The sequence below is a fragment of the Mixta sp. Marseille-Q2659 genome, assembly GCF_940807255.1.
Taxonomy (GTDB): domain Bacteria; phylum Pseudomonadota; class Gammaproteobacteria; order Enterobacterales; family Enterobacteriaceae; genus Mixta.
Genome location: NZ_CALNWY010000027.1, coordinates 1 through 57305 on the forward strand (window position 1 = coordinate 1; position 57305 = coordinate 57305).

General features: G+C 55.4%; 51 protein-coding genes, 6 pseudogenes and 1 other annotated feature (1 of these 58 running past the window's edge). Of the genes and pseudogenes, 29 read left to right on the top strand and 28 right to left on the bottom strand.

Annotated elements, in window-relative coordinates; genetic code table 11:
- Positions 1-771 (top strand): pyruvate, water dikinase regulatory protein (locus tag P3C52_RS16355; protein ID WP_275556013.1); only part of this gene is annotated, 771 nt, incomplete at its 5' end.
- Between the two features lie 128 nt (positions 772-899).
- The gene (locus P3C52_RS16360) at positions 900-1946 is read left to right on the top strand and encodes a 3-deoxy-7-phosphoheptulonate synthase (protein ID WP_275556014.1); all 1047 of its coding nucleotides are present in this window, start codon (positions 900-902) and stop codon (positions 1944-1946) included.
- A gap of 244 nt (positions 1947-2190) precedes the next feature.
- Here P3C52_RS16360 and P3C52_RS16365 read toward each other — a convergent pair whose 3' ends face one another.
- The 16 genes from P3C52_RS16365 to P3C52_RS16440 form a co-directional block, all read right to left on the bottom strand.
- The gene (locus P3C52_RS16365; protein ID WP_275556015.1) at positions 2191-3630 is read right to left on the bottom strand and encodes a YdiU family protein; all 1440 of its coding nucleotides are present in this window, start codon (positions 3628-3630) and stop codon (positions 2191-2193) included.
- A gap of 76 nt (positions 3631-3706) precedes the next feature.
- Positions 3707-4447, bottom strand: coding sequence for an EAL domain-containing protein (locus P3C52_RS16370; RefSeq protein ID WP_275556016.1), 741 nt, complete (start codon positions 4445-4447; stop codon positions 3707-3709).
- A 379-nt stretch (positions 4448-4826) separates the two neighbouring features.
- The gene (locus P3C52_RS16375) at positions 4827-5288 is read right to left on the bottom strand and encodes an NlpC/P60 family protein (protein ID WP_275556017.1); all 462 of its coding nucleotides are present in this window, start codon (positions 5286-5288) and stop codon (positions 4827-4829) included.
- Positions 5289-5355: 67 nt separating this feature from the next.
- Positions 5356-6114 (bottom strand): vitamin B12 ABC transporter ATP-binding protein BtuD, encoded by a 759-nt coding sequence (btuD, locus tag P3C52_RS16380; RefSeq protein ID WP_275556018.1) that lies wholly within the window; start codon positions 6112-6114, stop codon positions 5356-5358.
- Positions 6114-6659, bottom strand: coding sequence for a glutathione peroxidase (locus tag P3C52_RS16385; RefSeq protein WP_275556019.1), 546 nt, complete (start codon positions 6657-6659; stop codon positions 6114-6116). Before P3C52_RS16385 ends, btuD begins: the two co-directional genes overlap by 1 nt.
- A gap of 35 nt (positions 6660-6694) precedes the next feature.
- Positions 6695-7678 (bottom strand): vitamin B12 ABC transporter permease BtuC, encoded by a 984-nt coding sequence (gene btuC / locus P3C52_RS16390; RefSeq protein ID WP_275556020.1) that lies wholly within the window; start codon positions 7676-7678, stop codon positions 6695-6697.
- Positions 7679-7785: 107 nt separating this feature from the next.
- Positions 7786-8211, bottom strand: a complete 426-nt coding sequence (locus tag P3C52_RS16395; protein ID WP_275556021.1) for a DUF2502 domain-containing protein — start codon at positions 8209-8211, stop codon at positions 7786-7788.
- A 232-nt stretch (positions 8212-8443) separates the two neighbouring features.
- Positions 8444-8743, bottom strand: a complete 300-nt coding sequence (gene ihfA / locus P3C52_RS16400) for an integration host factor subunit alpha (protein ID WP_038626354.1) — start codon at positions 8741-8743, stop codon at positions 8444-8446.
- A gap of 4 nt (positions 8744-8747) precedes the next feature.
- Entirely contained in the window at positions 8748-11135 is a 2388-nt protein-coding gene (gene pheT, locus P3C52_RS16405) for a phenylalanine--tRNA ligase subunit beta (RefSeq protein WP_275556022.1), read from the bottom strand.
- Between the two features lie 14 nt (positions 11136-11149).
- Complete coding sequence (gene pheS / locus P3C52_RS16410; RefSeq protein WP_275556023.1) at positions 11150-12133, bottom strand: phenylalanine--tRNA ligase subunit alpha; 984 nt, start codon at positions 12131-12133, stop codon at positions 11150-11152.
- A 72-nt stretch (positions 12134-12205) separates the two neighbouring features.
- Positions 12206-12330, bottom strand: a sequence feature (Phe leader region).
- A gap of 113 nt (positions 12331-12443) precedes the next feature.
- Positions 12444-12800 carry a 50S ribosomal protein L20 gene (gene rplT / locus P3C52_RS16415; protein WP_010616241.1) on the bottom strand — a complete coding sequence of 119 codons (357 nt, stop codon included), beginning with the start codon at positions 12798-12800 and terminating at the stop codon, positions 12444-12446.
- Between the two features lie 39 nt (positions 12801-12839).
- On the bottom strand, positions 12840-13037 hold the full coding sequence (gene rpmI / locus P3C52_RS16420) for a 50S ribosomal protein L35 (RefSeq protein WP_038626362.1): 198 nt from the start codon (positions 13035-13037) through the stop codon (positions 12840-12842).
- Between the two features lie 96 nt (positions 13038-13133).
- Positions 13134-13676, bottom strand: a complete 543-nt coding sequence (gene infC, locus P3C52_RS16425; RefSeq protein WP_038626364.1) for a translation initiation factor IF-3 — start codon at positions 13674-13676, stop codon at positions 13134-13136.
- 3 nt (positions 13677-13679) lie between these two features.
- Positions 13680-15608 (bottom strand): threonine--tRNA ligase, encoded by a 1929-nt coding sequence (gene thrS / locus P3C52_RS16430; RefSeq protein ID WP_275556024.1) that lies wholly within the window; start codon positions 15606-15608, stop codon positions 13680-13682.
- 256 nt (positions 15609-15864) lie between these two features.
- Positions 15865-16020 (bottom strand): hypothetical protein, encoded by a 156-nt coding sequence (locus P3C52_RS16435; RefSeq protein WP_275556025.1) that lies wholly within the window; start codon positions 16018-16020, stop codon positions 15865-15867.
- Positions 16013-16267, bottom strand: a complete 255-nt coding sequence (locus P3C52_RS16440; protein WP_275556026.1) for a hypothetical protein — start codon at positions 16265-16267, stop codon at positions 16013-16015. The genes P3C52_RS16435 and P3C52_RS16440 overlap by 8 nt, the downstream gene beginning before the upstream one ends.
- Positions 16268-16533: 266 nt before the next feature.
- Here P3C52_RS16440 and fdhF point away from each other — a divergent pair, with 266 nt between their 5' ends.
- The 4 genes from fdhF to P3C52_RS16460 are packed head-to-tail and all read left to right on the top strand — an operon-like array spanning position 16534 to position 22301.
- On the top strand, positions 16534-19506 hold the full coding sequence (fdhF, locus tag P3C52_RS16445) for a formate dehydrogenase subunit alpha (RefSeq protein WP_275556027.1): 2973 nt from the start codon (positions 16534-16536) through the stop codon (positions 19504-19506).
- The gene (locus tag P3C52_RS16450; RefSeq protein WP_275556028.1) at positions 19506-19994 is read left to right on the top strand and encodes a DUF1641 domain-containing protein; all 489 of its coding nucleotides are present in this window, start codon (positions 19506-19508) and stop codon (positions 19992-19994) included. Before fdhF ends, P3C52_RS16450 begins: the two co-directional genes overlap by 1 nt.
- Positions 19987-21351 (top strand): cytochrome ubiquinol oxidase subunit I, encoded by a 1365-nt coding sequence (locus P3C52_RS16455; RefSeq protein ID WP_275556029.1) that lies wholly within the window; start codon positions 19987-19989, stop codon positions 21349-21351. Before P3C52_RS16450 ends, P3C52_RS16455 begins: the two co-directional genes overlap by 8 nt.
- Positions 21348-22301: a cytochrome d ubiquinol oxidase subunit II gene (locus tag P3C52_RS16460; RefSeq protein WP_275556030.1), complete on the top strand. Its 954-nt coding sequence runs from the start codon at positions 21348-21350 to the stop codon at positions 22299-22301. The genes P3C52_RS16455 and P3C52_RS16460 overlap by 4 nt, the downstream gene beginning before the upstream one ends.
- Positions 22302-22314: 13 nt before the next feature.
- Here the strand turns inward: P3C52_RS16460 and P3C52_RS16465 are convergent, their stop codons facing one another.
- Positions 22315-23217 carry a LysR family transcriptional regulator gene (locus P3C52_RS16465; protein WP_275556031.1) on the bottom strand — a complete coding sequence of 301 codons (903 nt, stop codon included), beginning with the start codon at positions 23215-23217 and terminating at the stop codon, positions 22315-22317.
- 353 nt (positions 23218-23570) lie between these two features.
- Here P3C52_RS16465 and P3C52_RS16470 point away from each other — a divergent pair.
- From P3C52_RS16470 to P3C52_RS16480, 3 genes and pseudogenes are all read left to right on the top strand, one after another.
- A pseudogene (locus tag P3C52_RS16470) lies at positions 23571-25070 on the top strand (UbiD family decarboxylase).
- Between the two features lie 7 nt (positions 25071-25077).
- A complete protein-coding gene (locus P3C52_RS16475; protein ID WP_275556032.1) occupies positions 25078-25659 on the top strand; it encodes a flavin prenyltransferase UbiX in 582 nt (193 codons plus the stop codon).
- Between the two features lie 20 nt (positions 25660-25679).
- Positions 25680-26396: a DUF554 domain-containing protein gene (locus P3C52_RS16480; protein ID WP_275556033.1), complete on the top strand. Its 717-nt coding sequence runs from the start codon at positions 25680-25682 to the stop codon at positions 26394-26396.
- Between the two features lie 42 nt (positions 26397-26438).
- Here the strand turns inward: P3C52_RS16480 and P3C52_RS16485 are convergent, their stop codons facing one another.
- Both P3C52_RS16485 and P3C52_RS16490 read right to left on the bottom strand, forming a co-directional pair.
- Entirely contained in the window at positions 26439-27200 is a 762-nt protein-coding gene (locus P3C52_RS16485) for a DUF481 domain-containing protein (protein WP_275556034.1), read from the bottom strand.
- A 269-nt stretch (positions 27201-27469) separates the two neighbouring features.
- Positions 27470-28570 carry an ABC transporter substrate-binding protein gene (locus tag P3C52_RS16490; RefSeq protein ID WP_275556060.1) on the bottom strand — a complete coding sequence of 367 codons (1101 nt, stop codon included), beginning with the start codon at positions 28568-28570 and terminating at the stop codon, positions 27470-27472.
- A 195-nt stretch (positions 28571-28765) separates the two neighbouring features.
- Between P3C52_RS16490 and ghoS the strand changes: the two genes are divergently transcribed.
- Both ghoS and P3C52_RS16500 read left to right on the top strand, forming a co-directional pair.
- Positions 28766-29059, top strand: coding sequence for a type V toxin-antitoxin system endoribonuclease antitoxin GhoS (gene ghoS, locus P3C52_RS16495; RefSeq protein WP_275556035.1), 294 nt, complete (start codon positions 28766-28768; stop codon positions 29057-29059).
- 85 nt (positions 29060-29144) lie between these two features.
- The gene (locus P3C52_RS16500) at positions 29145-30029 is read left to right on the top strand and encodes a fructosamine kinase family protein (protein WP_275556036.1); all 885 of its coding nucleotides are present in this window, start codon (positions 29145-29147) and stop codon (positions 30027-30029) included.
- Between the two features lie 26 nt (positions 30030-30055).
- Here the strand turns inward: P3C52_RS16500 and P3C52_RS16505 are convergent, their stop codons facing one another.
- Positions 30056-30592 (bottom strand): YniB family protein, encoded by a 537-nt coding sequence (locus P3C52_RS16505; protein ID WP_275556037.1) that lies wholly within the window; start codon positions 30590-30592, stop codon positions 30056-30058.
- Positions 30593-30750: 158 nt separating this feature from the next.
- Between P3C52_RS16505 and hxpB the strand changes: the two genes are divergently transcribed.
- From hxpB to P3C52_RS16540, 7 genes and pseudogenes are all read left to right on the top strand, one after another.
- Positions 30751-31422, top strand: coding sequence for a hexitol phosphatase HxpB (gene hxpB / locus P3C52_RS16510; RefSeq protein ID WP_275556038.1), 672 nt, complete (start codon positions 30751-30753; stop codon positions 31420-31422).
- Positions 31423-31687: 265 nt separating this feature from the next.
- Positions 31688-32522, top strand: a pseudogene (gene kduI, locus P3C52_RS16515) (5-dehydro-4-deoxy-D-glucuronate isomerase).
- A 22-nt stretch (positions 32523-32544) separates the two neighbouring features.
- Positions 32545-33306: a 2-dehydro-3-deoxy-D-gluconate 5-dehydrogenase KduD gene (gene kduD / locus P3C52_RS16520; RefSeq protein ID WP_275556039.1), complete on the top strand. Its 762-nt coding sequence runs from the start codon at positions 32545-32547 to the stop codon at positions 33304-33306.
- Positions 33307-33430: 124 nt separating this feature from the next.
- On the top strand, positions 33431-34006 hold the full coding sequence (locus P3C52_RS16525; RefSeq protein ID WP_275556040.1) for a metal-dependent hydrolase: 576 nt from the start codon (positions 33431-33433) through the stop codon (positions 34004-34006).
- Positions 34007-34196: 190 nt separating this feature from the next.
- Positions 34197-35588: an L-cystine transporter gene (locus P3C52_RS16530; RefSeq protein WP_275556041.1), complete on the top strand. Its 1392-nt coding sequence runs from the start codon at positions 34197-34199 to the stop codon at positions 35586-35588.
- A 178-nt stretch (positions 35589-35766) separates the two neighbouring features.
- Positions 35767-38031, top strand: a complete 2265-nt coding sequence (katE, locus tag P3C52_RS16535) for a catalase HPII (protein WP_275556042.1) — start codon at positions 35767-35769, stop codon at positions 38029-38031.
- Between the two features lie 163 nt (positions 38032-38194).
- Positions 38195-38596 carry a DUF6515 family protein gene (locus tag P3C52_RS16540; RefSeq protein ID WP_275556043.1) on the top strand — a complete coding sequence of 134 codons (402 nt, stop codon included), beginning with the start codon at positions 38195-38197 and terminating at the stop codon, positions 38594-38596.
- 69 nt (positions 38597-38665) lie between these two features.
- Here the strand turns inward: P3C52_RS16540 and osmE are convergent, their stop codons facing one another.
- On the bottom strand, positions 38666-39001 hold the full coding sequence (gene osmE, locus P3C52_RS16545; protein WP_275556044.1) for an osmotically-inducible lipoprotein OsmE: 336 nt from the start codon (positions 38999-39001) through the stop codon (positions 38666-38668).
- Between the two features lie 281 nt (positions 39002-39282).
- Between osmE and P3C52_RS16550 the strand changes: the two are divergent.
- Together P3C52_RS16550 and nadE are read left to right on the top strand one after the other, a co-directional pair.
- Positions 39283-40471: pseudogene (locus P3C52_RS16550) on the top strand (multidrug effflux MFS transporter).
- A gap of 123 nt (positions 40472-40594) precedes the next feature.
- A complete protein-coding gene (gene nadE, locus P3C52_RS16555; protein ID WP_275556045.1) occupies positions 40595-41422 on the top strand; it encodes an ammonia-dependent NAD(+) synthetase in 828 nt (275 codons plus the stop codon).
- A 23-nt stretch (positions 41423-41445) separates the two neighbouring features.
- On the opposite strand, the gene P3C52_RS16560 is transcribed toward nadE, so the two are convergent.
- Positions 41446-41697: a hypothetical protein gene (locus P3C52_RS16560; RefSeq protein ID WP_275556046.1), complete on the bottom strand. Its 252-nt coding sequence runs from the start codon at positions 41695-41697 to the stop codon at positions 41446-41448.
- Positions 41698-41748: 51 nt separating this feature from the next.
- On the opposite strand from P3C52_RS16560, the gene cho reads away from it, so the two are divergent.
- Together cho and P3C52_RS16570 are read left to right on the top strand one after the other, a co-directional pair.
- Positions 41749-42612, top strand: coding sequence for an excinuclease Cho (cho, locus tag P3C52_RS16565; RefSeq protein ID WP_275556047.1), 864 nt, complete (start codon positions 41749-41751; stop codon positions 42610-42612).
- 101 nt (positions 42613-42713) lie between these two features.
- Entirely contained in the window at positions 42714-43736 is a 1023-nt protein-coding gene (locus tag P3C52_RS16570) for an SDR family oxidoreductase (protein ID WP_275556048.1), read from the top strand.
- Between the two features lie 83 nt (positions 43737-43819).
- On the opposite strand, the gene spy is transcribed toward P3C52_RS16570, so the two are convergent.
- Positions 43820-44311, bottom strand: coding sequence for an ATP-independent periplasmic protein-refolding chaperone Spy (spy, locus tag P3C52_RS16575; RefSeq protein WP_275556049.1), 492 nt, complete (start codon positions 44309-44311; stop codon positions 43820-43822).
- A gap of 483 nt (positions 44312-44794) precedes the next feature.
- Here spy and P3C52_RS16580 point away from each other — a divergent pair, with 483 nt between their 5' ends.
- Positions 44795-45946: a mandelate racemase/muconate lactonizing enzyme family protein gene (locus P3C52_RS16580; protein ID WP_275556050.1), complete on the top strand. Its 1152-nt coding sequence runs from the start codon at positions 44795-44797 to the stop codon at positions 45944-45946.
- Positions 45939-47216: an MFS transporter gene (locus P3C52_RS16585; RefSeq protein WP_275556051.1), complete on the top strand. Its 1278-nt coding sequence runs from the start codon at positions 45939-45941 to the stop codon at positions 47214-47216. Before P3C52_RS16580 ends, P3C52_RS16585 begins: the two co-directional genes overlap by 8 nt.
- Positions 47217-47271: 55 nt before the next feature.
- Here P3C52_RS16585 and astE read toward each other — a convergent pair whose 3' ends face one another.
- The 5 genes and pseudogenes from astE to P3C52_RS16610 all read right to left on the bottom strand — a co-directional run bounded on the left by astE (position 47272) and on the right by P3C52_RS16610 (position 53374).
- The gene (astE, locus tag P3C52_RS16590; protein WP_275556052.1) at positions 47272-48273 is read right to left on the bottom strand and encodes a succinylglutamate desuccinylase; all 1002 of its coding nucleotides are present in this window, start codon (positions 48271-48273) and stop codon (positions 47272-47274) included.
- A 57-nt stretch (positions 48274-48330) separates the two neighbouring features.
- Positions 48331-49661: pseudogene (gene astB, locus P3C52_RS16595) on the bottom strand (N-succinylarginine dihydrolase).
- Positions 49661-51127, bottom strand: a complete 1467-nt coding sequence (gene astD, locus P3C52_RS16600) for a succinylglutamate-semialdehyde dehydrogenase (protein ID WP_275556053.1) — start codon at positions 51125-51127, stop codon at positions 49661-49663. Before astD ends, astB begins: the two are co-directional and overlap by 1 nt.
- Positions 51124-52143, bottom strand: a pseudogene (astA, locus tag P3C52_RS16605) (arginine N-succinyltransferase); the annotation flags it as partial. The gene astD and the pseudogene astA, both read right to left, overlap by 4 nt.
- Before the next feature lie 13 nt (positions 52144-52156).
- Positions 52157-53374 (bottom strand): aspartate aminotransferase family protein, encoded by a 1218-nt coding sequence (locus P3C52_RS16610; RefSeq protein WP_275556054.1) that lies wholly within the window; start codon positions 53372-53374, stop codon positions 52157-52159.
- A gap of 496 nt (positions 53375-53870) precedes the next feature.
- On the opposite strand from P3C52_RS16610, the pseudogene P3C52_RS16615 reads away from it, so the two are divergent.
- The 5 genes and pseudogenes from P3C52_RS16615 to P3C52_RS16635 form a co-directional block, all read left to right on the top strand.
- A pseudogene (locus tag P3C52_RS16615) lies at positions 53871-55304 on the top strand (cytochrome ubiquinol oxidase subunit I).
- The gene (gene cydB / locus P3C52_RS16620) at positions 55304-56314 is read left to right on the top strand and encodes a cytochrome d ubiquinol oxidase subunit II (RefSeq protein ID WP_275556055.1); all 1011 of its coding nucleotides are present in this window, start codon (positions 55304-55306) and stop codon (positions 56312-56314) included. The pseudogene P3C52_RS16615 and the gene cydB overlap by 1 nt, the downstream one beginning before the upstream one ends.
- Positions 56315-56326: 12 nt before the next feature.
- Positions 56327-56485: a DUF2474 domain-containing protein gene (locus P3C52_RS16625; protein WP_275556056.1), complete on the top strand. Its 159-nt coding sequence runs from the start codon at positions 56327-56329 to the stop codon at positions 56483-56485.
- 184 nt (positions 56486-56669) lie between these two features.
- Positions 56670-57032, top strand: coding sequence for a hypothetical protein (locus P3C52_RS16630; protein ID WP_275556057.1), 363 nt, complete (start codon positions 56670-56672; stop codon positions 57030-57032).
- Positions 57033-57095: 63 nt separating this feature from the next.
- A protein-coding gene (locus P3C52_RS16635) for a YrhA family protein (RefSeq protein ID WP_275556058.1) crosses the window boundary here: on the top strand, positions 57096-57305 show its start. The gene runs 225 nt beyond the window's last position; 210 of the gene's 435 nt are visible here — the first part of the coding sequence; it begins with the start codon at positions 57096-57098; its stop codon lies beyond the right edge, outside the window.

A 57305-nucleotide genomic window follows, 5' to 3' on the forward strand; every position in this document is an offset into this window, starting at 1 on the left:
GTGCTGGGCCATGCCGTGATGTCGCAGTTCCCGGTAATGACCAACAGTTTTACGCTGCCTTTTGTGGAGAACGTGCAGCGTGCCCAGGCGGTAAAAGCGCAAATTAATGCTATCTACCAGCAAAGCGGCCTGCGTCCTCTGGTTTTCTTTTCCATTGTGCTGCCCGATGTTCGCGACATCATTTTGCAAAGCGATGGCTTTTGTCAGGATATCGTGCAGGCGCTGGTGGCGCCGCTACAGCAGGAGTTGGGCATGGCGCCCGCGCCGGTCGCGCACCGCACGCATGGATTGACCGCCAGCAACCTCGGTAAATATGACGCGCGTATTGCCGCTATCGACTACACCCTGGCGCATGACGATGGCATTTCGCTGCGCGGGCTCGATGAAGCGCAGGTGATCCTGCTGGGCGTCTCACGCTGCGGCAAAACGCCGACCAGTCTTTATCTGGCGATGCAGTTCGGCGTGCGGGCCGCCAACTATCCATTTATTGCCGATGATATGGATAACCTGAAGCTGCCGCCCGCGCTTAAGCCTTTCCAGCATAAACTCTTTGGCTTAACCATCGATCCCGAGCGGCTGGCGGCGATTCGCCAGGAGCGTGCCGAGAATACCCGTTATGCCTCAATGCGCCAGTGCCGGCTGGAGGTGGGAGAAGTAGAAGCGCTGTTTCGCTCGCATCAGATCCGCTATCTCAACAGTACCAACTATTCGGTAGAGGAAATCGCCACCAAAATTCTCGATATTATGGGCCTTAACCGGCGCATGTATTGATGCGTTTTTATCGGTTATTGTGGTCTTTACCCCTTTCAGGCGGTTGAATTTGCTGCTGGTTGGTTTATTGTGATCGCCATCACTTCCCGGCACTTCAGCCGCTGCGAAGAACTATTTTTGAGATCCCAATGAACAAAACTGATGAACTGCGAACCGCGCGCATCGACTCGCTGGTGACGCCCGCCGCGCTGGCGCAGCAATATCCGATAACGGAGAGTATTGTTGCCAGCGTGACGGCAGCGCGACAGCGTATCGCCCGTATTCTTGCCGGTGAGGATCCGCGCCTGCTGGTAATTATCGGCCCCTGCTCGCTGCACGATCCGCACGCCGCACTGGAATATGCCGCCAGGCTCAAAACGCTGCATGATAAGTATCACTCCCGCCTTGAAATCGTGATGCGCACCTATTTTGAAAAGCCCCGTACCGTGGTGGGCTGGAAGGGTCTGATTTCCGATCCCGGTCTTGACGGCAGCTTCCGCGTTAACGACGGTCTTGCCGTTGCACGCAAGCTGCTGCTGGATATTAATGCGCTGGGCCTGCCGACGGCGACAGAGTTTCTGGATATGGTGATCGGCCAGTTTATTGCCGATTTAATTAGCTGGGGCGCTATCGGCGCCAGAACCACGGAAAGCCAGATCCATCGCGAGATGGCCTCCGCCCTCTCCTGTCCGGTTGGCTTTAAAAACGGCACCGACGGCAATACGCGCATTGCGGTCGATGCGATTCGTGCCGCGCGCGTCAGCCATATGTTTTTGTCGCCGGATAAGCATGGACAGATGACGATTTACCAGACCAGCGGCAATCCTTCCGGCCATATCATTATGCGCGGCGGCAAAGCGCCTAATTATCATCCGCAGGATATTGCGGAAGCGGTAGCCAGTCTGCGCGCCTTTGATCTGCCGGAGCATCTGGTGGTGGATTTCAGTCACGGCAACTGTCTGAAGCAGCATCGTCGTCAGCGTGACGTGGCCGAGTCGGTAGCGCAGCAGATCCGCGACGGCTCGCGCGCCATTGCCGGCGTGATGATTGAAAGCTTTTTGCAGGAAGGTAATCAACCGGTTGTTAACGGCCAGGCGCTCACCTATGGTCAGTCAATTACCGATCCCTGCCTGGGCTGGGAGGATAGCGAAGCGGTTCTGGCGTTACTGGCTGAGGCGGTTGACAGCCGTTTTTAACCGCCGTGACGCAAAGCAAAGCGGAAACTGAAGAAAAGCTGATTAGTGAACCGGTTTCAGGTGAATCGCAGGGTGTCTGCGCGAGAAATCCAGGCCGATCGTAAAGACGCAAAAGACGCCATCCCTGGCCGCTCGGCCCGCGCCGTCCCTGGCGCGGGACGCTTTACTCTTCTGCCTGGGCTTCCCGCGCCTTAAGCCTGAAGACAATTTGCAGCCGGTTATCCGACCGGCTTTTATGCGCTTTTTAACTGGAACAGCTGACCACGATCTTTTTCCCTTCATCCGGCGGACGTCGGGTTAAATCGGCATATTCCGGCGCATCGCTGTAAGGTTGACAGAGTGCCTGATGCAGATGCTTTAACACTGTAACATCATCCTTTTCCGCCGCCTCAATCGCCTGCTGCGCCAGATAATTACGCAGGATCACCGCAGGATTCGCCGCCTTCATGCGCTGCTGTCGTTCAGCATCGCTGCGTTCATCCTTTAATAAACGCTGGCGATAGCGCTGATACCAGCTATCGAAAGCCTCACGATCGATAAACTCATCGCGCAACGGCGAACGGATTTCATCCTGCTGCGTTGCGCTTAGCATACGGAAAGTACGCGTATAGTCGCTGCCTTCCTGACTCATTAACGCCAGCAGCCCGGTCAGCAGTTCATTGTCCTCCTGCTGCGGCGTCAAAAAGCCCAGCTTCGCGCGCATTCTCTCGCCCCAGGTCGCCATCAGCGCCGGTTCATAACGGCTCAGCGCCTGCTTAAGCTGCTCGGTAGAAAGCAGATCTGACAGCGCATGGGCAAGCCGGTTAAGATTCCACAATCCGATCATCGGCTGATTATCAAAGGCGTAACGCCCCTGGTAATCGGAGTGATTACAAATAAAGCCGGGCTGGTAATCATCCAGGAACCCATATGGGCCATAGTCCAGCGTGAGGCCCAGCACCGACATATTATCGGTATTCATTACGCCATGCGCGAAGCCGACGCTCTGCCAGGCGGCAATCAGGCGCGCGGTACGTTCGACCACATCGCTAAACCAGAGCAAATAACGATCCTGCTCCTGTTCCAGCGCTGTCCAGTGATGATGAATCAGGTAATCGGCCAGCTGACGCACCTTCTCCGGCTGCCCGTTATAGAAAAAGTGTTCAAAATGACCGAAGCGCGCATGGCTTTCCGCCACGCGTAGCAACATGGCGCCGCGCTCTTTGGTTTCCCGATAAACCGGCTCATCGCTGGTCACAATGGTCAGCGCGCGGCTGGTGGGAATGCCTAAATGATGTAACGCCTCTGAAGCGAGGAATTCGCGAATGGTCGAGCGCAGCACGGCGCGACCGTCGCCCATGCGTGAATAGGGTGTCAGCCCTGCGCCTTTTAAGTGCCAGTCAAACTTTCTGCCGTCAGAGAGCTGTTGCTCGCCGAGCAGAATGCCGCGGCCATCACCTAACTGTCCGGCCCAGACGCCAAACTGATGGCCGCTGTAAACCTGCGCCAGCGGCTGCATGCCGGGCAACAGCTCGGCGCCGCTCCAGATATCGATTTTATCAGCGCTGAACCAACTTTCATCCAGCTCCAAATCACGAGCCAGCGCCTCGCTATGATAAAGCAGGCGGGCGTTTTTTAGCGGTGTGGGATTGAGCGCGGTATAAAATCCGCTTAATTCGTTATGCCAGGTGTTATTAAACTCCATGCTGCCTCCGTTTACCGCAACAGGTATTAAGTGTAACCCTGAAGTGGTGAGGTAAACAGAAAAGCGCAAGGATTTATCAGCACTGGCCGTCGGAAAAGCCGTCTGGCGTCTCGGTCAGGGTTGTCAGCTCGCTCTCCGGCACCGGCGGAAATAGCGCGCCCTGCAAACCAGAGAAAGGAAAAGGCGTGATTTTTTCCAGCATGTTGACTTCATCCATGCCCTGCGCAATGAGCTGCTGACAATGATCGCTAATCTGCGCGGTAATCGCATTTAGCACGGCACTATAAGAAGCGCGCTTTAAGGTTTGCTGTAAAAAATATTTATCCAGTTTGATTCGAGTAAAAAGATTATCGTAAACCGCTTTCGCTGGCGCTTTGCCTGAGCCGAAATTATGTAGCGTTAATTTAAAGTTATTACTTAGCGTGCTTAATAACGCATTATCTTTACCGGATTTAAAATCTGGAAAGTTCTCACCAATTGATAATTCCAGCGCCGAAAACGAACGTAATTTATGGAGCAGAAAGTCACTGGATAGCAGCAGCTGCGCTATCTCATGGTCAATGCTCAAAATAACTGCGATATTATTCTGCAAAAAGAAATCATGATGGCTTTCAATAACGCTGATTTGCTTTTGTAACGTTTGCAGGCGCTGTTCGCTGTCAACCTGAGCCAGCAAAATATCCTGTGGTACGGCAACATTCAGCGAACGATGCAGAAAACTGGATAATAAGTCTACGGCCAGCAGCTGGCCATTAAAGGCATAAACAGGATTAAAGGCTGTGTGAATAAAATAATCAGCAAAAACCGGATTTTTCATTTTTTTAGCCATAAAAAAGTGGCAATTTGCGCATCCTATACTAAGGAAAAATGACAATCAATAGCGTCCTTAATGAGAAAAGAGAATGCTTTTCCTTGTCACTTGCGCATTAACTCACTGAAAGTGCAGTGTATAACTCAAATTCATCTTTATGTCTGCTAATGTTTTTTAGGCATTGCTCACATTAATAAATTAGAGTTTATGATGTTTTTCATTGATGCAGTTAATATCCGACTTAACGTTCAATTAAAAATAACGCTTATGTAAGCGATGTTGTTATTCGGCATTACTGTGCAGCTGCAGATAATCATTTCATATTTTAAACGCTGTTTAAATGAGCATTTTCCGAATCGAATGCTGTTTTTTCAACAGGTTAAATTTAAATACGGCGCGCCTGCCAGAATGTTTTTTGCCAGTAGCTGTTATCCAGCGAGGAGCGAATGACGCCCTGGCTGGTTGAGGCATGAATAAACTGATTATCGCTATCGTAAATGCCGACGTGCAGTCCATTCTCCTCACGACCGGTTTTAAAGAAGACCAAATCGCCCGGCAACAGCTGCTCTTTGGCAATGCGCGTCCCGATATCGGTCTGAGCGCGCGTGGAGCGTGGTAGCTGCAGATTGAAGCGATCGCGGAAGGTCAGATAAACAAATCCAGAGCAGTCAATGCCGCGGCGACTCATTCCGCCATAGCGATAAGGCGTGCCGTGCCAGCGGGTTAGCTGGTCATTCAGTTCGGCAATAACGGTGATGGAATCGGCAAGGCGGCCATTGGGCGGCGGCGCATGATGACTGCAGCCAGCAAGTAAGAGAGCAAGCAAAAATAAGAGGCCGATGCGCATAACCTGAGTCCTTCCTGACGGGAGCGTAACGGGCCTCACTGTAGCGGTAAATACCCGTCGCTGGCAATCACTCCAGTGATGCTCCGGCGACTAACCAGCTTTCTCCCTCAGCCTGAAGCTTACGAAAAGTCAGCCCATACACCGAATGCAATAAATCAGGATGCAACACCGCCCCGGCGCTGCCCTGCTTTATCACCTTTCCCTGCTGCATTAGCCATACGATGTGGGCGTGACGCAAGCTGTGATTGAGGTCATGGCCGCTGGCAATCACCGTACCACCGGCGCGACAAAAAGCGCCGAGTTCACCGTCCAGCGCCTGCTGCTGCGCCACATCCAGCCCCGTGTAAGGTTCATCCAGCAGCAGCAAAGCGGTCTCATCGTGCTGGCAGGGCCAAACCTGCAGCATAACGGCCATCAGCCGGACGCGCTGCCACTCACCACCTGAAAGCTGGGTTACCGGCCGCGTAAGTTTATCTTCCAGCTGGAAAGCGGAGAGCAGCCGTAGCAATAGCGCATTCTGTTGCGGGCCTGACCACTGAATATGCTGACGCAGGTAATGAAAAACGGCCATCTGCCCCGGCGGCGGCTGTTGTTGCGGCAGCCAGGCGCGTCGGCGCGCCAGCGCTGATGGCGACCACGCTTCCAGCAACTTGCCATTTAGAAGCACCTCACCCTCGCCCGGCAACAGGCCGGACAGCCGCGCCAGCAACGAGCTTTTACCCGCCCCGTTAGGGCCAAGCAGATGGATTATCTCGCCCTCTCTGACGTGGGCGCTAAAAGGATGCAGGCGACCCGGCACAGCCGCCTGCGCAACACACAGCTGCATTATTTTGCCAGTGCGAGCTTGATGCTTTCCATCACGATAGGATCTTCCGGCGTCATATCCGGCGCGAAGCGCTGTATAACTTCACCGTTACGACCAACCAGGAACTTTTCAAAGTTCCACAGAATGTCGCCCTTTTGCTTCGGCGCCCGGCCTTTGCTCGCCATACGTTCATAAAAGCCGCTGTTTTCCGGCTCTACCGCTTTCGGGCAGGCATCGATAAGCTGCTGGTAAAGCGGATGACGCGACGGGCCATTTACCTCAATCTTGCTAAACATCGGGAAGGAAACGCCATAGGTAGTGCTGCAGAATTCACGAATTTCTTCATCACTGCCGGGCTCCTGACCAAGAAAGGCATTGCAGGGAAAGCCCAGTACATTAAACCCTGACTTATTCCAGGCGCGCTGGATATTCTCCAGCTCACTATACTGCGGCGTCAGGCCACATCGGGAGGCCACGTTGACAATCAGCAGCACATCCCCTTTCCATTGGCCCAGCGTGGTACGTTTACCATCCAGCATAACCAATTCAGTATCGTAAATACTCATGCGCGTTTCCTGTTTCAGTAAGTGGTACAGCCCGACTAACGGTGCTGAGTGAGTAATAACCAAATAAACAGCGGTGCGCCCAACGTGGCGGTCACCACACCAATGGGCAATTCCGCTGCGGTGAGTACCAGTCTGGCAATGATATCGGCAGCAAGCAACACGGCGGCGCCAGCCAGCGCGCTGGCCGGCAACAGCACGCGATGATCGGTGAGCCCATTCAGGCGCAGCAGATGCGGCACCACCAGACCGATAAAACCAATGGCGCCCGCCAACGCCACGCTGACGCCGACCAGCCAGCCGATAGCCACCACCAGCAGATTGCGCCACAGAAATAACGGTAGCCCCAGCTGACGCGCGCTGGTCTCGCCCAGCGCCAGTAGATTCAGAATTTTCGCCTGGGCACCAAGCCAGCAAAGTACCGGCAACAGCGCCAGCATCAGCCAGCGATAGCGCCAGTCGATGCCGCTAAAGCCGCCCATCATCCAGTACATCAGCTGACGAAGATCAAGGTTACTGCTGAAGTAAACAACCCAGGTCATGATCGCGCTACAGATAATTCCCAGCGCGACGCCTGCCAGCAGCAGGCGACTGTTGGAGAGATGGCGGCGGGCAAAACGCAGCAGAATCAGCGTTACCAGCAGCGCGCCCGCTATTGCCGCCAGACTGAAAGCCCAGAAATCGCCGTTGCCCAGCAGGACGCAGAGAACCAGCCCAACGCCCGCGCCGTTCGAGACGCCCAGCAGGCCTGGCTCAGCCAGAGGGTTCTCAAACAGCGCCTGCATAACGCAGCCCGCCATCGCCAGCGACGCACCAACCAGCAGCACGCTGAGCGTACGCGGCAAACGCAGCTGCCAGACAAACAGCTGCCCGTCCGGGCTAAACCAGCGGTCTGGCAAAATCCAGATCTCGCCCGCACACAGACTGATCAGCGTCATTCCCAGTGCAACAGCGCTGAGCCAGGCCAGCCAGCGGTAAGCACGACGATCCGCCTGACGCGAAAGTTCAGTAAGCAGCGACATAGCGATAGTTTTATAAGGAAAACAGAGATTTGATTGTAGTGGCTGGGGCAAAAAAAGAAAGGGATAACGTGAGCCGGACGCCCTGCCGGGCGTCCGACGCAAAGCAATTAGCCGTGCGGCTGAAAATCAGGGCGATGTCCGCCAGCGTGGTGTCCATCCCGATCGGCGGCCAGGCGGTCATTTTGATGCGGATTGCGCTGCGCCATCGGCTGATGATGCTCAGGCTCTTTGTGATGCGCCGCCTTTCCCGGTGCCGGTTTATTATGGCGAGGCGCTTCGGGACGATGAGACTGCCAGCCGTTGCCATTCCAGTAGCCGCGCGGCCCCTTTTCACCAACGTGGCGGCCATGATGTTCCTGCCACCATTTCGGCGCGCGCCAGTCATAACCATCCCAGTAATAACCTCGATGATCGCGATCGCCAATGTGAATCGTCACGCCTGCAGGCGTAAGATCAAACGAAACGGCAGCGCTGGCAACCACAGGAAGTGCCGTCATGATAGTCAGCAGCACGCCTGGAAGTAATGTTTTCATTTTCATCGGGGTAACCTCATATTGTTTCACCCCCTGTTTATAGCGCTGCGGAGAGCTTGTCACTATCGGCCTGAGACGATTTTCACCTTATTTGCCGGCCACTTACAGAATCCTTACATTGTGCGGTATTTGTGAAAGCCGTTGCCTGTTTCGTCAGCAAGGCTGCGGCTGAAACGCTGGATATGGGCCATAAAAAAGGCCGCTCAGGGCGGCCTTTTGTGATGCTGACAGGTCAGCTGTTTTTCGGGGAGGCGTTCTCGACGCGGCTTTTCAGTTTCTGCCCGGGGCGAAACGTCACCACACGACGAGCGGTGATAGGAATATCTTCACCGGTTTTAGGATTACGCCCCGGACGCTGATTTTTATCGCGAAGATCAAAGTTGCCAAATCCAGACAGTTTGACCTGTTCGCCGTTTTCCAAAGCTCTTCTTACCTCTTCGAAAAACAGTTCAACCAGCTCTTTGGCATCCCGTTTACTCAGCCCCAGCTTTTCAAACAGGTATTCCGACATATCAGCTTTTGTAAGCGCCATAGGTTCAATCCCTCAAGGTTGCCTGGAATCGCTCTTTTAATGCCGCAACGCAGTTGGCGACGGTTGCGGCAATCTCGTCTTCTTCGAGTGTCCGGCTGGTATCTTGCAAAATCAGGCTTATCGCAAGGCTCTTAAAACCTTCGTTTACACCCTTACCGCGGTACACGTCAAACAAGTTTACGCCAACTATCTGATTTGCGCCAACTTTCTTACACTCCGCAATGATATCTGCTGCCGGAACCGTTTCAGCCACGACAACAGCGATGTCGCGACGGTTTGCCGGGAAGCGAGAAATGTCGCGCGCATCAGGCAGGACGCGGTCTGCGACCTTATTCCAAAGCAGTTCAAAGACTAAGGTGCGGCCATTGAGATCCAATTTGCGTTCCAGCTCTGGATGAACAACGCCAATAAATCCGATGCGTTCTTCACCCAAATAGATCGCTGCGCTCTGGCCCGGATGCAAAGCCGGGTTCGCTTCGGCACGAAACGCAACGGCATCCAGCTTGCCGGTTAATTCCAGCACCGACTCTAAATCACCTTTCAAATCATAGAAGTCGACGGCCTGACGCGCCAGGTCCCAGTGTTCTTCGAAGCGGCTGCCGGTCAACACGCCTGCCAGCATAACATCCTGACGGATGCCTAAATCCGCTTGCGTATCCGGCACAAAGCGTAAACCGCTCTCAAACAGGCGCACGCGGCCCTGCTGACGGTTCTGGTTGTATACCACCGCGGAGAGCAGACCGGTCCACAGCGACAGGCGCATTGCTGACATATCGCTGGAGATTGGGCTTGGCAGAATCAGCGCATCGATGCCTGGATGCAGCAGCGCCTGTACCTTAGGATCCACGAAGCTGTAGGTAATCGCTTCTTGATAGCCTTTATCCACCAGCATGGTTTTTACGCGTCTCAGCGACAGATCGGCTTCACGGTGCTGCGTCATCACCAGCGATGCCTTAACCGGCACGTCAGGGATGTTGTTATAGCCGTAAACGCGAGCGACCTCTTCCACCAGATCTTCTTCGATAGCCATATCGAAACGCCAGCTTGGCGCGACCGCACGCCATTCACCTTCCAGCACGCTGACTTCGCAGCCCAGACGCTGCAAAATATCGGTAACCTGCTGGTCAGCGATATGATGGCCAATCAGGCGATCCAGTTTTTCACGACGCAGCGTAATGGTAGCGCGCACCGGCAGCTTATCCTGAGCGGTGTTATCCACCACCGGGCCCGCTTCACCGCCGCAAATATCGAGCAGCAGACGGGTCGCGCGCTCCATTGCCTGCTGCTGTAACGCCGGATCGACGCCGCGCTCATAGCGATGCGATGCATCAGTATGCAGACCGTGACGACGAGCGCGACCGGTGATCGCCAGCGGCGCAAACCAGGCGCACTCCAGCAGGACGCTGGTGGTTTCTTCATTGACGCCTGAATGTTCGCCACCGAAGATGCCGCCCATTGCCAGCGGCTTATGATGATCGGCAATCACCAGCGTATCGTTGCTGAGTTTAACTTCACTGCCGTCAAGCAGCGTCAACGCTTCATCTGGCTTTGCCATACGCACCACGATGCCGCCATCGATACGATCGAGATCGAAGGCGTGCATCGGCTGCCCCAGCTCCAGCAGCACATAGTTAGTGATGTCAACCACCGGATCGATAGAGCGAATGCCGCAGCGACGCAGCTTCTCTTTCATCCACAGCGGCGTAGCGGCCTTCACGTTAATGTTTTTTACCACGCGGCTCAGGTAACGCGGACAGGCATCAACAGCGTCCACGCGCACCGGCAGCGTATCGCTGATGGCCGCCGGTACGGCAGCTATTTCCGGCGCGGTGAGCGGTAAACCGTTCAGCACCGCCACGTCACGCGCGACACCGATAATGCCGAAGCAGTCGGCGCGGTTTGGCGTGATGCTGATTTCAATGCTGTTGTCGTCCAGCTTTAAATAGTCGCGAATATCGGTGCCAATCGGCGCATCGGCAGGCAGCTCGATAATGCCGCTATGGTCGTCGCTAATACCCAGCTCGGAGAAAGAGCAAAGCATGCCTTCCGACGGCTCGCCGCGCAGTTTGGCTGCTTTGATTTTAAAATCGCCCGGCAGCACCGCGCCAACGGTAGCAACGGCAACTTTCAGGCCCTGACGGCAGTTTGGCGCGCCGCAAACGATGTCCAGCAGACGGTCGCCGCCCACGTTGACCTTGGTAACGCGCAGTTTGTCGGCGTTCGGATGCTGGCCGCACTCCATCACTTCACCGACGACCACGCCGTGAAACGCGCCAGCCACCGGCTCTACGTCGTCCACTTCCAGACCGGCCATGGTGATCTGCTCAGCCAGAGCCGCGCTGTCCAGAGCCGGGTTTACCCATTCGCGTAACCAGAGTTCACTGAATTTCATTGGATAACCTGCCCTTATTTAAACTGTTTGAGGAAACGAAGATCGTTTTCGAAGAATGCGCGTAGATCGGTCACGCCGTAGCGCAGCATGGTCAGACGTTCCATGCCCATGCCAAAGGCGAAGCCGGAGTAGATTTCCGGGTCGATGCCGACGTTACGCAGCACGTTCGGATGTACCATGCCGCAGCCCAATACTTCCAGCCACTTGCCGTTTTTGCCCATCACGTCCACTTCGGCGGACGGCTCGGTAAACGGGAAATAGGAAGGACGGAAGCGGATCTGCAAATCTTCCTCAAAGAAGTTACGCAGGAAATCGTGCAGCGTGCCTTTCAGGTTGGTAAAGCTGATATCTTTATCGACGATCAGGCCTTCCATCTGGTGGAACATCGGCGTGTGAGTCTGATCGTAATCGTTACGGTAGACGCGGCCCGGCGCGATGATGCGGATCGGCGGCTGCTGGTTTTTCATGGTGCGAATCTGCACGCCAGAAGTCTGGGTGCGCAGCAGGCGTGTGGCGTCGAACCAGAAGGTGTCGTGATCGGCGCGCGCCGGATGATGACCCGGAATGTTCAGCGCATCAAAGTTATGATAGTCATCTTCGATTTCCGGCCCGGTAACCACGGCAAAGCCCAGCTCGCCAAAAAAGGCTTCGATACGATCGATGGTGCGGGTAACCGGATGCAGGCCACCGTTCTCTACGCGACGGCCAGGCAGAGAAACATCAATGGTTTCTGCCGCCAGGCGCGCGTTCAGCGCGGCGGACTCCAGCGCATCTTTACGCGCGTTCAGCGCTTCCTGAACCTGCTGCTTGGCTTCGTTGATAACGGCGCCCGCGGCCGGACGCTCTTCCGCTGGCAGTTCGCGCAGGGTGGTCATTTGCAGGGTCAGATGCCCTTTTTTGCCCAGATATTCGACGCGGACGTTATCTAACGCCGCAACATCCTGCGCATGTTCAATGGCTGCCCTGGCATTGGCAACCAGCTCTGCGAGATGGGACATTGTTTCCTCTTCTTCCAGCCTAAGGCCGGGCTGTTTCAGGTGGGGACCAGAAGTCCATATCAGTTCGCCACAAATGAAAAAGCCTCCACGAGGGAGGCTTTCAGTGCGATTTTTCGTTTCTTTTCTTGCGCACAAGCCCCCGACGTTCAGGTGCTAAAGTAAAAAAAGAAACGAAAAATAGCGTGCATGCTTGGTTTACCTTGTCGCTTGCGTTAAACGGCTCTATTGAAATGCCAGCAGGCGGAAAAGTCAATCTTTTGCTGCGGTTACAGATAATAAAAGAGGGAGCAAGCTCCCTCTTCCATCTGACTTACGCCAGAGCTGATTTCGCTTTTTCAACCAGTGCAGTGAATGCCACTTTGTCGAATACGGCGATGTCAGCCAGGATTTTACGGTCAATTTCAATGGACGCTTTTTTCAGGCCATTGATGAAACGGCTGTAAGAGATACCGTTCTGACGCGCTGCTGCGTTGATACGCGCAATCCACAGCTGACGGAACTGACGCTTACGTTGACGACGGTCACGGTAAGCATACTGACCAGCTTTGATAACAGCCTGGAAGGCAACACGGTAAACACGTGAACGTGCGCCGTAGTAGCCTTTAGCTTGTTTTAAGATTTTTTTGTGACGTGCGCGAGCAATTACACCACGTTTTACACGAGCCATTTACGCTCTCCTGTTCTCTATTCTGATTGAAAAATTAACTTATGCGTACGGCAGGCAGGCAATAACCAGACCCAGATCGCCTTTAGACACCATGGCTTTCGGGCGCAGGTGACGTTTACGCTTGGTTGATTTTTTGGTCAGGATATGACGCAGGTTAGCGTGCTTATGCTTAAATCCACCTTTACCGGTTTTTTTAAAGCGTTTAGCCGCGCCACGGACAGTTTTAATCTTAGGCATTTATAAAATATCCACTTCGCATTGTTAATAAAATGAATCAGACAGGCGAATAAAACCGCACAGCGCGAAGGCTGCGCGGCATTATTACTTGAAAGCCTACTGTTTCTTCTTGGGTGCGAGCACCATGATCATCTGGCGGCCTTCGATCTTCGAAGGGAAGGATTCGACCACTGCCAGTTCACTCAGATCTTCTTTCACGCGGTTAAGCACTTCCATACCGATCTGTTGGTGCGCCATTTCACGACCGCGAAAACGCAGGGTGATTTTGGCTTTATCGCCTTCTTCCAGAAAACGAATCAGGTTGCGTAGTTTGACCTGATAGTCGCCTTCGTCGGTACCAGGGCGGAATTTAATTTCCTTCACCTGGATAACTTTTTGCTTTTTCTTCTGTTCCTTAGAAGACTTGCTCTTTTCATAGAGGAACTTGCCGTAATCCATTATACGACAAACCGGCGGTTCGGCGTTAGGGCTGATTTCAACTAAATCAACACCTGCTTCTTCAGCTTTTTCAATAGCTTCGCGTAAACTAACAATACCAAGCTGCTCGCCTTCGACGCCAGTCAGACGCACCTCGGTAGCACGGATTTCACCGTTAATACGATTGGGACGCGTCGGTTGAACTCGTTTTCCGCCTTTAATACCTTATTCCTCCAATTGATGAAGATTGCGGCTGCGTATTTCTTGCTGCAGCTTCTCGATCAGCACATCTACGTCCATAGACCCGAGGTCTTTACCGCGGCGGGTACGAACGGCCACTTTACCGGCCTCTACCTCTTTATCACCGCAAACCAGCATATAAGGGACGCGACGTAATGTGTGCTCGCGGATTTTAAAGCCAATCTTCTCGTTTCTCAAGTCTGCTTTTACACGAATGCCCGCATTCTGTAATTTTCGCGTTAATTCGTTGACATAATCAGACTGCCCGTCGGTGATATTCATCACCACCGCTTGTACCGGCGCCAGCCAGGTTGGATAGAACCCGGCGTATTCTTCAGTGAGAATACCGATAAAGCGTTCCATTGAACCCAGAATAGCACGGTGAATCATTACCGGCACCTGACGTTCATTATTTTCGCCTACATATGAAGCACTCAGACGGCTCGGCAATGAGAAGTCGAGCTGAACGGTACCGCACTGCCATGGACGATCCAGGCAGTCATGCAGGGTAAATTCAATTTTAGGACCATAGAAAGCGCCCTCGCCCGGCTGGTACTCGAAAGGAATGGCATTCTCTTCTAGCGCTGCAGCCAGATCCGCCTCAGCGCGATCCCACAGCTCATCGCTGCCGATACGTTTTTCTGGGCGGGTCGACAGTTTCACCACGATTTTTTCAAAACCGAAGGTGCTGTACATGTCGTAAACCATCTTAATGCAGCTGTTAACCTCAGCGCGCACCTGCTCTTCTGTACAGAAGATGTGGGCGTCATCCTGAGTAAAGCCGCGTACGCGCATCAGGCCGTGCAACGCGCCAGACGGCTCATTACGATGGCAGCTACCGAACTCCGCCATACGCAATGGCAGGTCGCGGTATGATTTTAGACCCTGATTGAAAATCTGCACGTGCCCCGGACAGTTCATCGGTTTAATGCAGTATTCACGGTTTTCGGAAGCGGTGGTAAACATCGCTTCTTTGTAGTTTTCCCAGTGGCCGGTTTTTTCCCACAGCACGCGGTCCATCATGAACGGACCTTTGACTTCCTGATACTGATACTCTTTCAATTTGCTGCGTACAAAGGTTTCCAGCTCGCGGAAAATGGTCCAGCCGTCGTTGTGCCAGAACACCATGCCCGGCGCTTCTTCCTGCATATGGTAAAGATCGAGCTGCTTACCGATTTTACGATGGTCGCGCTTAGCCGCCTCTTCCAGGCGCTGCAGATAGGCATTCAGCTGCTTTTTATCTGCCCAGGCGGTGCCGTAAATACGCTGCAGCATCTTGTTATTACTGTCGCCGCGCCAGTAGGCGCCTGCGATTTTTTGCAGTTTGAAATGATGGCAGAAACGCATATTCGGCACGTGCGGCCCGCGGCACATATCAACATATTCTTCATGATGATAGAGGCCCGGACGATCGTCGTGGCTGATATTCTCATCGAGGATGGTGGTTTTATAGCTTTCGCCGCGCTCGGCAAAAACATCACGCGCTTCCTGCCAGCTAACTTTTTTCTTTACCACGTCATAATTGGTTTCGGCCAGCTCGTGCATACGCTTTTCAAGCCGCTCGATATCTTCCTGAGTCAGCGTATGGTCAAGGTCAACGTCATAGTAAAAGCCATTATCAATAACCGGACCGATAGCCATTTTCGCGTTTGGCCACAGCTGTTTCATCGCGTGACCCAGCAGGTGCGCGCAAGAGTGACGGATAATTTCCAGTCCGGCTTCATCTTTAGCGGTAATAATGGCAACGGTAGCGTTTTCGCTAATCGGATCGACCGCATCTACCAGTTCACCGTTAACGCGACCGGCAATACAGGCTTTCGCCAGGCCTGGGCCGATATCTTGCGCAATATCCATTACGCTGACAGGACGATCGTAGCTGCGCTGACTACCGTCAGGAAGAGTAATTACAGGCATTTCATATCCTTAATTGCAGTGGTAACCCACACGAAAGATTACGTGCAAACATTGATTGAGAGTGAATTTCCAGCATTTTACAGACCAAAACTGACCCACAATTGCCAATTTGGTACACAGCCCGGTACGCATTTTCTGCGCGATAAGGCCGGATAAACACTGAAGAGTGAGCATCTTACACGCACTAAGCGCTATGTTAAAGGCTGACAAAAGAAAACGGCCTGCACAAGGCAGGCCGTCAGAGCAACCGGAAAGGCTACTGTTTTTTATCGCTGCACAGTCGATCCCACAATTCGTTATGGGTATTAATGGCGCGCACGGTTCGCACATCCATCACTTCCGCATCGTTGCCGTGGGTATAAATAGGCTGAAACAGCGTACAGGATGAATCGACGCTGGCGCGGTCAATCATTGGCGTTGTATTTCGACTGGCGCAACCGCTCACGAGCAGCAGCGTCACTGAGATTAGCGTTAGACGTTTCCACATTTTTAGCCACCTTAATATTTTCCGCCTGTTTTTGCGTAATCGTCTCAGCCTGTCGGGTTTGCAGCTCTGCCGCCGCTACCTCCCCGCGCGCCTTTTCTTCTGTCTTACCTATTTTTTTACCACCGAAATAGGAGCCGACCAGACCGGCAATCACTGCCAGCCCTCCCAGCACCCAACTCCAGCCCCGGACAACAATGACATTATTTCACTCATGGTCAGGCCCTCCCCGTCAGCCAGCCTTAATGTAAAGCGTAGGCAGCAACCTCAGGTGCGCAAGTCATTGAAACAGTTTTTGTCATGGGCGTTTACCGACGCATTATTTAGCCACTTTGCTTTGCTGAAACTGCCGTTCCGGACTACTTTTAATGACTTAACTTTACAAAAAAAGGGAAACAGCACAGGAAGTGGCTGCGACGCAATGTCTTTGTGAGAGTCCTTATGAGCCAAAACACCTGCACCATTATTTTTAACGGCGAGGCCCTGCGCGGCGAGGCAAATCAACCGCTGATCGATTTTTTACAATCCCAGGGGAAAGTCCTGCCTCATGTCTGCTATCACCCTTCTTTGCCGCCGCTGCAGTCCTGCGATGTGTGCTGGGTTGAACATCAGGGCGAGCTGGTACGCGGCTGTACGCTTAATACCTATGATGGGCTGGAGATCTCCAGCCGTCAGCCGCAGGCGAAAGCGGCTCAGGAAGAAGGAATGGATCGCCTGCTGGCGCGGCACGAGCTTTACTGCACGGTATGTGAACACAACAGTGGCGACTGTACATTGCATAACACCGTCGCCGATATGCATATTCCAATTCAGTATTACCCTTATCAACGCAAGCCTTATCAAAAAGATGAGAGCAACCCCTTCTACACCTACGATCCTGACCAGTGCATTCTGTGCGGGCGCTGCGTGGAAGCCTGTCAAAATGTAGAAGTTAACGAAACGCTCTCTATTGATTACGCGGCGGAGCATCCGCGCGTGCTGTGGGACGGCGGCACGCAAATTGCGGGTTCCAGCTGCGTCAGCTGCGGCCACTGCGTGACCGTTTGTCCCTGCAACGCGCTGCTGGAAAAAACCATGCAGCCAAATGCCGGTCCCTTTACGGCGATGCCGGAAGATCTCAAGCGTCCAATGATCGATCTGGTGAAATCGCTGGAAAACACTATTGGCGCGCCGCCGATTACCGGCGTTTCGCTGATAGATATGGCGATGCGCCAGAAAGAAATTAAAAAAACCAAAACGGTCTGCACCTACTGCGGCGTCGGCTGTAGCTTTGAGATGTGGACGCGCGATCGGCATATCCTGAAAGTGCAGCCGGTAGCCGACGCGCCGGTAAACGGGATTTCAACCTGCCTTAAAGGCAAGTTCGGCTGGGATTTTGTCAACAGCCCACAGCGCCTGACCACGCCGCTTATTCGTGAAAACGGACGCTTTCGCCCCGCCAGCTGGGATGAAGCGTTGGACCTGGTGGCTGAGCGGCTGAAAGCGATAGCGGCGCAGCACGGCGGCGACAGCATCGGCTTTATCGGCTCCAGCAAAGGCAGCAATGAAGAAGCTTACCTGACGCAAAAGATCGCCCGTCTGATTTTGGGCACCAACAATGTCGATAACTCCTCACGCTACTGCCAGAACCCGGCGACCGAAGGGCTGTTTCGCACCGTCGGCTACGGCGGCGACGCCGGCACGCTTGAAGATCTGCAACAAGCCGATCTGGTAGTTATAGTCGGCAGCAATCTGGCGGAAAACCATCCGGTTATCGCGTCGCGCCTGAAAGCGGCGCAAAAGCAGCATGGTCAGAAGATGCTGGTGATCGATCCGCGTCGTCATGAAATGGCCGAGCGCGCCGATCTCTATCTGCGTATCCGCCCCGGCAGCGATGCGCTTTGGGCATCAGCCATGTCCCGCTATATGTTTGAGCATGGCTATGCCGATGACGCTTTTCTTAATGAGAAGGTTAATCAGGTTGATGAATATCGCGCTTCGCTGGCGCCTTTTACACTCAACTATGTCAGCGAGCATACCGATTTGAGCGTTGAGCAGTTGATTAGCGCGGCGGAGATGATCGGTCAGGCGCAGCGCGTCTGCATTCTCTGGGCGATGGGCATTACGCAGCACAGCCACGGCGCGGATACCAGCACTGCTCTTTCGAATTTGCTGCTGGTCACCGGCAATTATGGTCGCCCGGGCACCGGCGGTTATCCGATGCGTGGTCACAACAACGTTCAGGGCGCCAGCGACTTCGGCTGCCTGAGCAACATCTATCCTGGCTATGAAAAAGTGACCGATGCAGCCGTCCGTGAGAAATGGGCGCGCGCCTGGGGCGTAGCGCCAGAGGCGCTCTCCGATCGGGTCGGCGCCGATAACTATATGATGGTTCAGCATGCGTACGAAGGCACATTAAAAGCGATGTATATCATCGGTGAGGAAACCGCCTTTTCTGACGCGGACTCTACCAAAGTACATGAGGCGTTCAGCAAGCTGGAATTTATGGTGGTGCAGGATATTTTTATGAGCCGCACCGCTGAATTCGCCGACGTGGTATTACCCGGCTGCCCCAGCGTGGAAAAAGAGGGAACCTACGTTAATACCGAGCGCCGTATTCAACGTTTTTATGAGGTGATGCCGCCGCTGGGCGACAGCCTGCCTGACTGGCGCATTCTGACCGATCTTGCCGCTCGCATGGGTCACCCCTGGTACTATACACATCCGGGAGAAATCATGGCGGAAGCGGCGGGGATTGCCGATATTTTTGCCGGCGTTAATTATCAGCAGCTCAGCGGCTGGCAATCGCAGCTGTGGCCGGTGAAGCCGGACGGCGACAGCACGCCGTTGCTTTATACCGACGGCTTTAAATTTCCCGACGGCAAAGCGGTGCTGTATCCCATTAGCTGGCAGCCGCCGCAGGAGTCGCCGGACGACGAGTACGATCTCTGGTTAAACAATGGCCGCATGCTGGAACATTTCCAGTCCACCAACCAAACCGGACGCGGCGGCCGGATGCTTTCCCTGTCACCGAACGGCTTTGTGGAAGTCAGCCCACAGCTGGCTCAAGAGCGACAGATCCAGCAGGGCGACTGGGTAAACATTGTCTCACGTCGTGGTGAGATGCAAGTGCCGGTGGTGATTACCGAACGTGTAGCGGGCAACATTCTGTTTATGCCGATTCACCACGGTAAGCCTGGCGTGAATGGTCTCACCGGCGAACATCATGATCCTGACGTCAATACCCCGGCCTATAAAGAGATCGCGGTGAAGATGGTTAAGCTGGCCCATCCGCCGCTCTCAGAGCCGCTGCCGCAACAAAACTTCCGCCACGGCAGTCGTACCCCGCTGCCGGGCCTGCCGGTCGACATCAAGTGGCAGCAGGAAGGTTACACCCTGCCGCCTGAACACACCCAACACCCGGAGAAATTCTAATGGCTGAGCCAATCAATTATGACGTCCCGCCAACCAAAACCGAACCTGACGCGCATGATGCGCTGCATGAACTCCTGCACAGCCTGCATCACCACGGTTTTTTACGGCTGGCTAACGATATGGTTTCTGCCAATACGCAAATCGCCAAAGTGCTGGTCGAGGGACTGAGCAAACCCGGCTCGCAAAATGCGATGCAGAATCTGTCGGTGCTGCTGATGGCGCTATCCGATATCCCGCCGGGCCAGTTTCACAAAACGGTCTTTGCCGCCAAATCGGCGCTGAACGCCGTTAACCTGCATGCCGAAACGCAACAGCATCATGACAGCGCGCCGGGCGTCAGCGGCACCTGGAAACTGCTGCACGATGAAGACCTGTGGCATGCGATCATGCCGCTGGTAGCGGGTTTAAAAGCGTTCGCCAGCGCGATGGAGCAACCGGCGCCCGACAAACCCATTAGCGCCTTTACCGGTAAAGACAGCCATGCCTGACGCAGAACTAACGCTGCTGCTTTCGCGTGCGCAGTTTGCGGTTACGATCGGCCTGCACATTATTCTTGCAGGCTTCAGCTTTGGCCTCTCCCTCTGGCTGACGGTGCTGGAGGGATTATGGCTGTGGCGCAAGCAGCGGCGTTACCTTGAGGTTTACCAGTTCTGGCTAAAAATTTTCGCCCTGAACGTGGCGGTAGGCGTGGTGTCCGGCGTGGTAATGGAGTTTCAGTTCGGCACCAACTGGGGTCCATTTATTGAACGTACCGGCGGCCTTATCGGCCCGCTGATGTTCTATGAAGTGTTGGTCGCTTTCTTTCTGGAGGCGGGCATGGTCGGCGTTATGTTATTCGGCATGGATCGCATCGGGCCGCGCCTGCATTTTATGGTAACCGTGCTGGTGGCGGTCGGCGCCTTAATTAGCGTGTTCTGGATCCTGGCCGCCAATGCCTGGATGCAAACGCCCGCCGGATTTTTTCTTGATGAACAGCAGCGCTTCCAGCCGCAGGACTGGCTGGCGATTATCTTCACGCCCTCCTTTCCCTGGCGCTGCGCCCATATGTTGCTGGCAATGCTTGCAGGCACTGCGCTTATGGTAGCGGCCACCGGTGCCTGGCAACTGCTGCGTCAGCGCGACTGCAATCGGGCGCGCCTGATGTTGTCGCTAAGCCTCTGGTCGCTGCTGTTTCTGGCGCCGACGCAGGCGGTGATTGGCGATCTGCATGGCGAAAACACGCTGCGCTATCAGCCGACAAAAATTGCCGCCATCGAAGGCGACTGGCAGCGCCCACCGGCGGGTAAAGGCGAACCGCTGCGGCTGTTTGCGTTGCCCGATCAGCAGCAACAGCGTAACGCATGGGAACTGGCGATCCCGCAGCTGGGCTCGCTCTATCTGCGTCATAACCTGCACGGCCAGATTAAAAGCCTGCGCGAGTTCCCGCCAGAAGACCTGCCGCCGGTCATGCCGGTCTTTTTCGCCTTTCGTCTGATGGTTGGGCTGGGCATATTGATGATAGCGATCAGCCTGACGGCGCTGGTGCAACGGCTGCGCGGACGACTGTGGCAAACGCGCTGGTTGTTAAAAAGCATTGTGCTGATGGGCCCCGCCGGATTTATTGCGCTGCTCGCTGGCTGGGTAGTAGCTGAAATGGGACGGCAACCCTGGACTGTTTATGGATTAGTGCGCACGGCTGACAGCGTTTCGCCGCTCTCTTCCCGCCTGGTCATCGCCTCCGGCAGCGCTATTTTGCTGGTATATGGTCTGGTATTTACCCTTGGGCTGCGTTATTTACTGCGCTATGCGAACAATCCCACCTGGGATGGTAAACCCGGCGCGGCCACCAGGGAGCAGACCTCATGATGGCGCTAACGCTGGAAGATATCTCAGCCGCAACCTTAGCGGCGTCGCTGCTGATGTATCTGCTGCTGGACGGCACCGATCTGGGCGTAGGGATGCTGCTGTTTTTCTTTCGTGATGGGGATGCGCGGCGCAGGCTGACCATGACGATCCTGCCCATCTGGGATGCGAACGAAACCTGGCTGGTGCTGTTCGCCGGCGGTACGCTGGCCCTGTTTCCGGCGCTTTACAGCGCTTTATTCAGCGCAATCTATCTGCCGCTGTTTATCATGCTGCTGGCGCTAATCGGACGCGCCGTGGCGCTGGAATATCGCAGCCATGTTAATCAATGCTGGCATCGCTATCTTGATGCGATACATATTGTCAGTTCGCTGATTGCCACCTTTTTACAGGGCGCGCTGGCTGGGCTGGTCATCAGCGGAAACGTGGATAGCGGGCCATTCGGTTGGCTCGCTCTTTATCCGGCGCTGTGCGGCTGTGGCCTGATTGCCGCCTGTCTGCTAAGCGGCTGCTGTTGGATTCAGTGGCGCGTTAAAGGCCCGGAAGTCGTGCTGGCACAATTACTGGCGTGGTTATTTTTAGTGCTTACTCTGGCATTAGTAACGGTAATCAATTTGCTGGACAGCGCCCCGCTGTTACAGGCCTGGCAACGGCTGCCAGGGAAAATTGTGCTGATGATTATGGCGCTGACGCTGGCAGCGCTGCTGCTGTCCATGTACAGGCAACGTCCCATTCTCTCGCTAATGCTGGTATTGACCCTGTTTACCTTAAGCTGGGCATTGGTGCTGACTGGCCTTTATCCGTGGCTGTTGCCCGGCAAATTTACCATTCAGCAAGCGGCAGCGGCACCGGCGACGCAGTGGTTTCTGCTGGGCGGCTATGGCGTTATCCTGCCGATTACCCTCGCCTATAACAGTTGGGCATTCTGGGTATTTCGCGCCAGGGTCAGCTAGCGCGGCAAAGCGGCTAGCTGACTTTCGCCTGCTTGCCGGGATAACCTTCCGCAATAATATCTAACAGCTCAGCGTCATAGGGCGTGGCGGGCGATTTCACCAGCGCAGGATAAAAAACCTGCGGTGCCGGGAAAATATCCAGCACGCAGCAGTTACGCAGCCTGCCCGGATCGACTTCCGAAGCGGGCAGCAAGGTCGCCGCCTCCAGACCGTTTTCCAGCCAGTCGAGAATGATGCCCGGCTGCGTAATGCTCATAATGACATTCGGCGAAGCGCCGCTGCTGCGAAAATGGTCGAGCAGGCGCTCATAAATGCCGACATCGCGCGCACGATGCAACAATACCAGCGGAAAATCCGCCAGTTGCAGCCACGGAAAAGGCGTTTGAATCACGCCGGGGAGCAAATTACGGTTGACCACCGCCACCAGCTTTATCGGATCGAAAGAAATATATTCATAACCTTCGTTATTCGATGGCTTTTGAATTAGCGCAATATCAATAATTCCGTCATTGAGTAATGATTCCAGACTGCTGGAATCAGTAACGGAAACACTTATTTTCACTTCAGGATTACGCTGATAAAACTCCAGCAGCAACGGCGTAAAGTAATTTTGATAAAGATGCGTCAGCCCGACACGTAATATTCTTCCTTCATGATTAGCGATAATACTGGTTTCACGGGCGGCAATTTCAACCTGGCGTAATATCTGGCAGGCTCGTCGGTAAAAAGATTCGCCCGCTTTCGTTAAGGTCATGCTGTTGCCGTCACGAATAAATAGTGGCACCTTCAGCTCTTCTTCCAGTTCGCGAATGCGCTTGCTCAGCGGCGGCTGCGCCATATTAAGCACCCGCGCGGCGCGGCTTACCGAGCCTTGCTCTACCACTTTGCAAAAGTATCTAAGCCGTTTCAAGTCCATAATTGTTACCCGATCTGTCTGCGTATTACCGTAACCTGGCGCCCGTACTGTTTATCTGATGGCGAGATAAATTAATAATGAAAAAAATTTCTGATGAAGCTGGAAAGCACCAGACCTGTGAAATCATTGTTAATAAAAAGAGCATTGTCGCCCCTGTTAATTCAAATCCCAGCAACAATAATAAAACTTTAAATTAAATTTAAGCACCATTAATGGCAACGCGCCGGATTATTAATGATCTCATCAAACTTTTTCGATCTGCATTATATGCCCGAAATGGTATTTGTCTGAAATAATAATTAAGGCATATATTTCCGTTAGTTTGATTAACAACATCAGGAAAGGAAATAACTATGCCTAAAAAAGAGCAGCAATCAGCCTGTCCACCGGTTACCGATCTTCGTTCCGCGCTGGCGCTATTAAAAACGTTGCCGGGTGAATATGTCGAAACCGATACTGAAGTCGATCCGCATGCCGAACTGTCCGGCGTTTACCGCTACGTTGGCGCTGGCGGCACCTGCCAACGTCCGACCCGTAAAAACGGTCCGGTCATGGTATTCAACCGCATCAAAGGCTTTGACGATATTAGTGTGGCTATCGGGCTGAACGGTTCCCGTAAACGCGTTAGCCATTTCCTTAACTGCGAGCCTGAGAAACTGGGCCATCTGCTGAAAGATTCCGTCCAAAACCCGATCGCTCCGGTTGAAATTGAAGGCGCCTCCGCCGTTTGTCAGGAAGTGGTGCATCTGGCCAGCGATGCCGATTTCGATCTGCGCAAGCTGCTGCCCGCACCGACCAATACCGAAGAAGATGCCGGTCCTTATATTACGATGGGCCTCTGCTACGCCTCCGATCCTGAAACCGGCGAATCCGACATCACCATTCACCGTCTGTGCGTTCAGAGCAGCGATGAACTCTCTATGTGGCTGACGCCGGGCCGTCATATTGATGCTTTCCGCATGAAAGCTGAAGCGGCCGGTAAGCCGCTGCCGATTTCCATCAGCATTGGCGTGGATCCGGCTATCGAGATTGCCGCCTGCTTTGAGCCGCCGACAACGCCGCTGGGCTTCGACGAGCTGAGCGTAGCTGGCGCACTGCGCGGACGCGCCGTTGAGATGGTGAAATGTAAAACCATTAATGAAAAAGCGATTGCCCATGCGGAAATCGTTATTGAAGGTGAACTGCTGCCAAACGTGCGCGTGCGTGAAGATCAGAACACCAATACCGGCAAAGCGATGCCGGAATTCCCGGGCTATACCGGCGAAGCCAAAGAAGCGATTCCGGTGATTAAGGTGAAAGCCGTTACCCATCGTCAGAAACCGATCTGGCGCACCACCGTCGGGCCGGGCGAAGAACATGTCAATATGGCCGGTATCCCGACCGAAGCCAGTATTCTCGATATGGTAGGCCGCGCAATGCCGGGCAAGCTGCTGAATGTTTTCGCCCACTCTGCAGGCGGCGGTAAATTGCTGGCCGTGATGCAGTTTAAAAAATCCGCGCCGGTTGATGAAGGTCGCCAGCGCCAGGCTGCCCTGCTCGCCTTCTCCGCCTTCCCGGAACTGAAGCATGTGATTCTGGTGGATGAAGACGTTGATATTTTCGACAGCGACGATGTGATGTGGGCGATGCAAACCCGCTACCAGGGTGATGTGGATACCGTCTTTATTCCGGGCGTGCGCTGCCATCCGCTCGATCCCAGCTAGGTGCCGGAATACAGCCCATCCATCCTTCAGCAGGGAATGTCCTGTAAAACCATTTTCGACTGCACAGTGCCTTTCCATCTGAAATCGAATTTTGAGCGTTCAAAATTCCGTGAAGTTGATGTGAAACGTTTCCTGCCCGACTTTGAGTGAGGCTGATATGTCGCGACAACGCATCATCCTGGGCATTAGCGGCGCCTCTGGCTTTCAGTACGGCGTCAAAGCGCTCCAGCTGCTGAAACAGCAGGATGTGGAGGTGCATTTGACGATTTCCAAAGGCGCGGTGAAAACCTGCGAACTGGAAACCGATTACCGTCTGGAAGAGATCAAGGCGCTCGCGGATGTGGTTTATCCCATCGATAACGTAGGCGCGGCGATAGCCAGCGGCTCCTTCAAAACCATGGGGATGCTGATCGCGCCCTGCTCAATGCGTACGTTGGCAGCGGTGGCCTGCGGCATCAGCGACAATCTGCTGACGCGCGCCGCCGATGTGATTCTGAAAGAGCGTCGCCGTCTGGTACTGTTAGCGCGTGAAACGCCGCTTAATGCGGCGCATATCCGCAATATGCAGGATGTCACTAACATGGGGGGGATTATTTTCCCCCCGGTTCCGGCGCTCTATCAGCGTCCGCAAACGGTGGATGAGATTATTACGCACAGCGTGGCGCGAGCGCTCGACCTGTTTGGCTTAGAAACCTCTATTCCCCGCTGGGGAGAAGGTGAAAACAAGCGGGTTCGCTAATAAAAATTAAGGAAAAAGGTATGTTAATTGGTCCATACGTTAATGGCGCGGCGGTGATCATTGGCGGCCTGCTGGGCGCAGTTGCCGGTCGCCATATCCCTGAACGCGTCAAGGCGGCGCTGCCGCTGACCTTTGGACTTTGCTCTATTGGTCTGGGAATTAACCTGGTCGTTAAAGTTAAATATATGCCGGCTGTGGTGATTGCGATGGTGATCGGCGCGGTGATTGGCGAACTGTTCTTTCTGGAGAAAGGTATCGGCAAAGCCGCTGGCTCTACGCGCGGTTTAATTAACCGCGTGCTGCCGCCGGTAAAAGGCTTAACGTCCGAAGAGTTCACCGAAAAATTCGTGGCGATTCTGGTGCTGTTTTGCGCCAGCGGAACTGGTATTTTCGGAGCGATGCACGAAGGGATGACCGGCGATCCGTCAATTCTCTATATCAAGACGGTGCTGGATCTCTTTACTGCCGCCATCTTCGCTACCATGCTGGGTTATGCGGTAGTAACCATTGCGATTCCGCAGGTGCTGATTCAGGTCGGTCTGGCGATGCTGGCGGTGGTGATTTTACCGATGATTACGCCGGATATGATGGGGGATTTCTCCTGTGCGGGCGGCCTGATTATGGTGGCTACCGGTTTACGCATCTGTAATATCAAACTTTTCCCGGTAGCGAATATGCTGCCCGGACTGTTTCTGGTAATGCCCTTCTCTTATCTGTGGGCGATGCTGGTCAGTTAACCGCAAGAAAATGACAAGGGCTGCCGATGGCAGCCCTTTTTTTTACATGGCGTAGGACAGCAGAACCTGCGTTTTGGTATCGGTATGTTCCGGCGCAGATTCAGGTGGATTGTTATTCCAGGTGACGTTGTAGGTTACCTTCAGCGCGAAGTGCGCGTTAATCGCCACCTGAAGCCCGGTTTCCGAGTTCACGGTGGTGTTATCGTTAAAGCTGCTCAGCACCGAGGCGCCCTGAATAAATTTCGTGGTGTCGGTCATCTGCCACTGATAGCTCAGCGCGCCGTAACCCAGCCCCTGCGTTTCTGAGCCGCCGTCGTGGAAATCGTCATAGCGCACGCCCGGACCAAATTCTATACGCAGCGAATGCACCGAACCGTTCAGGATCTGGCGACCATAACCCATGGCCAGAATATCGCGCGAATCGTAACCGTTGAAACGATCGCTCAGCCAGCTCGCCTGACCAAACAGATAATCGTTATCAGTCATGTTGTAGCGGGTACGCGCGCCGACCTGATAGGTTTCTGAAGAACGCTCATCGTCAGAAGAGGTGTTCGCCGCGTTACCCCACAGGCTGTAGGCCGTGTTCGGCTGATACCAGGTCATATTGGTTTGCGCGGTTAACGAAGAGCTTTTGGTGTTGCCGGTCTGGGCCAGATAGCCCGCCGCCGCGTTGCCTTCAAAAGGTTTCTTGGCGGTGGAAGGATCGTCCATAACGGTAAAAACATTGTTATCAGCCATGGCCTGATGACAAAAAGCGCCCGCAGAAAGCAGCAGCGCAACAGAGAGCTTGTTAAGCGATTTCATTTATTGTGATCCGTACGACAGTTTAAAAAAGGGAGAGTCTGAAGGGTTTTCCACGTCAGGCAACGTCATTTAGCGTAAATTTTGTAAATAGACGTTAAATAGCGCGAATGCCTAAGCATCTTGTCAAAAAAATGCTAAGACCGGGATTTTTCTTATTAACGGCGCGGATTATAAAGGGTATTCAGGCGAAACGCAGCACGGCGCAAAAAATATTTATTTATTATAAAAATCAATAAATAAGCACGCCTGACGGCGTGCTGTGAAGTGACTCAGGCGCGCGGTGCCTGCGAACCCAAAACGCCTTTACCTTCTGGAATGGTGGTAAAACGCGTCACGATTTCATGCCAGCTTTCGGCGGGATCGAGTTGAGCAAACTGCTGCGGATAAATAAATTTCGCCAGGTATTCGATACCCACGATGTTCCACGGATGGTTGTAGAAATTGTGGTAAACACCGTAAAAGCGCCCTGCTTTTACCGGCTGAAGCTCGGCGAAGCCCGGACGCTGCTTCATATTATTAAACGCAACGTTAACCTGCTGCGGCGTGACACCGTAACCGAAAGGAACGGCGGCATTATTTTTACTCGCCCACTGCGAGCCGGAAACAATATAAGCGTCCGGCTTCATGGCGATCACCTTCTCCAGCGAGACATCGCCGGTTGCGCCCGGCAGCAGCCCGGAGCCGATATTCGTCGCCCCCACCGCTTCTACCATCGCCCCCCAGCCCACATGGCCATGAGTAAAGCAACAGGACTCCAGTCCGGCGAGGCCGGCTTTCGCCTCAATAAAGACGCGCGGCTTTGGTGAAACGCTGCGCACCTTATCCTGAATCGCCTGGTAATGTTGCTGATAGAACGCAGTATACTGCTGCGCTTCCTGCTCACGGTTAAGCGCCGTTCCGAGCAAGGTTACACTGGCTGGCGCATCCTTTACCGGATCTTTAAAGGTATCGATAAACATGACCGGAATGTTGAGCTGAGCCAGCTTTGCCAGCACGCCGGTTTGCGTTAAGGAGGGCTTTGAGCGGAGCTGGGCAATCATTAAATCAGGTTGCTGCGCAATCACGCTCTCCAGATTCACTTCGCCTTTATCGCTGAAGCCCATATCGATAATGCGTGCGGCTTGCGGCCATTTGCTCGTCATCAGCTTCCAGGTTTCGCCATCGCTTTTCTTCAACAAATTGTTCCAGGCGACCACACGCTGAAAAGGATTCGCCCGATCGAGCAGCGCCAGCGCCAGAATATCGCGTCCGTCCTGCACCACGATGCGCGTCGGCTCTTTCCTGAGCGTAATTTTCTGCCCGTCAAAATCGGTTAGCGTCACCGGATATGTGGTCGCGGCGGCGGTGGCAGAGATCGCCAACATCACCATCGAAGCAGAAAATTTAATCGCGCAGTACACATCCGTCTCCTTGTCTCAGGCCAGGCCTGTTCAGTTATTAATCAAAACGTTAGCGCATAATAGTAATGATAATTAATTGCATTGGCAAACCCGTTTTGTTAACGGCTCGCCCCCTGCCCGACAATGGTCTAAGCTGAAAATTCTTTCGGGAACAATGAGGTGAATATGAGTCCATCAGCTTTGACCCGTTATGTTGTTACCTTTCGTTACGCCGACAAAGGGCTGGCTGCCGGTCTGGAGCTGAACAGCGTCATGACCAACAGCGGTTTCACCACCACGCTGCATGATGATCAAGGCCATACGCACGAACTGGGCACTAACAGTTTCGGCATTATCAGTGGGAAGAGCGCTGAGGAGATCCGCGATCAGGCCGCTGGCATTGGCGAAACCGCGCTGGAAGGCAGGCCGGAGGTAGATGTACAAACGCTGGCAGATTTTATTCAGCAAAATCATGCCTGAGTCATACTATCCAGCCGTGCTATCGCGCTAATATTGCCTAAACTTTGCGCAACGATCATTACACAGCGAAAATGAGGATAGCCCCATGTGGTCAGCCATAAGTCGTCTGTTGAGTGAGCAGTTTGGGAATGCCGAAATAACCCAACGTACAGAATTGCCAGCCGGTGAAGTTCATGCCGCCTGGCGGCTCTGTTATGGCGAACATCAGGTATTTGTGAAATGCAACGGTCTGGAGATGCTGGACGTTTTCACTGCCGAAGCGGATCAGCTGGCGCTGCTGGCACGCAGCCAGACGGTGCGCGTGCCGAAAGTTTACGGCATCGGCGGCGACCGCGATTACAGCTTTCTGCTGCTGGAATATATTCCGCCGCGGCCGCTGGATGAACAAAGCGCCTTTTTACTCGGCCAGCAGCTGGCCAGGCTGCATCAGTGGAGCGAACAGCCCCATTTCGGTCTCGATTTCGATAACAATATTACCGCTATGCCGCAGCCCAACGGCTGGGTACGCCGCTGGTCGCGCTCCTTTTCGGAACAGCGCATCGGCTGGCAGCTCCAGCTGGCGGCAGAAAAAGGCATTCAGTATGGCAACACCGATTTAATTATCGACTGCGTACAGCGCGCGCTGGCCACTCATCACCCGCAGCCATCGCTGCTGCACGGTGATTTATGGCCGACGAACTGCGCCGGCAGTGAAAACGGCCCCTGGCTTTACGATCCCGCCTGCTACTGGGGCGATCGCGAATGCGATCTGGCAATGCTGCCGCACTTGCCCGCGTTGTCGGAAAAAATTCTGGCTGGCTATCAGTCGGTCTGGCCGTTGCCAACAGACTTTGCGCTGCGCCAGTCGGTTTATCAGCTTTATTATCTGCTAAATCGCGCCAATGTGTTTGGCGGCAGCTGGCTGGCTGAAGCGCAACGTGCGGTGGGCAACCTGCTTGAGCTGGACGAGCAGGAAAAAAATCGGGCCTGACGGTAAGGTCAGGCCCGATGCGGGGTTCAGATTAAGCCAAGCAGCGACAGAATAAAATAGCCCGCCACGGCGATAATCACCGGCAGAATATAGAGCGGGAAGATTTGCAGGAAGATAGTATGGCGCGGCACCACAATCTTCTCTTCAAGCTGCTGTCGGCTACGTCCTTCTTCTCCCTTCGCCCGCTCCAGGATCAGCATATCTTCAATACCTTCCTTGATATGGCGCGACTGGCGCCACATCCGCGCGCCCGAAGCCTGCAGCGCCAGGCCGACAAAAATCAGAATATAAATCAGCCAGAAGCCGATATTACCGCCACCATTAAAATCGGGCACTGGCGAATTGCGCCAGAAAAAACCGAGAAACGGTGTATTAAAGCGGATCATATCGATCATGACATGGACGAAATCAAGCAGCACCGCATCAATGCCAGGCCGCTTTTCGCTGTGTTTAAACATGAAGTTCAGTAGTGAAACCAGCGTGGAAAGCAGCGCCGGTATAAAAATAATCCAGCCAGCCACGCGTTTGATAATGGCGACACGGCCAGCCTGTTGATAAGTCATGGTTTCTCCTTGCACCTGTTGTACGGCAGTAAGTCTACCTGCTGTCAGGAAAAAGCGCCTGAAAAAAGCGGCAACAAAATATTTTATCCTGCAAAGTCAGTCATGCCTGCTGAAAACCTTCATGCTATGGTAAGACAAAATGTAAAACGGAGCGTTGTATGACTTATACCCGACCTGTACTGGCCGCGATATTTGATATGGATGGCCTGCTGATTGACTCTGAACCGCTGTGGGATCAGGCTGAACTGGATATTTTCGCCACGCTGAATGTGGATTTGTCGCGCCGGAGCGAACTGCCGGATACGCTGGGGTTGCGTATCGATCAGGTGGTGCGCATGTGGTATGAAACGCTGCCGTGGAACGGCCCAAGCCAGCAGGAAGTGACCGATCGTATCATCGCTCGCGCTATCAACCTGGTGGAAGAAAAAAAACCGCTGCTGCCGGGCGTCGAGCAGGCGCTGCAGCTGTGTCAGGCGCAGGGATTGAAAATCGGCCTGGCCTCCGCTTCGCCGCTGCATATGCTGGAAAAAGTGATGGCGCTGTTTAACCTGCGCGACTATTTCGATGTGCTGGTTTCGGCAGAAGCGCTGCCCTACAGCAAACCGCATCCGCAGGTTTATCTCGATGCGGCGGCGCGCCTGGGTATCGATCCACTTAACTGCGTGACGCTGGAAGACTCCTTTAACGGCATGATTGCCACCAAAGCGGCGCGTATGCGCTCAATCGTGGTGCCAGCGCCAGAATACCGCGACGATGCGCGCTGGTCGCTGGCGGACGTTAAGCTCGATTCGCTGCTGCAGTTAACGCCTCAGCATCTGAAAGGTTACTAAGGCCGTCTCTCCTGCCGTTGCCCGATCGGCAGGAGATGTTTTTCCTTCAGCCATTTCCGTTCGCTTCCTGCTTCTGTTACCACGCCCGCGCTTTTGACAAAACGCGCGCTTTTCAGCGCCCTTTTTTCTGCAAATATGATCCGGCATGCAAAATAAATAAAACAGCATTTCATTTTTATTGAATTCGTATGCCGTCCTGCCTATCATCCTGTAAACGATAAGCGCACCCTACCTTAACCGGTCTTAACATCAGAGAGGCAAAGATATGCAGGTCCGTCAAAGCATTCACAGCGACCATGCCCGTCAGCTGGATACGGCTGGCTTACGCCGCGAGTTCCTTATTGAACAGATTTTTACCGCTGACAACTACACCATGACCTACAGCCATATTGACCGCATTATCATCGGCGGCGTGATGCCTGTGAGCCAGAGCGTGACCATCGGCAGCGAAGTGGGCAAACAGCTCGGCGTTAGCTACTTTCTGGAGCGACGCGAGCTGGGCTTAATTAATATCGGCGGTCCGGGCGTGATTGAAGTGGATGGCAAATCTTGGGAAATCGGCAACGAGCAGGCGCTTTACGTCGGCATGGGCGCGCAGTCGGTGGTGTTTAGCAGCGTCGACGCCAGCCGGCGCGCCAAGTTTTATTACAACAGCGCCCCGGCGCATACGCGCTACCCTGATAAAAAAATCACCCTGGAAGAGGCTTCGCCTACCACGCTGGGCGATGCGGCCACCAGCATTCGCCGCACCATTAATAAATTTATCGTGCCGGACGTGCTGCCGACCTGTCAGCTCACGATGGGCTTAACAAGCTGGAAGCGGGCAGCCTGTGGAACACCATGCCCCGCCATACGCATGAACGTCGGATGGAAGTCTATTTTACTTCGATATGGATGATGAAACCGCTGTGTTTCATATGATGGGCCAGCCGCAGGAGACACGTCACCTGCTGGTTCATAACGAGCAGGCGGTGATTTCGCCAAGCTGGTCGATTCACGCTGGCGTTGGCACCAAACGCTATACCTTTATCTGGGGTATGGTTGGCGAAAACCAGGTCTTCGACGATATGGATCATGTCAAGGTCAGTGAACTGCGTTAACGGCGAAAACAGGAAGCAAACAATGATACTCAATACGTTTAATCTCGAAGGTAAAGTGGCGCTGATCACCGGTTGCAATACCGGCCTGGGCCAAGGAATGGCGGTCGGTCTGGCGCAGGCGGGCTGCGATATTGTCGGCGTCAACCACGCTGGTGCGGATGAGACGCCGTCGCTGGTCGAAGCGACGGGCCGCCGTTTTACCAACATTAACGCCGATCTGATGGACAGCAGCTGCATCCCGCATGTGGTGGAACAGGCCGTCGCCGCCTATGGCCGTATCGATATTCTGGTGAATAACGCCGGGATCATTCGTCGCCAGGATGCAATTGAATTCAGCGAGCAGAACTGGGACGACGTGATGAATATCAACAGCAAGACGGTATTCTTCCTGTCGCAGGCGGTGGCGCGCCAGTTTATTAGCCAGGGCAGCGGCGGCAAAATTATCAATATCGCCTCCATGCTCTCTTTCCAGGGCGGCATTCGCGTGCCTTCTTATACCGCATCGAAAAGCGCGGTGATGGGCCTGACGCGCCTGATGGCTAATGAGTGGGCGGCGCACAATATCAATGTTAACGCCATCGCGCCGGGCTACATGGCGACCAACAATACCGAACAGCTCAGAAATGATGAAGGCCGCAGTCAGGAGATCCTGGGCCGCATTCCGGCCGGACGCTGGGGCAAACCGGACGATATGATGGGGCCCGTCGTGTTCCTGGCATCAGCCGCTTCTGATTATGTTAACGGCTATACGCTGGCCGTTGACGGCGGCTGGCTGGCCCGCTAAGCCTGACCGGACGGGGCCAGGCTCCGTCCGGCATTCACTTTTGGTTACAGCGTCACAACTTCCATTCTACTGGATAAATCCCCTATACTGGATACATTGACAGTTATGTACCCAGGTTATCTCCATGACGGCCGAAGGCCACGTTATTTTCGCCATTGCCAGCGCTATTTTTGCCAAGCGCGCTGAGCTGACGCCAGAGCTGGCTAACGGCGACTGGTGGCATATTATTCCGGCGGTGCTGCTGACCTGCCTGCTGCCCGATATTGACCATCCACGCTCCACGCTCGGCCAGCGTTTTCGCTGGATTTCGCAGCCCATTGCGCGCGCCTTCGGCCATCGCGGTTTTACGCATAGCCTGCTGGCGGTGCTGGGCGGCATCGCGCTGCTTAAGTTCAACCTGCCGCACGACTGGCCTGTACCCGGCGATGCGCTGCATGGCATGGTGCTGGGTTACCTGAGCCATATCGCCGCCGATATGTTAACGCCTGCGGGCGTGCCGCTGCTCTGGCCGTGTCGCTGGCGCTTTCGCTTGCCGCTTCTGACACCACGGGCGGGAAACCAGCTGGAACGGCTGTTTTGCCTCGCTTTGGTGGCGGGCGCACTGTGGTTTCCGCCAGATATGCCCCATTTTGGTGCCGACGGCTGGCCAGCCAAACTGATAAACAACGTGCAATTTGGCATAAGTCGCCTAATAAACTAGCAAAATGCGCTATTTTCAGGCGAAAATCGGCAAAAAGTTATAATCCATTCCATTTGGTTCTAATAACGCACTTCTCTGTCCTGATACCATGCCGCTAGTAGCGCAGCCTTGCTGCGCTGATAAAAACTCTTCTTCCTGCCCTACAGCCAGAAATTTCCTCTGCTGTAGCGCAACCTCATGGAGAAAAAAAATGACGGTCCCACTTATTCTTAATATTTTGACGTTTATCGTCCTGCTGGTGGTGTTATCCAGGCTTGGCCGCAACGGCTGGAGCCTGTCGAAAAAGGTACTGGTTGGTCTGGTTATGGGCGTGCTGTTCGGTCTGGCACTCCAGCTTATTTATGGTGACAGCGCGCCGGTGCTGAAAGAATCGATCGGCTGGTTCAATGTGGTGGGCAACGGTTACGTTCAGCTGCTGCAGATGATTGTTATGCCGCTGGTCTTCGTCTCCATTCTCAGCGCGGTCGCCCGTCTGCATAACGCCTCCTCCCTCGGAAAAATCAGCGTTCTGACCATTGGCGTACTGCTGTTTACCACGGCGATTGCCGCGCTGGTTGGCGTGTTTGTTACCACGTTGTTCGGCCTGACGGCGGAAGGTCTGGTGCAGGGCGCACAGGAAACCGCACGCCTGTCGGCGATTCAGTCAAACTACGCCGGTAAGGTTGCCGACCTCAGCGCGCCGCAGATGCTGCTGTCGTTTATTCCGAAAAATCCGTTTGCTGACCTGGCAGGCGCTAACCCGACTTCCATCATCAGCGTGGTCATTTTTGCCGCTTTCCTCGGCGTCGCGGCGCTGCATTTGCTGAAAGATGATAAAGAGAAAGGCGAACGCGTTCTGAAAGCGATCGACATCTTACAGCTGTGGGTTATGAAGCTGGTGCGCCTGATTATGAAACTGACGCCGTATGGCGTGCTGGCGCTGATGACCAAGGTGGTCGCCGGTTCCAACCTGCAGGACATCATCAAGCTCGGCGGCTTTGTGGTAGCTTCTTATCTGGGCCTGGCGATTATGTTCGGCGTCCATGCGCTGCTGCTGTCGGTCAACGGCATCAATCCGCTGCGCTTTTTCCGCAAAGTCTGGCCGGTGATTACCTTTGCCTTCACCAGCCGTTCCAGCGCCGCCAGCATTCCGCTAAACGTGGAAGCGCAGACGCAGCGCCTGGGCGTACCGGAATCTATCGCCAGCTTCTCCGCCTCGTTCGGTGCGACTATTGGTCAGAACGGCTGCGCCGGTCTCTATCCGACGATGCTGGCGGTTATGGTCGCCCCTACACTGGGCATTAACCCGCTCGATCCGGTATGGATTGCTACGCTGGTCGGTATTGTGACCCTCAGCTCTGCCGGTGTGGCAGGCGTTGGCGGCGGCGCAACCTTTGCCGCGCTGATCGTGCTGCCTGCTATGGGTCTGCCGGTAACGCTGGTTGCCCTGCTTATCTCAATCGAACCGCTGATTGATATGGGCCGCACCGCGCTGAACGTAAACGGCGCGATGACCGCCGGTTCGCTGACCAGCCACTGGCTGAGACAGACGGACAAAACGCTGTTCAACAGCGATGAGCCGCAGGAGTTGGTACATCGTTAATCCATTAAGGGCTGGATATTCCAGCCCTTTTTATTTTGCTTCCTGCCCGCCCTGCTAATCCTCTCTGCTTCTTCCTCGCCTGCGCGATATAACACAAATCCCTGTAAAATCCAGGCGTACCTAAAGTGCTGTTCTATAGTTAATGGAGACTTGAACGACATCAACAGGAGCAATGCTAATGTCGAAAGAAACTGATAATAAGGAACTGAGCCACAGCGCACCGGCTACAGGGCCTGAATCCGCTAAACCTGGTCTGGACTCTTTGGCCCCTGAGGATGGATCCCATAAGCCTTCCCCTGAACCGACGCCGCCGGGCAAACAGCCGACCGCGCCGGGCAGCCTGAAGTCTCCCGATACGCGTAACGCGAAAATCGATCAGCTGGACGCGCACCGTAAAGGCGGCGAAAACTTTCCGCTGACCACCAATCAGGGTACGCGCATTGCTAACGATCAGAACTCACTGAAGGCAGGCACGCGCGGCCCAACGCTGCTGGAAGATTTTATTATGCGTGAAAAAATCACGCATTTTGACCACGAGCGTATCCCGGAACGTATCGTTCACGCACGTGGCTCCGCAGCACACGGCTACTTCCAGCCCTATCGCTCTATGAGCGAAATTACCAAAGCGGATTTCCTGCGCGATCCCGATCAGATTACGCCGGTCTTTGTACGTTTCTCTACGGTTCAGGGCGGCGCGGGCTCCGCCGACACCGTGCGCGACATTCGCGGCTTCGCCACCAAATTTTATACCCAGGAAGGCGTCTTCGACCTGGTTGGCAACAATACACCAGTCTTCTTTATTCAGGACGCGCATAAGTTTCCTGACTTTGTCCATGCGGTAAAACCGGAGCCGCATAATGAGATACCGCAGGGACAAAGCGCGCATGATACCTTCTGGGACTACGTCTCCCTGCAGCCGGAAACGCTGCATAACGTCATCTGGGCGATGTCCGATCGCGGTATTCCTCGTAGCTATCGCACGATGGAAGGTTTCGGCATCCATACCTTCCGCATGATTAATGCCGAAGGGAAAGCGACCTTTGTGCGTTTCCACTGGAAGCCGGTTGCAGGCAAAGCGTCGCTGCTGTGGGATGAAGCGCAGAAGCTGACCGGACGCGATCCTGACTTCCACCGTCGTGACTTATGGGAGGCGATCGAAGCGGGTGACTATCCGGAATATGAACTGGGCGTGCAGCTGATCCCGGAAGCCGACGAATTTAAGTTTGATTTTGACCTGCTGGACGCCACCAAGCTGATCCCGGAAGAGCTGGTGCCGGTCGAGCTGATCGGCAAAATGGTGCTGAACCGCAACCCAGACAACTTCTTTGCGGAAACCGAACAGGTGGCTTTCCATCCGGGCCATATTGTTCCCGGACTGGATTTCACTAACGATCCGCTGCTGCAGGGCCGCCTGTTCTCCTATACCGACACGCAGATCAGCCGTCTCGGCGGCCCTAACTTCCATGAAATTCCCATTAACCGCCCTGTCTGCCCTTACCACAACTTCCAGCGCCAGGGCATGCACCGGATGGATATCGATACCAATCCGGCGAACTACGAGCCGAACTCCATTAACGATAACTGGCCGCGCGAAACGCCGCCGCAACCGCGACGCGGCGGTTTTGAAAGCTATCAGGAGCGTATCGAAGGGCATAAAGTACGCGAACGCAGCCCCTCTTTCGGCGAATACTATTCGCAGCCGCGCCTGTTCTGGCTAAGCCAGACGCCGGTTGAACAGCAGCATATTATCGAGGCTTTCTCGTTTGAGCTGGGCAAGGTGGCGCGCGCCTATATTCGCGAACGTGTGGTCGATCACCTGCTGCATATCGATGTGTCGCTGGCTCACGGCGTCGCGCAAAACTTAGGTATCGCGCTCTCCGATGAGAAGCTACATACCGCGCCGCCTAAAGATGTCAACGGTCTGAGAAAAGACGCCAGCCTGAGCCTTTACGCTGTCTCCAACGGCAATATCAAAGGACGCCAGGTGGCGCTGCTGCTCAGCGACGGCGTAAAAGCGGCCGATGTGCTGGCGATTCTGCAAGAGCTGAAAGCCCACGGCGTTCACGGCAAGCTGCTGGCGGCGCATATGGGCCAGGTGCGCGCCGACGACGGCTCCAGCCTGCCGATTGACGGCACCTTCAGCGGTCTGCCATCGGTCACGGTCGATGCGGTCATCGTGCCGGACGGCAATATCGATGCGCTGCTGCTGAGCGGCGACGCCCGTTATTATCTGCTGGAAGCCTATAAGCATCTGAAGGTTATCGGTCTGAGCGGCGACGCGCGTCGCTTTAAGGCGCAGTTTGGCCTCGGCGACGATGAGCCGGAAGAGGGCCTGATTGAGGATGTGAAGGCGGAAGGCGTGCTGATGAGCGAATTTATCTCGGCGCTCGGTGCCCATCGCATCTGGTCGCGCAGCCAGAAAGCGCTGAGCGTACCCGCCTGATAAGTCTGAGGCGGGCCGTTCGGTCCGCCCTTTTTCTTCATAATTCCCCCGCCGCGTTAAGAAAACGTTAAGCCTGGTAAGTAAGCGCAAAACCTGCGCGATCCTGCTTGTTTTTTCCCGTGTTCAGGTCAATCCTGCTGTCAGTTAATGCAGGAGAATTACCATGAAAAAGGTTATCGCATCGCTACTTGCCCTGACGCTGGCCGCGCCGTTAATGGCTTTTGCCCATCCGGGCGGCGGACCGGGGCCAGGATGGCATCACGGCGGCCCTGACCGCGGCGGACACGGCTGGGGACGCCCTGCGCCTTTCCGCGTTTTGCCGGAAGCAGCAACGGCCGTACTGATTGGCGGCCTGACCTACTATCTGCTGAACGGCAACTATTATCAGCGCCAGGGGGACACTTACGTGGTGGCGCAGCCGCCGGTTGAACATGTGGTAAGGGTAGATAGCGCCATGCGCGCGCTCGACTACAACGGACGGCGCTACTATGTGCAGGATGGGCATTACTACGAACGAAATATTGACGGCGAATATCTCGAAGTGCCGCGTCCGCCGGGTCTGTAAAAGGTGTACGGCGCGTTAAAACAGCGGAGGCGGCCTGAAAAGGCCGCCTCCGTTAATTCTCATCAGGCCTTACTGATTGGCCTGCGGGTCGGTATCGTACTCTTTACAGCTCTGGAAGCCGTAATTCATTACGCGGCCGGTATCGTTATAGCTGACAAAGTAAGTCTGTGGCTTGCCATCACGCTCGCCCAGCACATAGGTCTGGCAGGTGCCGCGCGCATGTACCATGGTAATTTCAGTAGACGCCGGACCAGCTACCTGACGAACCTGATCGCGGGTCATGCCTTTTTTCACATCCTTAACAACCGGCTGTGTAACATAGCTTTCCGCGCGATCGTAGGCGGTACAGCCAGACAACACCGCCAAAGCCACTGCCGCACCAATAAATCCTGTGAATTTTTTCATCTTTATGTTCCTCATTTATTGTCCATGTCGAATAAGCCTGGAACATAACTGCTGTTTTATCAAATTTATGGCGCACATTTATCCGCTTTCAGCCGACGCCGTTTTAACGACGCGCGACGGCCGTTGCCAGAGGGAACTATTACAGACAAAAACCATAGGGCGACGGGGTTCTGGTCCGTATAATCGCGCCGCCTGCGAGCTGCAGGGGCGACGCAGATCGAAGAAACCTGCGCACTTTACGCTTCACGCCATTTAATTCCTGACAGGGAGAAAAGACATTCATGAAAACTGCCCATCATAACCGTATCGGTTATGCGATTAGCCTTGGTTTACTGGCGGCACTGGGGCCGCTCTGCATCGATCTCTATTTACCGGCGCTGCCTGAACTGGCGACGGATTTAAATACGCCTACTTCTACCGCTCAGCTGAGCCTGACCGCCGGTCTGCTTGGCCTTGGCTTCGGCCAGCTTCTTTTTGGTCCGCTCAGCGATAAGATGGGCCGTCTGCGCCCGCTTACGCTGTCGCTGGTTATGTTAATTATCGCTTCCGTCGGCTGCGCCTGGTCGCAGACGATCCACCAGCTGCTGCTGGCGCGCCTGTTTGAGTCTGGCGGGCGCTGGCGGCGCCGTGCTGTCGCGTGCCATCGCCCGCGATATGTACAGCGGGCACGATCTGACGCGCTTTTTCGCCATGCTGATGCTGGTGAACGGTCTGGCACCGATTGTCGCGCCGGTGATGGGTGGTGCGCTGATGGCCTTCCTTGACTGGCGCGGACTGTTTATGGTGCTGGCGTTGATCCCGTTGCTGCTGCTGATTATGGTGCGCACGCAGCTACACGAAACCTTACCGCCTGAGCATCGCAGCCAGGGTTCGCTGTTCTCCGCCTGGGCCGCGCTGGGCAGCGTCGTCACCCACCGTGCGTTTATGGGCTTTTGCCTGACGCAGGGCTTTATGATGTCGGGAATGTTCGCCTATATCGGCGCCTCGCCTTTTGTTCTGCAACAGATTTATGGCCTGTCGCCGCAGGCGTTCAGCCTCTGCTTCGCCCTGAACGGGCTGGGCCTGATTATTGCCTCGCAGACCAGCGCCCGCCTTTGCCCGCTGTGGGGCGAATATCGCGTACTGAAAGGCGGCCTGACGCTGGCCTTCATCGCCTCCGGCTCTCTGGTACTGACCGGCCTGTCCGGCGCGGCGCTGCCGCTGGTGCTGGTCGCGCTGTTCTTTACCGTCGCCAGCAACGGCGTCATTTCCGTTACCGCCTCGTCGCTGGCGATGCAGAGCCAGGGCAAACGGGCCGGTAGCGCATCGGCGGTGATTGGCGTCACGATGTTTACCCTTGGCGCCATCAGCGTGCTGGTGACCGGCCTCGGCGGTACCTCGGTCTTAACCATGACCCTGACCATCTTTGGCTGCTATCTGCTGGCCATCATGATGTTTCTTTTGCTGGCCAGAAAAACGCATACTGTCTGAAATCAGCGCGCCTGAGGGTTTCTCAGGCGCAACGCGCTTGTCGTTTTGCCTGATGCACGTTAGCTTTAACAGGTTACGCATTCGCAACGAGCCATATCAGACTACTGATTTAAGGAGAGGTTTATGTCATTGCAGCAGGAAATTATTGAGGCGCTGGGCGTCAAACCCACCATCGATGCCAAACAGGAAATCCGTACCAGCGTTGAGTTTCTGAAATCCTATCTGAAAGCCAATCCCTTTATAAAATCTCTGGTGCTGGGCATCAGCGGCGGTCAGGACTCAACCCTGTGCGGCAAGCTGAGCCAGCTGGCTATCAGCGAACTGCGTGAAGAGACCGGCGATCGGGAGTATCAGTTTATTGCCGTGCGTTTACCTTATGGTGTGCAGGCAGATGAGAAAGATTGTCAGGACGCGCTCGATTTTATTCAGCCCGACCGCACGCTGGTGGTGAATATTAAAGAGGCGGTGCTGGCCAGCGAGCGCGCGCTGAAAGATGCGGGTATTGAACTCAGCGACTTTGTGCGCGGCAACGAGAAAGCACGCGAGCGCATGAAAGCGCAGTACAGCGTTGCCGGAATGACCAAAGGCCTGGTGGTCGGCACCGATCATGCGGCGGAAGCGGTAACCGGCTTTTTCACCAAGTATGGCGACGGCGGCACTGACATCAACCCGATTCATCGCCTGAATAAAGGCCAGGGCAAAATGCTGCTCAAAGAGCTGGGCTGTCCGCAGCATCTCTATTTAAAACATCCGACGGCGGATCTGGAGGACGATCGTCCGGGCCTGCAGGATGAAGTGGCGCTCGGCGTAACCTACGGTTTGATTGATGCCTATCTGGAAGGTCAGCAGATTGATGAATCAGCGGCGAAAACCATCGAAGGCTGGTATCGCAAAACCGAGCATAAGCGTCGTCTGCCGGTCACAGTGTTTGACGATTACTGGAAAAAATAAGCGTTGCTTTGCAGGCTGATTGTTCAGCCTGCTTTCCTTTTTGTTAAAACAGTACTCTTCCGTCTTCCGTCTTCCGTCTTCCGTCTTCCGTCTTCCGTCTTCCAGAAAGTTATCCCCACTCGCGGCCAATACAGAAATTTCGCAAAAACTGACCATCCCGCTGACAGGGCAAAAATACCCAAATAAAACCGCCGGTTAATCGCTACAGAGCGCTGCAGCGCCTGTTGGATGACCACATTCGCCCTGCCGTTGCGCTGTTTTTTTGCACTGTTCAACTTCCGCTCCGGCTGATAGACTGGATATGCAACCAGTAGATGGAGTCACCTGTGGTAAGACGTGCTGCCAGCCACCGCCTTGAATTTGAAGCGGCGGCCATTTATGAATATCCCGATCATTTGCGCTCGTTCCTGGACGAGATACCGAAACTGCCCGGCGTCTATATTTTTCACGGCGAAAGCGATGTGATGCCGCTCTATATCGGCAAAAGTATTAACCTGCGCACGCGGGTGATGTCGCACTTCCGCACGCCGGACGAGGCGAAAATGCTGCGCCTGACGCAACGTATCAGCTGGATTACCACCGCTGGCGAGCTGGGCGCGTTGCTGCTGGAAGCGCAAATGATTAAAAACCAACAGCCGCTGTTTAATAAGCGACTGCGGCGCAATCGCCAGCTCTGCTCCCTCCAGTGGGACGGCGTATCACGGCCAGAAATTGTCTATGCGCGCGATCTCGATTTCTCCTCCTCACCGAACCTGTTCGGCCTCTTCTCCAGCCGCCGCGCCGTACTGGAAACCCTGAAGAATATCGCCGATGAGCGCCAGCTCTGTTATGGCCTTCTGGGGCTGGAGAGCGCCACTAAAAATCGCGCCTGCTTTCGTGCCAGCCTCAGACGCTGCGCCGGTGCCTGCTGCGGCAAAGAGCCGGTTGCCGATCACCACCAGCGTTTACTGGAGGCGCTGGAGAAAGTGCGCGTGGTGTGCTGGCCCTGGCCGGGCGCCGTCGCGCTGGTGGAAGAAGGCCCGCTGGAAACCCAGATGCACATTATTCATAACTGGTTTTACCTGGGCTCTGTCAGCGATCTGAGCGAGGCGAAAAATCTGACCAGCCCACCGAAGGGCTTTGATAACGATGGCTACAAATATCTTTGCCGTCCGATGCTGAGCGGTCAGTACCCGATTATTCCGCTGTAAGCGCGCTGCCGCTTCGCTTCGCGCGAACTGTGATTGAGGTCTACCTTTGGATCAGTTGTGTCGCCGTTTGTTGGGCACTTTACTGATGAAAAGGAGAACGCATGTCTCAACATGATCACAGTAAGTTTTCGCGTCGCCAGGTCGTGGGCGGCTTAATGGGCAGCATGGCGGTTGCCGGTATGGTGAGCGGCGCCAGCGCAGCGGAAGGCAGCGCCAGCAGCGCGCCAAACGCCGCGCCGCCGCTGACCGGCAAAAACCCGCTCGACGCCTTTCCTAAACCCCCTTTCGAACGTCAACCGCAGGATCCGCCCGGCCTGGCCAGTAAAATGGTGCCGCGTCCCGATCACGGTGAAAAGAGCTACCGCGGCAGTGGTCGCTTAACCGGACGCAAAGCGCTGATTACCGGCGGTGATTCCGGTATTGGCCGCGCGGTGGCGATCGCTTACGCACGCGAAGGCGCCGATGTGGCGATTAACTATTTGCCGGAAGAGGAATCTGACGCCAAAGAAGTGATCGATCTGATCAAGGCGGCAGGCCGCAAAGCGGTGGCGATTCCAGGTGATATTACCGATGAAGCGTTCTGCCAGAAACTGGTCAACGAGGCGGCTACGCAGCTCGGCGGGCTGGATATTCTGGTTAACAATGCCGGTCGCCAGCAGTATGTGGAATCGATTACCGAACTGACCACTGAATCCTTCGATAAAACCTTTAAAACCAATGTCTACGCGATGTTCTGGATCACCAAAGCGGCGATGGCGCATCTGAAGCCCGGTTCGGCCATTGTGAATACCAGTTCGGTACAGGCGGGCAAGCCGAGCCCGATCCTGCTCGACTATGCGCAGACCAAAGCGGCGATCGTCGCCTTTACCAAAGGTCTGGCTAAGCAGGTAGCGGAAAAAGGGATCCGCGTCAACGCGGTCGCGCCGGGCCCTTACTGGACGCCGTTACAGTCCAGCGGCGGTCAGCCCATGGAAAAAGTGATGAAGTTTGGCGAAGAAGCGCCGTTTGGCCGACCGGGCCAGCCGGTGGAAATCGCTCCGCTTTACGTCACGCTGGCGTCGGCGGAGAGCAGCTTTACCTCCGGTCAGGTCTGGTGTTCTGACGGCGGCACCGGCACCTTCTGATAAAAAAGACCGCCGACGCTGACCACGGCCATTCAGGCAATGTGGGCAACGTCGGCGGTCTCAACATTTATCCCGCGCGACGATTATTCGTCAGCTGGCGGAGGCGTCATTTTACCGTCATGCTGCGGCTTTTCAGTCAGACGTTTCTCAAAGTTAGCGTTGTACTGCTTCTTCTGCTCCGGCGTCAGCACGTTATAGAGTTTGTTCTGGGTTTCCATCATGGCCAGCGCGTTCTCTTTGGCGTTCGCGGTCATTTTTTCCGCCTGCGCTTCCGCTTTGGTACGGTCGAAGCTGTCGGCCGCGATGATAGCGTGGTTAGCGCGACGCTCTTCCAGCGACGGACGTTTCATATCTTTGCGGGCATCTTTCATGATGTCGCGCATCTGCTGTTTCTGCGCATCGGTCAGGTTCAGATTTTTAAACATGCCCATCGGGCCATGCTGCATCGGACCTTTATGGTGCATCGGTTTTTCGCTGCCCGCTGGCGGCGGCGTCAGGGTATCTGCTGCGTGGGCGATACTTGCCGCGCCAAAAGCCAGAGAAGTTGCTACAAAAAGGGAAGTCAATTTACGCATTATATTGTCCTTACTTATCAGTTTTATGACGTCAGCCTGTGTCGCTGCTACGGAAATAAGTCTACGACACCAAACGTCAAGTACTCAGTGGGTGAGTAAAGCCCTGAAAGCATAGAAGATAAAAATGCAGCAATCCTGGAGAGAATAAGAAGATTAGGGTGAGGAATTGCAAAAAAATATGAATGTATGCGGAAAATGGTGGAAATCGTGGAGAAGTGTAACCCTGCAGACAGGATAGAGGAAAGAAAAAGTTAACGCGCTACTGTAAAGCGCCACCCTGCGCCTTTATCTGTGATCTGTCCCACTGTCGCCTGTTCAAATGCCAAAATCTGACACCATTCCGCCCGTTATCCTTATGCGGCTGAATGATGCTTCCCCGCCGACCCGCTTTCTATACTGGTAATGGTTACGCTTTTGTAACGGCCAGAATACTTATCAAAAACAATTCCTTCTTCTGACCTCCCTACTTTTAAGGTTTATGGCATGAAAATAAAAAGCATTGAGGCGATACGCCTCAGCATTCCGTTTGACAGCGATCGCCCGGCGGCGACACAGGAAACCGCCTGGAATGCCGCTTCACCGGCGCTCAGGCAGATGGAAACCCTGCTGGTACGCGTAGAAACCGATAGCGGGCTGGTAGGCTGGGGCGAGGCCTTCGGCCATCTGTCCAATCCCGTTACCGTTGAGGCGCTGCGACAGCTGGTCATCCCCTGCTTTCTGCATAAAACGGCGCCATCAAACCGGGAAGCGCTGGCGGCAATGATGGCGGAGGCCGAAAAAGCGCTGCATGCCTTTGGGCGCGGCGGGCCGGTCTGTTTCGCACTCTCCGCCATCGATATTGCCCTGTGGGATTTGCTGGGCCAGCAGCACGGGCAGCCGCTGTGGCAGTTGCTTGGCGCGCGCCGTCGTCAGATTGGCCTTTATGCCAGCCTGGTAAGCTATAACAACCAGCCGGAAGAGGTCGCCCGCCAGGTGAAGCGCGCCTGGCAGGCGGGTTTCCATATGCTGAAGCTGCATGAAACAGATTATGCCGCCATTGCGGCGGCACGTGCCGCGCTGCCGGAACAGGCGACGCTGATGGTGGACGTCAACTGCCCGTGGCCAGCAGATGAAGCCAGCCGTCGGGCACGTCAGCTGGCGGAACTGAAGCTGGGCTGGCTGGAAGAACCGGTCTGGCCGCCAGATGACGTGGCCGGACTGGCGGCAGTACGCCGCGCGGGCACGCCGATTGCCTCCGGTGAAAACGCCTGCGGCGTGGCGGGTTTTACTGCCTTATTCGAAGGCAACGCCATTAATGTGGCGCAGCCCAGCGTGGCGAAAGTGGGCGGCATTACGGCGCTGCTGGCGGTGATTGCGCAGGCGCAGGCGCACGGCGTCAAAGTGGTTCCCCACTGTTTTTATTACGGTGCCGGACTGCTGGCAACGGCGCATATTGTGGCTTCCCTGCCTGACGACATCAGGCTGGAAGTGCCGTTTATCCGCTTTACGCCGCTGCTTTATCCTCAGCTGGATTTTGCCCCAACGCTCACCCTGCCCGATACGCCGGGACTAGGTTTCGCGCCCGATCCGGCGGTGATGCAAACTTACACCGTCAGCCATCTGCGGGTCGATGCGGAGGGCACGTATTATGTTTAAAAATTACCGTAGCGTGATCGCCCTGCTGCTGTTTTTCGCCGGCGTGCTGAACTATCTCGATCGTGCGGCGCTCTCCGTGATGGCGCCGCTGGTAAAACAAGATCTGCATATTGACGATGCGCAGATGGGCATCCTCTTCAGCTGCTTTTTTATCGGCTACTGCCTCTTTTGCTTTCTTGGCGGCTGGGGCGCCGATCGCTTTGGCCCGCGCCGCGTCTTTGGCTGGGCGGCAGCCATCTGGTCGCTGTTCTGCGGCGCCACCGCGCTGGCGGGTAATTTTGCTCACCTGCTGATCGTACGCGTGCTGTTTGGGATCGGCGAAGGTCCGATGGGCACCACCACCAACAAATCGATCGCCAACTGGTTTCCACGCAAAGAGACCGGGCGCGCTGTCGGCTTTACCAACGCCGGACAGCCGCTGGGCGCGGCGGTAGCGGCGCCGATCGTCGGGTTAGTCGGGCTGCATTTCGGCTGGCGCATCTCGTTTGTGGTTATTGCGCTGCTGGGGTTTGTCTGGCTGGGCTTCTGGTTATGGCTGTTTCGCGATAAGCCGGAAACGCATCCGCGCGTTACCGAACAGGAGCGTCTCCTGATTAAAACCCAGCGCCCCGCCACGCGCGTCACCGCGCCCGGCAAACACCCTACCGGACTGTGGCGCTACGTGCTGTCGCTGCCGGTTTTAGGCGTGGCGGCAGCCTTTTTCTGCTTCAACTATATCCAATTCTTTTTTCTCTCCTGGCTGCCGAGCTACCTTACCGATTATCAGCATCTGGATATTAAAAGCATGAGCCTGATCGGCATTCTGCCGTGGCTGGGCGCCACGGCAGGCTTTATCGGCGGCGGGCTGGTTTCGGATGCAATCTACCGCCGCACCGATAATTTCCTGCTGTCGCGCAAGCTGGTGATCTTTTTCGGTCTGGCGGTCGCGGCGGTCAGCGTTATGCTTACCGCTTTTGCGACGAACGTTACGGCAGCGGTGGCGCTGATCACGGTCGCCAGCGTATTTGCCTACATGACGCCGCAGGCGTGCTGGTCGCTGCTACAGGATATCGTTCCGGCGGAACGTATTGGCACGGCGGGCGGTTTCGTTCATCTGCTGGCGAATCTGGCGGGCATTCTCTCACCGGCGATTACCGGTTTTTTGATCCAGTACGGCGGCGGCTACGCATCAGCATTTTTGCTGGCCAGCATTCTGGCGCTTACTGGCATCGTGCTGCTGGCGCTGTTTGTCCGTCAGCGCAATGTGAACCGGCTGCGCGCGCTGGCGTAGCGGCCGATCTTCCCGGCCCGCGCAAGCGCGGGCCTTCTCTTCACACGCGCACGGCTTACCGCTCGCCGCTCAGCGCCGCGTTATGCGCATTATCTTCTACCAGCATTAATCCCGCACGCAGTCCGGGAGCCACATTGGGATTGGGAAACAGCACATATTCCCGCGCCTGCTGCACGAAATAGCGCGTTTCGCCATCCTCCGCCAGCAATGTGCCCTGTGGAAAGGCGGTAAAATTCAGCGTCTCGGGGCTCATATGCAGCTGGAAACGCTCGCTGTTGCGGGTGATCTGCTGGGCGACACGATAGCGGCGCGGCGCGGCGCTGATTTCCGGCAGCGTCTCGCCGGAGAGCAGCGCGGCCAGTGCCCGCCGTGTCGCCTCAAACTGCGTCAGGTCGTTCTGACCAAACGGCAGCGCCTTGCCCAGCTCCAGCGTACAGCTGGCAGCCTGAAAATGTTCACAGCTGTAATGTGTAAAGGTGCCGCCCGGCGCGCGATGGAACACCAGCGCCTCCATGCCCGCTGCCGTCAGCCACTGCATAAAATCATCAGGCCAAGGGCGCGAGCTGAACGGCATCACGCCGAAACGGGTATGGTACGAGCCGCGAATGGCGGTATGCAGATCGAGATGCCAGCGCGTCTCCTGATGCGCACCGACCTGCCAGAAAGTTTCCAGCGCCTGCTCCAGCCGTAACGCGCGCTGCGCCTCCGGACAATTCTCAAACTGCTGCCAGCGTCCGCCGAACAGCCGGTTTAAATCGCAGCGCAGATAGCGCTTTCCGGCACGTAGCGCGGGCGGATTGCCCAGCAGTACCAGCAGCCGCACCGCCAGCGAACGTGCGCCCTGCAACAGCTCGGTAATCAGCTGATTAACGATTTCTACCGGTGCGGTTTCATTACCGTGAATACCGGCGGAGATCGCCACGGCATGCTGCACTGGCGCCAACGGCGTCAGTTCAAGGATCCCTTCATCCAGCCACTGCCAGCGCAGCTGCGGCAGCGTGCCGTGGGTATCGGTCGGCGCGGTGCCGGAAAGCGTTTGCTGTAACAAATCCTGCATGACATCTCCTGTGACGCGGAAAACCGGCGGCGTACAGTAACACATGCCGCCGTGATGTTATTCCTGCTGGAATGGATAAACACTTCCTAAGTCTAGCAAACGCGTCAATTCGTCCAGCGCCTCACGTCCTTCGGTCAGCAATTGCGGATCGGCCAGGTCGCTCTGGGTAAGGCGATCGCGATAGTGGCGATCGACCCACTGATTCAGCGTGGCGAACAGCCGATCGTTCATCATTACCGCCGGATTCACCGCCTGCTGCTCGATCGCGCTCAGCGCCACGCGCAAACGCAGGCAGGCTGGCCCGCCGCCGTTGTTCATGCTTTCGCGCAGATCAAATACCATCAGTTCGCGGATCGGCCCGCCGCTTTCGACCAGCTCCGACAGATAGCGCCAGACGCCTTCATGCTGACGCGCCTCCTGCGGCAGCACCAGCAGCATATCGCCATTGTCGCGGCTCAGCAGCTGGCTGTTAAACAGATAGGTCGCCACCGCGTCGCCTACCGATACGCGCGCGTCGGGCACCACAACCGGCGTAAAACCCGGCACCCTTTCCCGCAGATCCGCCAGCAGCCGCTCCTGATGCAGAAACGCCAGCTGATGACAGAACAGCACCTGCTGGTTGCTGACGGCAATGACGTCATTATGAAATACGCCCTGATCGATTACCGCCGGGTTCTGCTGCACAAACAGCGTGCGCGCGGCGTCAAGCTGATGCAATCGAGCCACCGCCTCACTCGCCTCGCGCGTTTGCCGTGCCGGATAGCGTGCGGGAACCAGCCCGCCGTGCCCCTCTTCGCGGCCATAAACAAACAGCTGCACGCCCGGCTCGCCATAGTCGCCGCCAAAGCGGTTATGGTTGGCCGCGCCTTCATCGCCAAACATCGCCACCTGCGGCAGCGCGTGATGATGAACGAAATAGCGTTCGTCGCGGAAAATCGCACGCAGCAGCGCGCCGGTAGTCGGCGCCTCCATGGCGCGATGGAATTTATTGTTCAGGTTGGCGACGGTAAAGTGCGTTTTGCCGTCGGCGCTGTCGGCGGAGGGCGAAACCGTTGCGGCATTCGCTACCCACATCGCCGACGCGGAGCTGACGGCGGAGAGCAGCTGCGGCGCCTGACGCGCCGCCTTCGCCAGTATCTGGGCGTCGCTGCCGTCAAAGCCGAGCTGACGCAACAGCGGCAGATTGGGACGCTCGTGCGGCGGGATCACGCCCTGGGCGAAACCGGCATCCGCCAGCGCCTTCATTTTCAGCAGCCCTGCTTTGCCGCCAGCTTTGGATTCGACAGCTGGTGCTGATGGCGCGTCGACGCCTCATTACCAAACGACAGTCCGGCATAGTGATGCGTTAAGCCCACCAGACCATCAAAGTTCACTTCTCTGGCTTTCATCAGCGCGTCTCCGGGTGACTGAAATCGAGGCCGGGCGACAGCGTCGCAGGCAGAGTAAGATCGGGCGACTCCAGCGAGGCAAGCGGCCAGGCGCAATAGTCAGCGGCGTACCAGGCGCTGGCGCGATGGTTGCCCGATGCGCCGATGCCACCAAAGGGCGCGGTGCTGGCCGCGCCGGTCAGCGGTTTATTCCAGTTGACGATGCCCGCACGAGCATCGATAAGTAGCCGATCGAACTTCTCGCGCTGCGGCGAAATCAGCCCGCATGACAGGCCGTAACGGGTGGCGTTTGCCAGCGCAATCGCCTGCTCAAAATTGTCATAGCGCACCACCGCCAGCAGCGGGCCAAAAACTTCTTCGTCCGCCACGTTTTTTACATCGGTGAGGTCGATAATGCCGGGCGTCAGCAGCGCGCTGTCACGCGCTGGCCAGCGCATTTTCAACAACACCTTACCGCCGAGAGCAATGCGTTTTTGCCACTCCTGATAAATATGTTCGGCGGCCTGCGGCGAGATCACGCTGCCCATAAACGGCTGCGGCTCGTCGTTCCAGCGCCCGATGCGCAGCCGCTGCGTGACCTCCACCAGCCGCTGTAAAAAGGCGTCACCTTCCGCCCCGCGCTTCACCAGCAGGCGGCGCGCGCAGGTGCAGCGCTGTCCGGCGGTGATAAAGGCGGACTGCACGGTGATATGCACCGCCGCATCAATATCCGTAATGTCCTCAACGATCAGCGCATTGTTGCCGCCCATTTCCAGCGCCAGCATTTTTTCTGGCTGACCGGCGAACTGCCGGTGCAGCTGGTAGCCAGTACTGGCGCTGCCGGTAAACAGTACGCCATCAATTTGCGGCTGCTGCGCCAGCGCCTGGCCGGTGGCGCGTGCGCCCTGCACCAGATTCAGCACGCCCGCCGGCAGACCCGCTTCAATCCACAGACGCACGGTTTTTTCGGCGGTCAGCGGCGTCAGCTCACTGGGTTTAAAGACCACGCTGTTGCCCGCCAGCAGCGCCGGAACGATGTGTCCGTTAGGCAGATGACCGGGGAAGTTGTAAGGGCCGAAAACCGCCAGCACGCCGTGCGGACGATGGCGTAGCGCGCTTTCTGCCTGCTGTTCCGTACCGGTACGCGCATGGTAAGCCTTTACCGAAATCGCGACTTTATTGATCATCGCCTGCACTTCGGTCAGCGTCTCCCAGCGCGGCTTGCCGGTTTCACGAGAAATGGTTTCGCTCAGTTCGACTTTATGCTGCTCCAGCTGGACGGCAAAATTTTCCGCAATCGCCTGTCGTTCGGCGAACGGACGTCGCGCCCAGGCGGAAAAAGCCGCGCGCGCGGCGGCGCAGGCATCGGCCACCTGACGCTCATCGGCGCTGTTGCCCTGCCAGAGGCGCGCGCCGTCAACCGGATCGGTTTTGCTGAAGCTTTCGCCCTGGCCATCCAGCCATTGCCCATTGATATAGTGCGTCATGCTTTTTTCTCCTCGCTGCACAGCGGCACCACGCGCAGGGTGTCGCCGGGCTGACAGCGTAAAATCTCAGCGACCTCCGCAGGCACGCGCAGACGATCGCTTTGCGGATCGGCACGCAGCAGCAGCACGCGGAAATGGTGATAGTTATCGTTACTGACCAGGCAGAGCGGCAGGTCGTCGCTTTGCGGCTCGCCCGCTTCAACGGTCAGCAGACGGCTTTTGCGCACCGCCCGAATACGATCGATGTCGCACTCCAGCGTAGGGCCGCCGTCAAAAATATCGACATAGTTCTGATAGCGGAACCCTTCGGCCTCCAGCACCGCGCGCGCCGGCGCGGTTTGCGGATGCACCTGTCCAATGACCGCCTGCGCCTCCGGCGACAGATAGTGAACATATAAAGGATGCTTGGGCATCAGTTCGGCGATAAACGCCTTCTGCCCGGTGCCACTGAGGAAATCGGCCTGGGTAAAATCCATCGAAAAGAAGTGGCTGCCGACGCTTTCCCAGAACGGTGAACGGCCCTGCTCATCGCTGACGCCGCGCATCTCAGCCACCACTTTGTCCATAAAGCGATCGCGAAAGGCGGCAATAAACAGAAAGCGCGACTTAGAGAGCAGATAGCCGTTTTTGCCGTCGCGCCGCGCAGGATCGAGGAACAGCGTGCAAAGTTCGCTGCTGCCGGTGTGATCGTTGCTGAGCGACAGCGTAGCCAGATTGTTGTAGACCTCCAGCTCTTTCGAGGCGTGAACCTGGGTGCCGACGCGAAAGTTATACCAGGGATCCTGCAGGCCGACCGCCACCTCAATGGCGCAGATGCCGCAGGCCTGATGGGTTTCACTGTCGGCCATAACAAAGACGTAGCCCTGCTGGGCGCGCGGCAGCGTATCCTGCCGGGTCTGAATTGAGCGTTCGATGCGCGCTGCCAGCGTTTTGCTGTCGGCGGGCAGCGAGGTCAGGCCGCCGCCGGTTTTACCCGCCAGCGCCAGCAGCTGCGGCAGATCGTCACGCTCTACGGGCGTATATACATCATCACGAGCCTCCTTTAATCACCGACTCGCAGGCGCGTGCAAAGCGCGCCAGGCCTTCCTGCACATCCTGCTCGCTGATAATCAACGCGGGCGCAAAACGCACCACGTTGGCGCCCGCAATCAGCACCATCACACCCTCTTCCGCCGCCGCCAGGCTGAACTGCTTCGCCTTGCCGCTGAAGTCCTCATTTAATACGCAGCCAATCAGCAGACCGAGACCGCGAATCTCTTTAAACAGATGCAGACGCTGGTTAATTTCGTTCAGGCCGTCGGTGAACCAGCGATGACGCAGCTGCACGCCCTCCAGCACGTCGGGACGATTAATCAGTTCCATCACTTTGCCGCCCACCGCGCCTGCCAGCGGATTGCCGCCATAGGTGGTGCCGTGGCTACCGACATTCAGTACCGCGCCCAGCTTTTCAGTGGTCAGCATAGCGCCGATTGGGAAGCCGCCGCCGAGCGCCTTAGCGGTCGAGAGAACATCCGGCGTCACGCCGTAGTGCATATAGGCGTAGAGCGAACCGGTACGCCCAACGCCGCTTTGCACTTCATCAAAAATCAGCAGTGCGTTATGACGGTCGCAGAGTTCGCGCAGGCCGCACAGGAAAGCGGGTTCGGCAGGCATTACGCCGCCCTCGCCCTGGATCGGCTCGACGATAACCGCCGCGGTCTGATCATTGATCAGCGCGGCGACCGAATCGAGATCGTTAAAAACGGCATGTTCAATTCCGCCCGGCAGCGGCGCAAAATCTTTTGAATAGGCAGGCTGGCCCCCCGCCGAAACGGTCAACAGCGTGCGGCCGGGAAAAGCGGTTTTAAAGGCGATGATGCCGCTTTTTTCCGGTCCGAAAATGTCATGGGCATATTTGCGCGCCAGCTTCAGCGCCGCTTCGTTCGCTTCGGCGCCGGAGTTACAGAAAAAGACGCGCTCGGCAAAGGTGGCGTCAATCAGCTGCTTCGCCAGGCGCAGGATCGGCGCATTGGTGTAGCCGTTGCCGGTGTGCCAGAGTTTCGCCGCCTGCTGCATGAGCGCCTGCTGAAGTTCAGGATGCGCATGGCCCAGCGCATTCACGGCAATGCCGCCAGCAAAGTCGATATATTCCTTGCCGTTCTGATCCCATAAGCGAGAGCCTTCCGCGCGATCGGGCACGAAGCTGGCAGGCGAATAAGCGGGAACCATCCAGCGATCAAAATCCTGACGTGAAACTGACTGTTGCATAGCGGCCTCGTATCTCACCCGTAGGTGAATCAAAAGTTTAAATAATGTTAATGAAATGATTCATTGCAGCTCTACTCTAGAGTGCATGCTTTGTGCCAGCCAGTGGTAAAAGTGCATAAAACGAGGTTGGCAACACAAAATCAATAACTTAAAACATAGCGCTATTCATATTAACTGCATATATAGTGAATAAATATCTGAGGCGCAGCCGTTGGTGGCAGATCAAACAGCGGAATTATGCAGAAAGAAGATAAAATATTGCTTTTGTGATCGGGAATAACATTTGCTGTTAAAAAGGGGCAAAATGCGCCCGATAAAAAGGCGGACTGCATCAAAAAAGTGCATCCGCCGCTGCGTCTGTTATAGCTGCTTATTAAAATTCTGTTGCTGTTATAGCCATCATTTCTGTGTTTCACTCATCCTCTTCTACACTTGTTGTGTTGTCAGCAAGGAAGTCTCTTTTTGGAAGCTTAATCATGTACATCTCGAGGTGGCTATGTTCGGTTTAGACGCATTCGAACTGGCAAGGATACAATTTGCGTTCACGGTCTCTTTTCACATAATTTTTCCTGCGATTACCATTGGCCTCGCCAGTTTTTTGATGGTGCTGGAAGCGTTATGGTTGAAAACCCGCAATGACACCTGGCGCGATCTGTATCATTTCTGGTTGAAAATTTTTGCAGTGAATTTTGGTATGGGCGTGGTATCGGGCCTGGTCATGGCTTATCAGTTCGGTACCAACTGGAGCGGCTTCTCTGCGTTTGCAGGAAGTATCACCGGCCCGCTGTTGACCTATGAAGTGTTGACCGCCTTCTTCCTGGAAGCAGGTTTTCTCGGCGTTATGATGTTTGGCTGGAACCGCGTCGGTCCGGGCCTGCATTTCTTCTCCACCTGTATGGTGGCGTTGGGTACGCTGATGTCCACTTTCTGGATCCTCGCGTCCAACAGCTTTATGCATACGCCGCAGGGCTATGAAATTGTGAACGGTCAGCTGATCCCGGCGGAGTGGTTTAAAGTGGTGTTCAACCCTTCATTCCCTTATCGCCTGTTGCATATGGCGACCGCCTCCTTCCTGTCCACCGCCTTTTTTGTCGGTGCGTCCGGCGCCGCATCTGCTGCGCGGCAATAAAGCCCGGCGATTAAGCGTATGTTCTCGATGGCAATGTGGATGGCGCTGATCGTCGCGCCGATTCAGGCGGGCATTGGTGATGCGCACGGTCTGAATACGCTGGAGCATCAGCCAGCCAAGATTGCGGCGATTGAAGGCCACTGGGAAAACAAACCCGGCGAGCCAACGCCGCTGATTCTGTTTGGTCTGCCCGATATGCAGGCGGAAGAGACCAAATATGCGCTGGAGATTCCGGTGTTAGGCAGCGTGATCCTGACGCACAGCCTGACTAAGCAAATCCCGGCGCTGAAGAGCTTCCCGCCGGAGGATCGCCCGAACTCCACTATCGTCTTCTGGTCGTTCCGCATTATGGTCGGGCTGGGCATGCTGATGATTCTGGCGGGCGTCTGGAGCCTGGTGCTGCGTCTGCGTAAGCGGCTGTATGACCAACGTCTGTTCCATCGCTTTGTGCTGATTATGGGGCCGTCGGGCCTGCTGGCGATTCTGGCGGGCTGGTTTACCACTGAAATTGGGCGTCAGCCGTGGGTGGTGTATGGCCTGTTGCGTACCCGCGATGCGGTGTCCAATCACGGCACGCTGCATATGTCGATAAGCCTGCTGGCCTTTATTGTGGTTTACGCCTCTGTCTTCGGCGTGGGTCTGGTTTACCTGCTGAAGCTGGTGGGACGCGGCCCGCAGCCGTTTGTCGATCATCCGCCAAAAGGTGGCCCAGGCACGCCGCGCACGCCGGCGCGTCCGCTCTCTGCCGCCGATGAGTCGATGGATGAGCATAAGAAAGATGAGCTTGGGGGAATTAAATAATGGGTATCGATCTTCCGCTGATTTGGTTCGTCATTATTGTGTTCAGCATCCTGATGTATGTGGTGATGGATGGTTTTGACCTCGGTATCGGCCTGCTTTATCCGATGGTGCGCGAGACCAAAGATCGCGACGTGATGATGAATACCGTCGCGCCGGTCTGGGACGGCAACGAGACCTGGCTGGTAATGGGGGGCGCCGGGCTGTTCGGCGCTTTCCCACTCGCCTATTCGGTGATTCTGGACGCGCTGGCGGTACCGCTGACGATTATGCTGATCGGGCTGATTTTCCGCGGCGTCGCCTTTGAGTTCCGCTTTAAGGCGACGGTGTCGCATCGCGCCTTTTGGGATAAGTCGTTTATCGCCGGTTCTTTTATCGCCACCTTTGCGCAGGGCGTGGTGCTGGGCGCGTTCCTGAACGGTTTTCCGGTGCAGGGCCGCGAATGGGCGGGCAGCGTTTTCGACTGGATCACGCCGTTCAGCCTGTTCTGTGGACTGGGGCTGGTCGTGGCTTATGCGCTGCTGGGCGCCAGCTGGCTGATTATTAAAACCGAAGGCCATCTGCTGCAAACCATGCGTAAGCTGGCGCGTCCGTTGCTGTTGGCGTTGCTGGTAGTGATGGCGATTGTCAGTATCTGGACGCCGCTGTCGCATCAGGCAATTGCCGACCGTTGGTTTACCACGCCGAATCTGTACTTTTTCCTGCCGGTGCCGATTCTGGTGCTGCTGGTCTCCTGGGCGCTGTGGCGTAACGCCTGGTTGCCGGATGCGCACTACGCGCCTTTTATTCTGACGCTGGCGTTGGTGTTCCTCGGCTTTAGCGGGTTGGGGATCAGTATCTGGCCGAATCTGATACCGCCGGAGATTACGTTCCGTGAAGCGTCGTCTCCGCCGGAGAGCCAGGGCTTTATGCTGGTCGGCGCGCTGTTTATCATCCCGCTGATTCTGGTTTACACCTTCTGGAGCTATTACGTGTTCCGCGGCAAAATCGACCCGGAACAGGGCTATCACTGACAGGAGGCGAAGATGGAACTGCAGCGTATGACGGAGAAAAGCACAAAGCAGCCGCTGTGGCGGCGGCTGATGTGGATGGTGATTATTTGGGGCGGCAGCGTGCTGGCGCTGTTTGTAGTCGCCAGTCTGTTCCGCCTGTTGATGTCCGCAGCCGGTTTGAGGACGCATTAACCCTGTTTCGCTACAGATGAATAATCAGGAGCCGCCTTCAATGAAGGCGGCTTTCATTTTTCCCCGCCTTTCCACGCCAGCTCTTATTGAGCCTCCAGACATAAAAGCCTGAAAAATCAGCAATAGCATTTTCTTTATCGTTCAGCAATGTGAGAAGCACCCTCCCAGCATAAGGACAGGGATCATGAGCTTCAGCCTGCCCGGAACGCATCTTTATTATCTGCCGTGGTTACGCAGGAAGTTCCAAAGCGTAAAACCTGCGTTTTATAAAATGTTGGCTGAACATCCGGCAGCGAAAAAACGCTTTAATCAGGATGAGCTGAATAAAATGGCCAGGGGAATATGTCCTCACGAAAAGTGGGAAATACATCATAAGTTTCCTCTGGACGATAGCGGCGAGAATGATTTCAGTAACCTTATGCTTATTCAGCGTGATTATGAGCATTACATTTTAAATTCAGCGCAGAGAAGCATCACTCGTCAGATGATGCCAGGCGAAATAAAAGAAGTGTTATGGGTAGTTCCTGTTGGCGTAGTTTATCCCTGAAGGTCAATAATATGTCTATAAACAAAAATATAATTAACCAGTTTAAACAGCTTGTTCTGGAAAATGACGAAAAACTGGCGCCAGCGGTCGTTTTCCCCGCATGCCCTCTATAAATATGATTTTGGGCGTAAGATTGGTAAGGCGCCGCGTACGCTTTGGCATCAATATAAAAATTTCGTTGAACACATAGACGGCATCAATATTGATGATTGCACCATTTACGGTATAGAAAACCACTTTCATTATGAAAATGATCTTTTTACCTTCAATGGT

Excerpts from the sequence above, each read along its gene's own strand:
- fdhF (WP_275556027.1), top strand. The coding sequence starts at position 16,534 with ATGAGCCAAAACACCTGCACCATTATTTTTAACGGCGAGGCCCTGCGC.
- P3C52_RS16385 (WP_275556019.1), bottom strand. The coding sequence starts at position 6,659 with ATGAGTATTTACGATACTGAATTGGTTATGCTGGATGGTAAACGTACC.
- ghoS (WP_275556035.1), top strand. The coding sequence starts at position 28,766 with ATGAGTCCATCAGCTTTGACCCGTTATGTTGTTACCTTTCGTTACGCC.
- P3C52_RS16505 (WP_275556037.1), bottom strand. The coding sequence starts at position 30,592 with ATGACTTATCAACAGGCTGGCCGTGTCGCCATTATCAAACGCGTGGCT.
- P3C52_RS16525 (WP_275556040.1), top strand. The coding sequence starts at position 33,431 with ATGACGGCCGAAGGCCACGTTATTTTCGCCATTGCCAGCGCTATTTTT.
- astE (WP_275556052.1), bottom strand. The coding sequence starts at position 48,273 with ATGCAGGATTTGTTACAGCAAACGCTTTCCGGCACCGCGCCGACCGAT.
- P3C52_RS16360 (WP_275556014.1), top strand. The coding sequence starts at position 900 with ATGAACAAAACTGATGAACTGCGAACCGCGCGCATCGACTCGCTGGTG.
- P3C52_RS16610 (WP_275556054.1), bottom strand. The coding sequence starts at position 53,374 with ATGCAACAGTCAGTTTCACGTCAGGATTTTGATCGCTGGATGGTTCCC.
- P3C52_RS16395 (WP_275556021.1), bottom strand. The coding sequence starts at position 8,211 with ATGAAAACATTACTTCCAGGCGTGCTGCTGACTATCATGACGGCACTT.
- P3C52_RS16480 (WP_275556033.1), top strand. The coding sequence starts at position 25,680 with ATGTTAATTGGTCCATACGTTAATGGCGCGGCGGTGATCATTGGCGGC.
- P3C52_RS16500 (WP_275556036.1), top strand. The coding sequence starts at position 29,145 with ATGTGGTCAGCCATAAGTCGTCTGTTGAGTGAGCAGTTTGGGAATGCC.
- btuC (WP_275556020.1), bottom strand. The coding sequence starts at position 7,678 with ATGTCGCTGCTTACTGAACTTTCGCGTCAGGCGGATCGTCGTGCTTAC.
- P3C52_RS16465 (WP_275556031.1), bottom strand. The coding sequence starts at position 23,217 with ATGGACTTGAAACGGCTTAGATACTTTTGCAAAGTGGTAGAGCAAGGC.
- P3C52_RS16580 (WP_275556050.1), top strand. The coding sequence starts at position 44,795 with ATGAAAATAAAAAGCATTGAGGCGATACGCCTCAGCATTCCGTTTGAC.
- spy (WP_275556049.1), bottom strand. The coding sequence starts at position 44,311 with ATGCGTAAATTGACTTCCCTTTTTGTAGCAACTTCTCTGGCTTTTGGC.
- P3C52_RS16625 (WP_275556056.1), top strand. The coding sequence starts at position 56,327 with ATGGAACTGCAGCGTATGACGGAGAAAAGCACAAAGCAGCCGCTGTGG.
- nadE (WP_275556045.1), top strand. The coding sequence starts at position 40,595 with ATGTCATTGCAGCAGGAAATTATTGAGGCGCTGGGCGTCAAACCCACC.
- btuD (WP_275556018.1), bottom strand. The coding sequence starts at position 6,114 with ATGCAGCTGTGTGTTGCGCAGGCGGCTGTGCCGGGTCGCCTGCATCCT.
- P3C52_RS16365 (WP_275556015.1), bottom strand. The coding sequence starts at position 3,630 with ATGGAGTTTAATAACACCTGGCATAACGAATTAAGCGGATTTTATACC.
- P3C52_RS16530 (WP_275556041.1), top strand. The coding sequence starts at position 34,197 with ATGACGGTCCCACTTATTCTTAATATTTTGACGTTTATCGTCCTGCTG.
- P3C52_RS16455 (WP_275556029.1), top strand. The coding sequence starts at position 19,987 with ATGCCTGACGCAGAACTAACGCTGCTGCTTTCGCGTGCGCAGTTTGCG.
- P3C52_RS16490 (WP_275556060.1), bottom strand. The coding sequence starts at position 28,570 with ATGGTGATGTTGGCGATCTCTGCCACCGCCGCCGCGACCACATATCCG.
- P3C52_RS16585 (WP_275556051.1), top strand. The coding sequence starts at position 45,939 with ATGTTTAAAAATTACCGTAGCGTGATCGCCCTGCTGCTGTTTTTCGCC.
- astD (WP_275556053.1), bottom strand. The coding sequence starts at position 51,127 with ATGACGCACTATATCAATGGGCAATGGCTGGATGGCCAGGGCGAAAGC.
- P3C52_RS16435 (WP_275556025.1), bottom strand. The coding sequence starts at position 16,020 with ATGATTGACCGCGCCAGCGTCGATTCATCCTGTACGCTGTTTCAGCCT.
- osmE (WP_275556044.1), bottom strand. The coding sequence starts at position 39,001 with ATGAAAAAATTCACAGGATTTATTGGTGCGGCAGTGGCTTTGGCGGTG.
- P3C52_RS16485 (WP_275556034.1), bottom strand. The coding sequence starts at position 27,200 with ATGAAATCGCTTAACAAGCTCTCTGTTGCGCTGCTGCTTTCTGCGGGC.
- pheS (WP_275556023.1), bottom strand. The coding sequence starts at position 12,133 with ATGTCCCATCTCGCAGAGCTGGTTGCCAATGCCAGGGCAGCCATTGAA.
- pheT (WP_275556022.1), bottom strand. The coding sequence starts at position 11,135 with ATGAAATTCAGTGAACTCTGGTTACGCGAATGGGTAAACCCGGCTCTG.
- rpmI (WP_038626362.1), bottom strand. The coding sequence starts at position 13,037 with ATGCCTAAGATTAAAACTGTCCGTGGCGCGGCTAAACGCTTTAAAAAA.
- hxpB (WP_275556038.1), top strand. The coding sequence starts at position 30,751 with ATGACTTATACCCGACCTGTACTGGCCGCGATATTTGATATGGATGGC.
- P3C52_RS16540 (WP_275556043.1), top strand. The coding sequence starts at position 38,195 with ATGAAAAAGGTTATCGCATCGCTACTTGCCCTGACGCTGGCCGCGCCG.
- P3C52_RS16460 (WP_275556030.1), top strand. The coding sequence starts at position 21,348 with ATGATGGCGCTAACGCTGGAAGATATCTCAGCCGCAACCTTAGCGGCG.
- P3C52_RS16450 (WP_275556028.1), top strand. The coding sequence starts at position 19,506 with ATGGCTGAGCCAATCAATTATGACGTCCCGCCAACCAAAACCGAACCT.
- katE (WP_275556042.1), top strand. The coding sequence starts at position 35,767 with ATGTCGAAAGAAACTGATAATAAGGAACTGAGCCACAGCGCACCGGCT.
- P3C52_RS16375 (WP_275556017.1), bottom strand. The coding sequence starts at position 5,288 with ATGCGCATCGGCCTCTTATTTTTGCTTGCTCTCTTACTTGCTGGCTGC.
- P3C52_RS16570 (WP_275556048.1), top strand. The coding sequence starts at position 42,714 with ATGTCTCAACATGATCACAGTAAGTTTTCGCGTCGCCAGGTCGTGGGC.
- thrS (WP_275556024.1), bottom strand. The coding sequence starts at position 15,608 with ATGCCTGTAATTACTCTTCCTGACGGTAGTCAGCGCAGCTACGATCGT.
- cydB (WP_275556055.1), top strand. The coding sequence starts at position 55,304 with ATGGGTATCGATCTTCCGCTGATTTGGTTCGTCATTATTGTGTTCAGC.
- P3C52_RS16630 (WP_275556057.1), top strand. The coding sequence starts at position 56,670 with ATGAGCTTCAGCCTGCCCGGAACGCATCTTTATTATCTGCCGTGGTTA.
- kduD (WP_275556039.1), top strand. The coding sequence starts at position 32,545 with ATGATACTCAATACGTTTAATCTCGAAGGTAAAGTGGCGCTGATCACC.
- P3C52_RS16370 (WP_275556016.1), bottom strand. The coding sequence starts at position 4,447 with ATGAAAAATCCGGTTTTTGCTGATTATTTTATTCACACAGCCTTTAAT.
- P3C52_RS16475 (WP_275556032.1), top strand. The coding sequence starts at position 25,078 with ATGTCGCGACAACGCATCATCCTGGGCATTAGCGGCGCCTCTGGCTTT.
- rplT (WP_010616241.1), bottom strand. The coding sequence starts at position 12,800 with ATGGCTCGTGTAAAACGTGGTGTAATTGCTCGCGCACGTCACAAAAAA.
- ihfA (WP_038626354.1), bottom strand. The coding sequence starts at position 8,743 with ATGGCGCTTACAAAAGCTGATATGTCGGAATACCTGTTTGAAAAGCTG.